Here is a 57,671-nt window from a genome sequence, read left to right as displayed (position 1 = left end):
ACTTGGAACCCTCAATCGCATATCCCTAGTTCACCTTCACTTGACCGCTGCCATCCAGGCGCGCGGCGAAACTGACCTGGCGCTTGAAACCATCAACTTCCAGCAGGCCTTCGATGCTGAAGGACAGGCGAAGCTGATCGTTGTCACGCGGCAGGGAGATGACACGCACGTTGCTCAGGCGTGGTTCGTAGGCTTCGATGAAGCTTTCGATGGCCAGGCGGGCCTGACTCAGGGAGTCGTGCAGGCTCAGGCGCATGTCATTGAGATCGGGTAGCCCGTAATCGGACAGCGTTTGCACGCTGCCCGCACGGGTGCTGAGCATCTTGGCCAGATGGGCAGCCACGGACGCCATGGCGGAAACCTCGCGGCTCCAGCCGACGCGTTTGTCCGCGTCGCCACCCAGGCGTTCGAAAAGGCTGCCGTATCCAGTCATGAGTTAGGCTCCGCTTACTCTTTGTCCAGCTTGCCAACCAGCGACAGGGTGAAATCGGCACCCATGTACTTGAAGTGCGGGCGCACGTTCAGGCTGACGCGGTACCAGCCAGGCTCGCCTTCAACATCGCTGACGATGATCTGGGCTGCGCGCAGTGGACGACGGCCACGGACTTCGGCGCTCGGGTTTTCCTGGTCGGCCACGTACTGACGGATCCACTTGTTGAGTTCCAGCTCGAGGTCGGTACGTTCTTTCCACGAACCGAGTTGCTCGCGCTGCAGCACTTTCAAGTAGTGAGCCAGGCGGTTGACGATCATCATGTACGGCAGTTGGGTGCCGAGCTTGTAGTTCAGCTCTGCAGCCTTGCCTTCAGCACTGATGCCGAAGAACTTCGGCTTCTGCACCGAGCTTGCAGAGAAGAACGCCGCGTTGTCGGAGCCTTTGCGCATGGTCAGGGAGATGAAACCTTCCTCGGCCAGTTCGTATTCACGACGGTCGCTGACCAGTACCTCGGTAGGGATCTTGGTTTCGATTTCGCCCATGCTTTCGAAGTGGTGCAACGGCAGGTCTTCAACCGCGCCACCGCTCTGTGGGCCGATGATGTTCGGGCACCAGCGGAATTTGGCGAAGCTGTCGGTCAGCTTGGTGCCGAACGCGTAGGCGGTGTTGCCCCACAGGTAGTGCTCGTGGCTGTTGGCGACGGTTTCTTTGTACACGAACGATTTGACCGGGTTTTCTTCCGGATCGTACGGGTTACGCAGCAGGAAACGCGGCACGGTCAGGCCCACGTAACGGGAGTCTTCCGACTGACGGAAGCTCTGCCATTTGGCGAATTGCGGGCCTTCGAAGTGATCTTTCAGATCTTTCAGGTCCGGCAGACCGGTGAAGCTTTCCAGGCCGAAGAATTTCGGGCCGGCGGCAGCAATGAACGGCGCGTGCGACATGCAGGCAACGCTGGACACGTATTGCATCAGTTTCACGTCCGGCGAGCTTGGGGACATGAAGTAGTTGGCGATGATCGCGCCGACTGGCTGACCACCGAACTGACCGTATTCAGCGGTGTAGATGTGCTTGTACAGGCCCGACTGCATCACTTCCGGCGAATCTTCGAAGTCGTCCAGCAGGTCGTCTTTGGAGACGTTGAGGATTTCGATCTTGATGTTTTCGCGGAAGTTGGTGCGGTCGACCAGCAACTGCAGGCCACGCCACGACGATTCCAGGGACTGGAAGTCCGGGTGGTGGAGGATTTCGTCCATCTGACGGCTGAGCTTGGCATCGATCTCGGCGATCATGCGGTCAACCATGGCTTTCTTGACCGGCTCGCCGTTGTTCTGCGGCTTGAGCAGTTCTTCGATGAACGCCGACACACCGCGCTTGGCGATGTCGTAGGCTTCGTCGTCCGGGGTCAGGCGGGTTTCGGCGATGATGCTGTCGAGAATGCTGTATTCGCCGTTCTCGTTGCTCTTTTGCTGTGCTGCGCTAGTGCTCATTGTGTTGGCTTCCTTGGCTGATAGGGGCTCAGGCGTCCTGGGCTGCGGCGTTCAGGCCCAGTTCACCCAGTACGCGACCGCGGGATTCGTCGTCGGCGAGCACGCCTTCGATGGCTTTGCGGAACGCAGGCGCGTTACCCAGCGGGCCTTTGAGGGCCACCAGCGCGTCGCGCAGTTCCATCAGTTTTTTCAGCTCAGGCACTTGCTCGACCAGCGAGGCCGGGTTGAAGTCCTTCATCGAGTTGACGCGCAGTTTCACAGCCAGTTCTTCAGTGTCACTTTCTTCCTGAAGACGGTTCGGCACGCTCAGCGTCAGGCTCAGCTCTTGCTTGGCCAGCACTTCGTCGAACGTCATTTTGTCGATGCTGATCGGCTTGCGATCTTCGACTTTGCGTTCGTCCTTGCGGTGGGTGTAGTCACCGATTGCCAGTAGTTTCAGCGGCAGTTCAATCTCTTCCTGAGCACCGCCGGTGGCGGGTTTGAAGGTGACGTTGATGCGTTCCTTGGGGGCTACCGAGCCTTCTTTGGCCATGGCTTTTCTCCTTGCGGTTGTGGCCCTGGGGCCTATTCGAGTACCACTTCGAGATCGAGGTGGCACAGCCTGCGATAAATCTCTTCCTTGCGTTCACGCACTGCATGATTCTGCGGTAACAACTCGCAGCAGCTATGCAGCAAATGCAGCACTTCCAGCGCAAGATCGGGCTCCCAGGCGTGCAGGCCTGAGTCCTGTAATGTTTGGTCGAGGGTTTCGAGTTGGGTCTTGGCCAGTTCGTATTTCTTGGCCATGAAGCACAGCCGTGCGAGGGCGAACTGCCAGAAAAATCGGACCCGCCCGCCGTGAGCACTTTGCAAGCCTTGCTTGAGGATCTGCACGGCGGCCTTGAGGCCGTCCTTGCGCAGAATCGGCAAGACTTCTTCCAGGGCCAGTTCCCAGGCCGGCTGGGTATCGGCGACTTCGACCTTGCGCGGCGCACTGGCGCTTTGCAGGTGCGGCATGACGTTGGCGCCGATCCAGGCGCGGGTGGCCGGATCGGCGAACGGCGCGCCGTCATGGAAACGCAATTCGATGATGCCGGGCAGACGCTGAACCAAAAGCGCGAAGTGGATTTCCACTTCGCGCATTGCCATCTCGGCGTTCAGCCCCTGAAGGCATTCCCAGACCATTCGCTGGCCATCGAACCAGAACGGCGCCTTCGCCAGGCTCGCCTCCAGCTCTACCAGCAGATCAGCGTATTTGCCCTGATCGTAGCGGTCCTGATAGGCCTTGAGTTTGTCCGCCGGCAGCCCGCGTAGAACGGTGATCTGTTCAGCGTTGCGCTCGGGCACCGCATCGATGGGCAGCCACAACAACGTGCGATTGAGGCGCAGGGCGCGCAGATCAGTAGCCTTCTGCTTGAGCCACCAGGCACACAGCGGACGGGCGTTTTCCTGCTGGGCACGCAGGGCCTTGTGGGCTTCTTTCTCGTTATCGATCGGTGCGCCGGGGGTGAACAGCTGAGTCGCGGCCTGCTTGACCTGCGCCACCGCGGCGCCCACCACACCGGGTTCCGGCTGATTGTCGGCGGCGCGCTGGACCATGTTTTTCAAGCGACGGGAAATCGGCAGCAGCAACGGCGCGTCATCGCCCAGGTGCTCGGTGCATGCGGCATCGAGGCCTTCAAGGTGTTCGACCAGCCGCCGGAACATCGGCAACTGCTCTTTGATCGCGACGTTTTCGGTCAGCACCTGCTCAAGACGCGGCACCAACCAACTGATGGCAGCGGAGCGAGTGCGGGCCTTGTTCGGGTGAACCTCGGCCCAATGGTTTTCACAGAGGTGGTGCAACAAACCGACGCCGGCCAGGAGCCCCTGGAAGGATTCACGCTGGTACAGCGCCCAGGTCAACCACGCGCCAACACGCAAATCCTTGGATTGTGTGCGCAGCAGGTTTTCGCTGTTTTCGCGGATTTTCAGCCAGTCGATCTGACCGCTTTCGTGCATGGACGAGGCTTTACCCAACTCGCTTTCCAACGCCTCATATTCGCTCGAAAAGCGAACATCCTCGCCCGCGAAATTCTCTTTGGAAACAGAGGCTTTTGCGAGTTCAAGGTAATGGGCGGAAAGTTTGCTTGAGTAGGACATCCGTGACCTTTAATTAGGATTACAGTCTTCGGCCATTGGAGTTGAAATGGCGCTGGACAGTATCAAAGAGCTGCGATGAGTCTCATCCAATTGAGTTCGCGCTCTTTCAAGGCGCGCATCCTAATCATAATGATGGCCATTAGCAAGCATCCGATAAAACAATAAAACTGCGTCTTCGTTGTTGCTGTAGGAGATCACCCTATAGGGCACAGGGGATCCCCTGACGCCGGTTTTTACCTCCCCACCTTCGACGCATCGCCCCCGCAGCCATTGAACCCGAGCGGTTCATCAACGCCGCCAAGCATCACTGAACATTCACACCCTGAAGCGGAACCCAGCATGACAAAAATAAAACATGAAAAATGTAGGAGCTTTCCGAAAAGTTACAGTCATCCATGGACGTAGCAATAACTGACAATAAGAAATAAAAGATGCCATCAAAATGATGGCACTTTTTATTTCACCCATCTTCCTCCAAACACGTACTCAGTTCGCCTCAAACTTCTTACAAAAGTATCGAAAGCCATTCGCGCATCGCAGACACAACATTCTGAAATGCGGAAAACTCTGACGTACTTTCTGGACGCGTCCGACATTCATTCTTTTTCCCTCTTGTTAGCGTGCTGGGCAGTTTGCGTTTGCTCACGCCGGGCATGGCTTGGGCACCGCGATTTGTCTCCTCTTCGGCTTAAGGACAAGCCACGGAAAAGCAAAAGGATAAGCGCATGTTCGCCCCGGCCAATGCTGCTCACTTCACGTTACTGATCCCAACGGTTCGCAACGATTTCAAAGTACTGGCCTTTGAAGGCATTGAAGCCATCAGCACCTTGTATTCGATCCAGATCGAGCTGGTTAGCGAATACCCTGATTTCGATCTGGAAAGCTTGCTCAGCCAGCCCGCGTTTCTCCAGTTCGGCCTCAATGGTGAAGGCATTCATGGCCGTATCGAAGATGTGCGCGTAGGTGAAGCTGGTAAACGGCTGACCCGTTATCACCTGACCCTGGTGCCCGCACTGCACTACTTGCAGTTCAGCCACAACCAACGGATTTTTCAGCACCTGACGGTGCCGCAAATTATCGCTCAGGTCCTCCAGGGGCATGGCATTCAGGCCGATGCTTTCACCTTCAGCATCGGAACGAATCACGAGCGCGGGTACTGCACTCAATACGCGGAAAATGACTTCGAGTTCGTCCAGCGGCTGTGTGCCGAGGATGGTATCGCGTGGCACCACCAGCATTCCCGGGAAGGCCATGTGCTGGTGTTCACCGACGACCAGACCGTCTTCCCCAAGCTGGGCGAAACCCCTTATCAGCAAGACTCCGGCCTGGTGGCGGAACATTCGGTCGTCAGCCAGTTCTCCCTGCGTTTCAGCACCCGCCCCAGCACGACCACCCGCCGACACTACGACCTGCAACGCCCGAGTCTGTTGCTGGAAAGCCGCTTCACAACCGAGTTCACTCCTGAGCTTGAAGACTATCGCTACCCGCTGCTTTTCGAGAGCGAAAAACGCGGTAAACAGCTCGCCCGGCAGACCCTGGAACGGCACCGTACCGATTACCAATTGGCCGAAGGCGAAAGCGACCAGTCGACCCTGCGCAGCGGTCATTTTTTCAGCCTGACGCAACACCCACGCGAAACGTACAACGATCTATGGCTGCTGCTCAGTGTCACTCACGCTGGAAAACAACCCCAAGTGCTTGAAGAATCAGTCATCAGCGCTGCCGAACCTGCGGACGGCTTTACCCAGGGCTACCGCAACCGCTTCAGCGCGATTCCCTGGGACGTGTTTTATCGGCCACCGATGCCTCCCCGAAAACCTGTGCTGGTTTGCCAGACCGCGCGTGTCACAGGACCTCCCGGAGAAGAAATTTATTGCGATGAGTACGGCAGGGTTCGTGTCGAGTTTCCTTGGGATCGGGCAGAACTCAACAGTGAAAAAAGCAGTTGCTGGTTAAGGGTTGCATCCAGTTTGGCGGGCGAAGGTTTTGGGGCAGTGACCATCCCACGCGTTGGCATGGAAGTGGTCGTGACATTTCAGGAGGGCGATCCGGATCAGCCGTTGATCACCGGTTGCGTGGTCAACAAGGTCACGTCCGTCGCTCATCAATTGCCCGAGAACAAGACCAGAACTGTCCTGCGCAGCCAAAGCTCGCCGCGCAATGGCGGCTACAACGAACTGTCGATTGAAGACCGTACCGGGCAGGAAAAAATCTACCTGCGCGCCCAACGCGACATCGAGCAACTGATCCTCAACGACAGCCACAGCGTGATCAGTAACGACCGCTTCGAGCAGGTGGACAACAACAGCACCAGCCTGATCAAGGGCGAGGAATTCCACACCACCGAAGGTGTGCGTAGCACGGTGATTGGCGGTGATGAGCTGATCACTATCAGCGGCAATAGCAGCACGACGTCCGCGGGGTCGCTGGTGATTCAGGCCGGGCAACAGGCGCATGTCACCGCTACCAACGTGGTGATCGATGCCGGCATGAGCCTGACGTTCAAGGCAGGTGGTCATCACATCGTCATCAACGCCGGCGGGATTTTCAGCAGCGTGGCCATTGTCGAGGGCGGTGCGCCCCTGGCGGGTATTCCGCCGCTACAAGCGCTACAGGCTGTGCCCAGCAATCCGAATCCCGTTATCGCCAGCCCACTGTCTATCGTCACCGGCGCCCGCCAGCAGGCGGCGGACTACTGCCCGCTTTGTGAGGCCTGTCTTGCTGGCCAATGCAACATTGGAGAAGTCGCATGAGTACGCTTGAACAATGGCTACACGAGCAATCGCGATCCGGGCGGGATCTCTATCTGATGCTCGACACTGACGATCAGCTCGACGAGCGCATGGCGTTGGCCAAGGAACTGGGAGCCGATCAGTACCGCAATTTGTATGTGGGTACGGCAGCCAACTCAATGGCGCCAACAGGCCCTGTTCTTTTCCATATTGGCACCGTCAAACATCCACTGATCCAGGCACTGCTCGCCACTCCAGAGCGTCATTGGGGCTGGCTGGCGAGCGCCACCAACTTTGACCTTGATGCGTTGGTCACTCACTGGCGCGACCGGCTGGTAGTCGGTGAGCGGCCGAATCAAGCGGTGTATCGCTTCCACGATAACCGCGTACTGGGGCGTGCCCTGACCTATCTGCAACTTGAGCAGCGCGCCGAATATCTTGGGCCGATCGCCAGCGTCTGTTACTGGCACGCTGAACAATGGACCGTCACTGACAACCCTGACCCCGGGGAACACCCACTACCGCTCGAACCGGCGTGGCAGAAAACCCCGACGCCGGAGATTGTCTACGCGAACGTGCAGTTCGATAACACTCGCCGCTACCTCGTCCGTGAGCACACCGAAGCCTTGGCGACCCTCGCCGAGCAGATGAATGTGGATGACTGGTTATGGGGACAGGTTCAATTGGCCCGTTTATGGGGATGGCAGCAACCGGAGCAGGTGCATTTTTTGCTGACCCAGAGCCTGCACGCGCCGGGTTACCTTCCGCCCCGGTCCTGGCTACCCAAGCCCGAAGAAGCCCCAACGGCACATTTTGAGCGCGTGTATCAGCAAGCGCTGTATTGGCAGGGGAATGTTCCCCTATGAGGTTTGTATTTCAAGGCTTGAGCCTCGGTGGTTGTCTGTCTCTGATCCTGGGGTGTTCGGTTGTTGGTAAGCCAGAGACTTTTACTTTCGTTCCCGATTTCCCTCCTGACTTCACGTACGACCTGACGGCCACCTACGTGCCCGCCAAAGGGCAGACGTGCACGGTGCCAGGTGGGAAAGATACTCAGCTTGGCTTCAATAAAATCTACATGGATTACGAAGCCACTTCCGAGATCCCGCTTTACAGAACCGTGAGCGACTGCCCGCTTGCGCTAAACCATGTGGAGATCAAAATCACGGGGATTTTTGGCCCGGGACGAAGTAACAGCAGCTACGACTTCGCCTCCTTTGCCGTGCGCCCGGAGTTGTTGGAGCGGCACATGGGCACTTTCAACGCTGACGGCGCAGGTGAGTTCTTTGGCGAATGCCAGTGGGCTTTTCGCACAGTCGGCCCCAAGCGTTACCTAATAAAACTGCTCACCTGCAAAAAAATGGATGTACAGGGAAATGTCGCCCGAAGTCGCCCTTTCACGGCGTACACACTGACTCAGCTATCGGGGAAAACCGTGAGGTTGAAAATCAAATTAGCCGATGAAGAAAAACCCGGCTGGGGTGACACCTGGGTTCAAGTTCCTGGTGGTTGGAAACGCTGTATGGGCAAAGGCTTTGAAGATCAGCGTGGCTATTGCAATGGAAATTACAAAGATTTCAGCACTTTCAGAATGGTGGACGAAAGAGTCTGCACTATTTACCCAGGGTGCACGGAAAACAAGGACACGAACCCATGAGCCTCAAACCTTTAGCCGCCAGTGACGCCCCCTTCATGACGGGTAACATCCATGCCTGCCCACTGCGTGGTCATTCGACAAGCTTTCAATTAGTGGACGAATTCGGTGATGGCAAACCCTATGCCGGTTTAACCTTCGAGATCACCGATTACGAAGATACTATCTACACCGGAAAACTGGATGCTACAGGTTCCGGAAAGGTGGATAACCACTACTGCGGCCCAGTAGTGCTCAAACTTAACCAGCCCTTTAAAGGTGCAGAAGCACTCTATAAGGATTTAAGAACAAGACCACACTACCCCCTCCCCATCACCGAACTTCAAGTGCGCGCCGAGAAAACCCGCTTTTTCAACAAATCAGGCGTACGAACCCAAGCCAATCCCGCAAAAGACCTCGCAGCCCCCGCTGCCTATTACCAGATTGAAGTGAGTGAACTGGTAAAGCATGTGGCGCATTTGCCGCCGCTGGCCTTTCGTCGCGATCCACCCAATATGGTGGTGCACAAGCTGCTGCGATCCACTCCCAAAACCAGAGCGTTCACTATTGTCGATAAAAACATCCCGGATGGAGGTATAGGTGCGGTCTTCAGTCAGATGGACATGGCCACAGTCGAATTGGGGTTTTTCCCGCCACCGCCCAAACCAAAGGGCATTGCCCTGCTGCCGAACAAGCATCATGTGATGGAAGTGCGCCCAATGAGGGCGCTACGCCCAATGCTGTCGACCGGCAGCGAATTTTGCGCGCTCAATCTCTATCAACTGGCCTTGATGTCGACCCTGAGTTACACCGACTTTGGTCAGGAGCCGGATACACAACCCGTCAGAACGGACTGTGTGAGTTTTCCCTTGCAGCCCAGCAGCGGTAACTGGTTCGGCCATGCCCTGCCACAGTTTGATGAGTTGTGGAAAGTCGATGCCACGCAGACGAAAAAGTACTACCCGCTGTATGAAGAGGTGCCTTATTCGAAACGGCTGGAAGTTATGCCGTTCGACCCGTTGCTCTACCCCGAGGTCAACAATCCAGAGTTGGGTGACGAGCAGGAGCACCCAGCCAAACTGCACTTTCTCGATGATCGCAAACAAGTCAAAAGCTCGGACACGCAGGCATTTATCACCCATCACGACGAATTGATATTAATCAGCGTGCGCGGAACCAATGAGCTGCTGGCCGATGGCCTGCGTGATGCGGATGCCCAGCAGGTTCCTTTTGAAGAAGGGGAAGGCAAAGTCCATAACGGTTTCTACGGAGCCGCCAAGGTCGCCTACACGTTTGTCGTGAGCTACCTGGAAAAATTCTACAGCGGACAAAAACTGCTGATTACCGGGCACAGCCTCGGTGGAGCGGTGGCGCTGTTACTGGCCGAGATGCTGCGACGCGATCCGCAATATGCGCCGGATATCGTGCTCTACACCTACGGCGCACCCCGCGCCGGCGACGCAACTTTCATCGAAAGCGCCCAGCCCCTGAACCATCACCGGATCGTCAAACACAACGACCCCGTACCGAGCGTGCCCGCCACCTGGATGAACACGCCGTCCAAGTCGATGTATCTCAAACACGGGGCGGTGATTGTATTGACCCCCGTCATTGGCTTGGCATACCTGGTTGTGAACATGATCAACTTCAGGGGCGAGCCCTACGGTCACCACGGCAAGCTGCGCCACTTCATGCCGGTGATATTCGGCAAAGAACACAAGTCTTCGATTCTGTGGGAGCCGGGTTGCAGCACGATCAATGATCATGGCTGCGCAGAGGCGTTACAGCAGATCGATGGCCTGCCCCAGCGCGGTTCACTCCTAGAGCAAGTGATGCAAGCTGCGGATCACTCGATGGTCGGCAGCTACATCCCCGGTTGCTGGGCCAGCCTGCGGCGTTGGCAGGAGGCCCAGGAGCTCAAGCGCTCACTGGTGACCCTGAGGGAGTTCGACTGGATCAAAAACGGTTTGGAAAACATCAGCAGACAATTGACCGACCTCGAGAGGCAAATCGACAGGAATCCTACCGCGCATGCCAATTACCATCAAGACGACCAAAAGAAGCGGGCTCTGAAGGAGGAAAAGGAAAAGATCCAGATGACCCAGGCTCGACTCGTTGCGCTGCACAGCCAGCAAGTCACCGAGGCTGACGTTTATGGCAGCTACGCCGACCAGCCCGAGTGGGTACAGGAAAATCTGCTGCGCTGGAAAGCCCATCCGGAAAACATCGTTCAGGAACAGTTGGCGATGATTCCACCAGTGGCCGAAGACCACGATGCAGCCATTGCGGCAATGACCGGAGGGCATGCCGTCGGCCTGCCATTTCATCTGGATATTGATTCGATTGTGTAGCTTTGCTGGTGAAACGAGCGCTGGATCATTTGCCAGTGCAGGAGATGGCGGCGCATAGCGCCAAGGCATAGCCAGTACAGATCACTCCCACGCAGAGCGTGGGAATGATCAAAGGCCTACAGAAACTCAATCAAGCATTCGGGCAAGGCACCGGTGCCCAGTCGCCCAGGTCCGGGTTCTTGCACATGCTGTTGACCTGAGTGTTGCCGGCGCTGGCAACTTGCTTGCTTTCCGCCTGTTTGGCTTGTGCGGTCTGCAGGGTTTTCTCGGTGGTGACCGCTTCTTTCGGCACGGTTGGCAGCACCGGTTTTTTCGCCGGTTTCACTGCTTTTTTGCTCTTGGTTGGCGCCACGACCGGCGTGGTGTCGGCGGTTGCCACAGTGACCACGTCAGTGCGCTGCACACCTACTTGCTGCAGGTCTTTTTCGTAGGCCTGGGTGTAGTTGTTCAGGTCTTCGCTGGCTTTACCGTTAACCGCGACGATCAGGTCGTTGGACTCTTTGAGGCCCGCGACGATTTCAGCCAGGCGCTTGCGGCCTTCGGTGTCGTTGACGGTCTTGGCCTTGCGGTCGGCGACCAGTTTGGTGAACGCGTTCTGGTAGCACTGCTGCGAAGTCTTGGCGTACGCGGTGCTGCGGTCGATGTCGGCGGTGCTTTTGTTGACGTCGGAGGCGTAGGACGCGATGCGCTGGTTGTCGTCGGCGATCTGCTTCTGGCGCTCGGTGTAGTAACCGGTCGCGCCACCGGCCAGGGCACCGCCCGCGGCACCGATGGCGGCGTTGCGGCCACGGTTCTCGGAATCGACCAAGGCACCCAGCAGTGCACCGCCGACAGCGCCGACGGCCGCGCCGGTGACGACCGACTTGGTCATGTTCGAGTCAGTGGCACGCAGGTGCTGCACCGGCTCATAGCAGTTTGGGTAGTACTCGACCTTGGTGCTCGAGGCGACCTTGGAGGTCGGCGACGTGGCGCAACCGGTCAGTACGGTGCTGAAGCCGACGGCCATCAGCAGCAAGTGACGCTTGGAAAGCGAAGCAAAAGGTTTACGGGAGGAAAGCATAGTTGTGTTCTCTTTTAAGTTTGACCAGCTCAGCACGGCCCACCGCCGCCTGAGTCCCTTCCAAGCTCGCTGTACAACGAACGATCAAGACCGCTGGGCGTTCGATGCGAGCAATTCCTTCAATATCGCCGCCGGGTCGGCTCGCCGTTGCTGACGATAATCACCGACATGACGAACGAATAACGTGGCGCGCGTTACCAGGCTCTTGCCCAGTACCGGCTTGCGCTCCAACTCTTCCTTGATGCGTTGAAACTGCGCCTGGATCACGGCATCGGTGTAGCGCGTGCCGGTCGCGAGGTTGTCGATGTAGATCGCCACCGCGCCATCCAGCGCGCTGCGGCCATTGTCGATGGCGGTGGCGAACAGCCTGGCGCTGGCCTCGTCCTTGGCGTCCACGGCCTGCTGGCGACTCTTCTGCAAATTGGTCAGGCGAATGTTGTAGTTGTTGACGGTCTCGGCCACCAGGGCCGCCGACTGGATCAGGTTGCCGGCCGCTTCCTCGCGCTGCTGGGCGATGAGCGAGACGTTGCGCTTGAGCTCTTCGTTGACCAGCCCCAACTCGGCTTGCAGGCGCGGGTCGACGCTGGCAGCAATGATGCTGTCCAGGCGTTTGGTCGGGTCCTGGGCGTCGTCGATGGCATCGGTCAACGAAGCCAGCCGACCTTCTTTCTGCCATTGGGCAAACAGTTCCTTGTAGCGCGAACGCGGTGCCGACAACGCGCCAATCGCGACCCGGAAGCCGGTGGTTTCGTTGTTTTGCTCGGTGCCGTCGGCGGCGAACAGCGGGTACTCGCGACGCATCCCGGTGAACAAGGTGCCCTCGCCTTCCAGGTAGTTGCCGCCCTTGACCACGAAGCCGCCGTAGGTGCCTTGGCGGCGTCCGGCGTGCACGAGTTGGAAGGACTCCTGGACCATTTCGGCGGCGTTGCCGATCACGTCGAACAGGCCGATGGGGTTTGGCAGTTTGGTACCGACCGGCATCAGACGCGCGGCCTGGCCGGTGCCACCGGCGACCTGATTGAAGACTGCCCAGTCCGCCAGTGGCCCGTCACTTTCGCTGCCTTCCAGACGACGGGGAAACAGACGCCCTTCCAGGTCCTGACGGCTAATGGCCTGCCCGCCACGGGCGGCAAATTCCCATTCGACCTCGGTCGGCAAGCGCACAAAACCCAGCCCGCCCTCTTCCGCCGAGGTACCTCGACCGCTCACCGGCAGCAGGTCCTTGTGGTATTTCATCAGCCAGGCGCTATACACCGCCGAGAAGCGCTCGGCCTCGAATCGCGACAACTTCACCTTGGGCAAACGCCCGGCCATGCCTTGCGGCGCCTCGGCTTGCAATGCCTCGCAGGCAGGCGCTGGCTCGCCGCTGGCCAACGATTGCGCCTGGGCCATGACCTGGGCGTATTGGCGGGCGGTGACTTCGTATTTGCCGATGAAATAGAGCATCGGTTTGAGCGGGGTCTTGGCGTCCGTCTTGGGCATCAACGGCGTGATGGTCTTGCCCCAATCCTTGGGCAGATCCTTGAGGGTGAACTGGCCGTTGATAAAGTCCCGACGGTAACCGGAAATGAACGACTGTTGATAACCGGCCTCACCCTCGCTGAATGGATAGCCGAGGCTGATCTCGCGGTCGTCCAGAGTGCCCTGCGCCAGGATGTAGACGTAACGGAACACCATCTGCCCTTCGCACGGCAGCGGCAGGCTGACGTCATCGGGCAACGGCTTGGGGTTGTCCAGTTTGTCGGTGCTTTCATCGGCCAAGACCAAGCTGGCCAGGCTCAGCGCCACGGCGGCGCCCAATAACTTATACATCTCGGATTCCTTCACACGCCTGGATACGCGCCACTCGCCAGCCACCACAGACTGCCGCCACGGCGCTGACGCCGAGCACTGCCGCCAGGGCCAACGCGTAGTGACGCGCCAGCAGATGGCTGGCGTACTCGCCCGGCATCTGCGCAAATAAATGGTTTAAACCCGATTGCGCCAGGCCATACAGCCCGGCACTCAACAGGGCGGCAAGGCCGGCGCTGTACAGCGCCTGCACCACCACAAATAACAGCAACGCCGCCGTGGAAAACCCCAGCAGGCGCAACACCGACAACTCTCGGCGCTTGCGCTCGACCGCCGCCAGCGCGCCGGCAAAAATCGCCGCGAACGCTCCCGCCAAGGCCAATCCGGCGATGATCCAGAACACGATCGACAGGTTGCGGCTCAGCGATTGCACCTGGGCGATGGTCTGGGCCTGAGTCGAGACCAGCAGATTCTGTGCTGCGAAGTACTGACGCAGCGGCTCGACATCCTTGAGGCTGCGGGCGTACAGGCGAAACGCCGGATACACCCGCTGCTCCGTCACGCCCACCACATCACCTGGCCAACCGAACGCTGGCACGGCGCGACCGTCTCGGTAATCTTCAGCCGCTTCCAGCAACGTCAATGACGCGAACAGTCCGTCCCGGGCGAAGGCTTCCAGCGGCAGAACGTGCGACACCTGGACGCGAGTGCGCTGCGCCTCGCCACGACCGGCCACCTGCCGGCCGAAACTGGCCTCCAGCCAATCACCGGCCTTGGCCCCGAGTTTTTCGGCGGCGGTCTGGCTGAGCAGTACCTGATCCAGCCCTTGGGGCACCGGTAGACTGCCGAGCAACGGGTCGTTGACGGCGGTGGGGATCATTTCGACGGTCACCGTCGAAGCGCCAGCGGTCAGATCCGCCGTCGCGGCAATCTGCCGGGTACGCGGCAAGGCGAAAGCCACGTCGCCGCGCCGGCTCAATTGTTCGATAAACGCGGCACTGAACCGGCCGCCCCCCAAGGGAATGATTTCCCGGGTGGCCGGGTCGTTTTCCAAGCGCTCGGTCAAACTGCTGACCAGGCCGAATTTCAAGCCGAACAGCACCAGCAGCGGTGCGACCACCGCCACCAGCGCCAGTACCGAACAGGCCGACAGCCACGCATCGTTGCGGTAATCCTGCCAGGCCAGGGAAGCCACCAGCGCGCTGCGCATCAGCAAGCCTCCCCGAGGATGGCGGTGACACCGCCATCGACGTCGCGATGACAACTGATACGCCGCACCTGCAAACCGCTGGCGCGGGCCAGTGATTCATCGTGGGTAGCGACGACGCAGCACACGCCCTGTTCGCGGGCCTGGGTCACCAGTAACTGCATCACTCGTTCCGCGTTCAGCGGATCGAGGGCGGCGGTCGGTTCATCGGCCAACAGCAAACGCGGCCCATGGGCCAGGGCGCGGGCGCAACTCACCCGTTGCCGTTGGCCGACGGACAAGTCACCCGGCTTTTTGCCCAGTTGATCGGCGATATCCAACACCCCGGCCAGGCGATCCACGCTGCCGTCGTCTTTCAAGCCGAGCAGTTTGCGCGACAGGTCAATGTTGCCGCGCACGTCGAGAAAATCCAGCAGACCACCGGTTTGCAGCACGTAGCCCAAGTGCCGGCGGCGCAGGTCCGCCAAGGCACTTTGCGCATCTGCGCGCCACAACCCGGTAATGTCCGTCCTGGTTTGGACCGGCGCAAAATCAAACTGCCCGGCCTGATCCGGAGCCAGCACCAGCGCCAGCAAATCGAGCAACGTACTTTTGCCACAACCACTGGGACCGACCACCGCCAATTGTTCACCAGCGTGCAGTTGCAGCCGTGGAATCACCAGGCTGTAACGCTGGCTGCCGACGCCCCGGTTTTTGTGCACTGCGTTCATGTTCAGCATTACGGCAGCGTCGACAACGGAACGCGGTACAAGGCATCACCCGGTTCGGCATCACCGAAACGCACCCAGTTGGCCAGATCGTTGTGGAAGGTTTCGTAAAGGCGAATTTTCGAATCCAGCTCGTCGATAAAGTCCTCCTGCTCGGCCACGCTCAACGAAAGCCACAAATCCTGGGTCATGTTCAGCGACTTGCTGCGGTATGGCAGCCCTTCCAGGTATTCACCCAGAACCCCGCCATCGGCCAGGTTGCCACCCTTGCGCAAGGCCGAGGGATCGCGGCTCATGTAGGCACTGGCGCTGGCGATTTCCTGAAAGAAATTCTTCGGCGAGGTCTGGGTCTTGCGGGCCGCATCGACGATCAGTTTCAACGATTGCTGCAAGTCGTTGAGCTGTAACTTGGTCAGCATCACGCACACCTGGAACGCAGGCAGCGCCGGGTTGGTCAGGTCGCGGTCGGCGGTCCAGGCGCTGACCAGTTGCGGCGCCTGGCTGGCGGCTTTGCGCCCCAGGAAATCCATGTGCATCGCGTAGCCGACGGCCGCCGATTTGTCGCTCAGGCTCGGCGCGGCGCTCAGCAGCGGCACGGTTTGCGGCTTGTTGCCACGCACCTGATGCACCAGGTCGGCAAACACCGAACCGATCTCGTCCACCCGCTCACCGAACTTGCGCACATCGGCGCCCGGCACCGGAATGTACAGATCGCCGATCTGCGGGTTGGCGTCGGCGGTCAGGGTGCGATACTGGCTTTGCGCACCGCCATGGGTTTTCTTGCCGGCATCGCTGAGCAGGTGCAAGGCGTAGATCTTGATCTGCTTGCCCAGCGCGGCTTGACGCACTTCGGCCTCGTTCATTTGCGTGGCGGCATACGGGTCGTTCTTGCGCAAGGCACCGGCATCGGTGACCAACAGAATCAAGCGCCCGCCATAGCCGGACCAGTCCATGCCCTCGACCGCTTCCATCACACCGGCAAACGCATCTTCGTTGAACGAATGGCTAGAGACCGTGGACGCCTTGACCTGCCGCGCCAGGTCCATGAAGCGCTGCGGGTCGCGGCCCTGGTCCAGGGTGATCAAGGTTTTGGCGACGTATTCCAGGCCCGGGGTTTTCTGGGTGCTGCTGCGAAACCCCACCAGGCCGAAGCTGACACTGTCCAGCTCGCCCCGCTCGGCGATGCGGGTTTGCAGTTGGTGTACGACGTCGCGGACCTGATCGATGTAGGGCTGCATGGACACGGTGGTGTCAACGACCAACACCACGGCGGTGCGGAACGCGTCGGCGTTAGCGGTAGTGATTGGCGTGTTGTTGGCAGCGGCCTTCGGAGCATCACCGGGGTCGATGGACGCCACGTTCAGCAACTGCACCGACTGGCCGTTCTCATCGAAGCTCTCGCGCGAATCGAAAATCGGCAACAGATAAAACTGATTCTGCGGCACCGCACTGGCGGCCGGTTCCAGGGCCAGTACCTGCTGGTTGTCTTCGCGATTCTGCTGGGCCTTGAGCAGCAGGTTTTTTGCCGCCGACGGATCGGCCAATAACCTCTCCACGTCGCCGGGCTGACGCAAGAACATCACCGGCGCACGGCCGGAGCGTTCGGTGAACTTAAGTACCAGGCTCTGCTTCCAGTCGCTGACTTGCGCGGCCGGCAACCAGCCCTCACTGCGCCCGTCGGTGGCGGCGCCGACACGCAGCCAAGGGCTGCCATCAACCTCTTGGCGCTGATAGACGTAAAGCACCGAGAACGCCGGCAAGGCCTTGTCGGGTGTGGCCCCCGGGTCGCTGGCGAGTTTCGCCCCCGGCTTGCTGAGTACTCGCTGGAACAAGGTTTTTTTGCCGGCCATCAGCAGCGGACGCTGACCGCCATCGACCTCCGTGGCTACGGGAGGGGGCACGGGTGGCGCCACGGTCGGCGGCGCACTGGCCGGCGGTGCTGAAACCACCGGCACCTTGGCGTCGGCTTCGACGTCACCGGACAGCCACCAATAACCCGCGCCGCCCAAGGCCAGCGCCACGGCCACCGCGATGGCGGCGAGTGCCAACACCGGCCCCTTTCGCTGTTCCGAGACCGTGGACGACGGCGTCGGCTTCACAGTCGGCGGAACAAGGTTGGGCCGAGGTTGTGGCTGCGCGGGGCCGGTCGGTATATCGATGGACACTGGCGTCAGTCCCGCCAGGTCATTGCTCACCGCAATCGGCGATACCGGAATGGGTAATGGCCGGATGGTGGTCGCTTCAACCGATTCCCGAGGCAGATTATCCAGCGCCTGCAACAACGCCGCTGCATCCGGGAAACGGTCGGCCGGATCCTTGGCCAACAGCTTGCGCAGCACTTCTTGATAGCGACCGTGGTGCACTGGCAGCTCCGGCAACGGTTCTGTCAGATGCGCCAAGGCCGTGGAGAGTGCGTCATTGCCGGTATACGGCAGTTTGCCGACGAGGATTTCGTAGAGCACCACGCCCAGGGCATAAAGATCGGCCCGACCATCAATATCCTGGCCGCGCGCCTGTTCCGGGCTCATGTAGCTGGGAGTACCGACGGCGAAACCGGCCTGGGTGAACTGGGTGCGGTCATCCATGGACTTGGCGATGCCGAAGTCTGAGAGCACCGCCGTGCCATCGGCACGGAACAGAATGTTCGCCGGTTTGACGTCGCGATGAACCAGCCCCAGCCCATGGGCATAGCCCAGGGCCGAGGCGATCTGGCGGATGTAGATCAGGCCCTGTTCCGGCGTCAGGCCGGCGGCGATGCGCTCCTTGAGCGTGCCGTTGGGCAGGAATTCCATGGCCATGTAATACAGCTCACCGACATGGCCGATGTCATGGATGGTGACCGTATGCGGGTGAGACAGGCGCGCCAGGGTTTTACCTTCGCGCAGGAAACGCTCACAGAAACTCGGGTCCGCCGCCAGTGCGGCAGCCATGACCTTCAGCGCCACCTTGCGCTCCAGCGAGCGCTGGGTCGCCAGGTAAACGCTGGCCATGGCGCCTTCGCCAATCTCGCCGTCAATGTCATAGCCGGGGATCAGAATGTGCAAGGCGGAATTCATGACGGCACCTTCACGACGATGACGGTGATGTTGTCCGGAGCGCCGCGCATCAGGCCCAGGGACACCAGGCTGCTGGTGATTTCCCCGGGCTCATCGTGACTCAGCACCTCGCGGATCTCATGGTCTTCAACCGTTTTGGTCAGCCCGTCGCTGCACAACAGGTAACTGTCGCCGGGCATCAACAACAGATCGACTATCGCCAGTTTCAGTTGCGCCTCGACCCCGATGGCGCGGGTGACAATATTGGCCCGTGGATGCACCCGGGCTTCAGCTTCGCTGAGCAGGCCGCTGTCCTGTAGATCCTGAACGTAACTGTGGTCCCGCGAGATGCCTTCGAGCAGGCCGTCACGCAGGCGATACAAGCGGCTGTCACCCGCCCACAGGCACACCCCGCGCAAGCCGCGCGCCGCCAGCACCACCACAGTGCTGCCCATCATGGTCACGCCGCGGTTGGCGGTTTCTTCACGCACGGCGGCGTTGACCCGCAGCAGGTCGGTTTTCAGCGCCGCGACGTATTCATCCAGCGAGCGGCCCACGGCAATGCTACGCAAACTGTCGACGATCAGACTGCTGACGTAGTCGCCCGCCGCGTGCCCGCCCATGCCATCGGCGACCACCCACAGACCGTTTTCCGGCCGGTCCAGGCAAGCATCTTCGTTAACCTGGCGGACCATACCGACATGGCTCTTGCTTGCAGACTTGAACGTCTTTCCAACGCTTGGAGACATCTACACAACACCTTCTTGGCCGAGCAAAAATTGCGCAAAATCAGCGGCGGCCGGCAAGCCCTGGCACCGCAATAAAGCAGGGGCGATACGCTGTGAACCCTGGCCCCACCACAGGCTTGCGCCTTCGCAGGCCAGTTCGGCAAGCGCGCTCATTCGCGCCTTCGGGTCGGTGGCATCAAAGCGATGCAGGCCGGCAAAGCGGCTGCTTGGAGCACGTGGCAGGTACGCCGGGCTGCCCAGCGTCTCCAGTCCTGCACCGAAGGCTTCGAAGCTCGCCTCCACGCTCAACGTGCTCAACAGCAATTGCTCAACGTGCTCAAACCAGACATCCGAGCCGCCCACCACCGACGCTGGATCAGCGTCGTGGTCCAGCAGCACCGCGACGGTCAGCGGAAAATACCGGCCAACCCGATCGATGCTCGGCATCACCACCCCAACGGCGGCCTGCGGCCCACACACACCGGGCCCGAGCATAAAACGCCACAGCGGACTGACCAGATAGGCATCCAGCCAACGGTCCCCAAGGCTCTGGCTGGCGAGCAGGCCCGCCGCCAGCCACGAATCCCAGGGGCCGATAAAACTCTGCGGCAAGCCACGGCTGACAAAGTCCCCGCGACTGGCCAGCTTTCCATAGAAGCCCGGCGTGCTCATAAACGCTCCGGCAGGCTGAACCCGCTGAGCACACGGCTCTTGAACGGGTTGAAGGCGCTGTTGGCCCTCAGCTCATAAGAGACGCTGGCGCCGTCGACCCGCAGCCGCAGGTTGAAGCGATCCGGCGAGTTGCCGGCGGTCAGGTCCGATTGCTCCAGCAGGCGGAACCAGGCCCAAGGCCCGTCCAACGTGATGCCGGAACGACCGCTGGATGACGGCGGCATGATCGAGATCCGCACCACGCCGATGCTGCCGGGGTTGGGCCATTGCATGGAGGTGGGGCGGCTCGGGCCGTGGTCGTAGCTCAATTGCTGGCCGTCGAGGTCGAGCAAAAACTGGGTAATGGTGGCGTCCATCGCCACTGGCTTGAGTTCGAAGCGCACCATCGGCTGGGTGCCGCCGGAACGGAAAAACGCATCCCGGATAGTCGCTGCCCGCTGGAAGGTTTGCAGCACGCCCGGGGCGATGCCGAGCTTCTGTGCGGCGCCCGGTTGCCAGCGCCAGGCCTGGGTCGAGGTATCCACGTACGGCTGCAGGTATTTGCGGAAGTAGTTGTCCATCACCCCGCCCACGCCGAAGAACTGGCCGAAGTCGTCCAGGGTCGCGTCCCGCGCACTGCCCGGCGACATCGGATAACGCCCGGCCAGGGACTGGCGATAGATGTTCACCACTTCGCTGGTCCAGGCCGCGTTCAGTTGATTGCGTACTCCGCCCATCATGCTGTTGGTGGTGGAGTTGACCACCGACTTGACCAGGCCCTGCACCAGTGGCGGCTGACGCTCGGCGTTGAGGCTGACCCGTGTCGCGGCCGCTGCGGCCTGGTTCTTGGCTTCGCCGAGCAAGGCGTCGCCGCTGGCGCCGACCATGGCACTGACCTGCACATACAGGGCGTTCATGTCGGCCAGCAGACCATCGATGGCCGCCGGCTCGCCTTCGCTTTTGCTGACGATGCTGTTGAGTCCGGCAAAATGCGCGGTGATTGGATCTTCACTGGCATCCGGCGTGTTTTGTGTCGCCTGCTCTTGGCCGAGCAAGCTGCCCAGACGCTCCTTGAGCTTGTCGACCCCGCCCTCCACCGGTGCGCCCTTGGCGGCCAGCAGGCGTTCTTCCTGTTGCAGGTCGGTTTCCTTCGCCACCGCTACCAGCAGTTTTTTCAACGGCGAAGTCGGGCCAGAAATCACCCGCAACACATCGGCGGCCTGGGCCACGCTGGTGATCGGCACGAAGTCGATATCAGCCAGCAAGGCATCCCACTGGCGTTGGTAATCCTGGAAATACAGGCGGCGCACGTCGGCGGCCAGGCTGACGACGTTCTGTTGTTCTGCCTGGTCGCGACCGAGCACCCACTGCTCCTCGGCCAGGGTGCCGGTCTGGTTCAGGCTGGTAAGCAAAAACCCTTGGCGGTAACCCTTGGCCGTGAAGAAACCGCTCAAGGGTTCGCCCAGTGGCTTGCCGCTCTTGCGGCTGAACACCAGCGCGGCATCGCGCCCGGCCGCTTCGTTGAGACGAAAGTCCGGGATGCCTTCCGGCAGTTTCTGCCGCTTGATCCGGTCATAGACGCGCTGGGCTACCGGCAGCTGCTGCAACTGCCGGCGCAGGTCGTCGATCAGGCGAGGGTCCAGACGTGCGGTGGGCGGATGACGCTCGAACAGTGCCTGCAAGTGCTCCTCCAGAGCCAGACGCTGCTCGGCCGGCAAGTCGCGCGGCAGGCTGCGATCCCAGTCCAGGGCGATCCACGCCTTGATGAAATCGGCATCGTAATGCTCGCTGTCGGCGAGCATCAGGTAGGCCTTCAAGCCTTCGTAAAGGAAATCCGAATTGCCGCCGCCGTGCAGTTGCTCTTCGATGCGCGTGAGCAAGCGTGGCGCGAAGACCGCGATCAGCAGCTTGCGATAGACGCTGCCAGACTCGGCTTCAAGCATGTTGCCCTGATACAGGCCCAGGCCTTCGGCCCAGCTCGGCGCGTCGTCGGCCAAGTGCTTTACCGCGTTGAGCAAGGGCAACACCGCGAGCACGTCCCGTTGCGCCGGGCTGAGGTTCTGCACGGCCTGGCCCAGGGGCGCGACTTTCTGATCGACTTGCGCGATGTACGCCTGGTTGGCGCGGTAGCTGACCCACCACAAGGTCCCGACCACCAGCACCAGGGCCACGGTCGAGGCCAGCACGCCCCGGGCAATCCACTTGCGCCGACGTTCGACTTTCGGGTTGACCCCCACCAGTCCACGCTCGGCAAAGGCCACGGCGCTGAAGAGTCTTTCGATGAAGTAACTGCGCCCGGTACCGTTCTGGCGTGCCAGGTGCTGGCGGTCCAGGTTCATGCTCTGGGCCATGGAGCCGATCAGCCGGTCAATCGGGCTACCTTCCTGAGTGCCGCTGGTGAAATACACCCCGCGCAACAGCACTCGCTCTTCGAAGGCGTTGGGTTTGAACACGCCCTCAAGGAAGCTTTGCAGGCAATCCTTCAACGCGCCGAACTGTTGCGGGAAGCCGTAGATCAGATCGCGCCGCGCCGGGTCGCGTTCCTGTTGCAAACGCTCCACCAAACGATCGTTGAGGCGCTGTTCCAGGCCGGTGAATTCGCTTTGCAGATGGGCCAGTGGACTGTCATTGTTTTTGCCGTCGTCCAGGGCAAAGGTCATACCCCAGACCTGAGCCCGTTCTTCCTTGCTCAGGGTATCGAAATACTCCATGAACCCAGGCACCAGATCGAGCTTGGTCAGCATCAGGTAGATCGGAAAGCGCACGCCGAGTTGCGTGTACAGCTCCTGGATACGCAGACGGATCGCGGCGGCATGGGCAGCGCGCTCGGTGTCGCTGCCCAGCAGCAGGTCGGAGAGGCTGATGGCGATAAACGCGCCGTCGATCGGACGCCGGGCCCGCTGTTTTTTCAACAGGCCGAGAAAACCCAGCCACGCGGCTTTATCGACCGTCGCGTCGCTGTCCTGGGTGGTGTAGCGCCCGGCGGTATCGAGCAGCACGGCCTGATCGGTAAACCACCAATCGCAATTGCGCGTGCCACCGACGCCGCGTACCGCCCCGGCGCCCAACTGCGCCGCCAACGGAAAATGCAGCCCGGAATTGACCAGCGCCGTGGTCTTTCCCGAACCCGGCGGGCCGATGATCACGTACCACGGGAGTTCGTACAGGTTACGTCGCTCGTCACCACCCAGCTTGGCTTTCTTCAACAGCGCCAAGGCCTCGTCCATGCGTTGGCGCAAGGTTTCGAGTTCTTCGGCGGTGGCGATGCTGGTCGGGTCCGGCGGGGTTTGCGCCGCCAGGCTGCGCATCACTTCGGCGGCCTGACGGCGAGCCTGGATGATGCGAAACACCCGATAGGCGATCCACACCGCGAACACCAGAAGGATCAGCGCCCAGCGCCGGCCTTCGGGCACCAGGAATTCAAGCAGCGGCCCGACAAACCAGATGATCAGGCTCAGGGCGATCAGCCCCAGCAACGGAATGACCCAGCGGATGATAAAACTGAAAAACGCCTTCACTCGACCCCCTCCGCCAACACTGTGATTTCGACCCGACGATTGCGTGCGCGGCCCTCTGTTGTAGCGTTCGAGGCCAGCGGTTCGGTGTCGCTGCGACCTTCGGCGCTGAAGCGTTCGGGCTGGCCGGTTTTGGCCGAAAGGATTTGCAGCACCGAATTGGCCCGCGCCTCGGACAAGGCCCAATTCGATGGAAACCGCAAGGTGGCAATCGGGCGATTGTCACTGTGGCCGGTCACCCGGACCTGGCCCTTGACCTTACGAACGGCATCGGCGATGCGCAGCATCAGCGGCTGGAAATCGTCGATGATGCTGGCGCTGCCCGAGGCGAACAGCTCATCGCCACGGATGGTCACCACTGAACGGTCAACGGCGTCTTCCACCGCTATCCGGCCCGCCTTGATTTCATCGGCAAGGAAGCCCGCCAGGCGGGGACGCTCGATCAGTTTCGGTTGCACCACCGGACGGTCGATGGCCTGCACCGGGATCTCGCCCAGCGCATGGATATTTTTAAACACCGGCTCGGCATCGGCGGCCAGTTTCAAGCGCAGGCCGAACAGCAGTGCCAGCAGCAACGCCACGCCGATGGCCACGGCAATCCATGGCGGCATGAATTGCGCCAGCCGGTCGCGAGCCACGGTGACGCCGCGCCAATGCGGCGACAGTTCACGCTCATAATCGCCACGGGCGCTGCGGATGACCGCACTGGTGCGTTCACGCAAGGCTTCCAGTTGGCTGCGGCCGTCGTTCATGACCCGATAACGCCCTTCGAAACCCAGGCACATGCACAGGTACAACAGCTCCAGCAGATACAAACGTTCGCGGGGGCTTTGCAGGCAATGCTCCAGGAGCTGGAACACCTTCTCGCCGCCCCAGGCTTCGTTGTGCACGGTGATCAGTAGGCTCTGTTTGCCCCAGTCGCTGGCACCACCCCACGGCGTACTCAACACCGCTTCATCCAGAGCGGTGCACAAGGCGTAGCGGGCCAGCAACACATCGTTGCGCACCACGCCGGCAGCCTCGGCGCGCTCCTCGAACTGGCGCAGGTAGGCCAGTAATTGCGCCCGCAGGCTCGCCGGCGCCGGGTGGGCAATGGTGTTGCGCAAGCGGGTCAGCAACGCCAGCAACGGGCCAGCGGCGCTCTCCAGGGGGTTGAGACCTTCGGCGTTGCCGATCAAAAGCGGCGCGGCCGGCATCGAAAGCGGCGCGGCCTGGGCACGACCAGCATCCGGACGGGCGGGCTCGGCGCCACGGCCACCGGGTGTCGGCATGAATTGGGTACGATCGTCGTTGCTCATTGCGGTTTATCCTCGGATCGCCCAGAAAGCCAGGTTCAGCCCCGGGAATTGCCCCGCGATGTAGAACGCAAAACCGCCGGAGTTGGCCAGTTGCTGCCAATGCTCGCTGCCCCGGTCCAGTTCGTAATAGGTGGAGCCGACGTGATACGGGATCTGCCGTGGCGCCACCGGCAGCGGCAGCAGGCCAATGCCCGGTAATTGCAGGTTGACCAGGTTGCGGATGTGCTCCACCGAGCCGACCTTGCTCTGTTGGCCAAAGTGGCTGCGCAGGGTTTCGGCGGGTACGTCGGCGCGCACCACCAGGATGAAGCTGGCGCTGTCGAGCAGGGCCTTGTCGGCCAGCATCGCCACATGGACGCCATAGGCTTTTTCGACGATCGGAATCGGTGTGGCCTTGCTGTCGATCAGCATCGACAGCGCCTCACGCAGGGCTTGCATCACCGGCGCGAAACTCGGCGCCAAGTCATCGTGCTGGTACTGCGGGTATTCCTGGGGCCGTCGCCCGGAAGCGGTAAAGGTCGAGAACTCGCCGGCCAGACTCACCAGCTCGCTGTAGAACCGCTCGGGGTGCAATGGGCTCAACTGGCTCAAGTGCTGGATCAGCGGCTGGGCACGGTTGACCAGTTGCAGCAGCATGAAATCGGCAATCTCCGAGGCACCGCCGGCACCGGACGCCACCACCCGCCCGGCGAGGGCTTCGCCGCGCTGATGCAGCAAGCCCAGCAGTTCGCTGCGAAACGCGGCCAGGGGGTTGGAGGCGACCACATCCAGCAGCGGCGGGATGTAGGTGTCGTCGAGCACCAGGGCTCGGTCGGCGCGTTTCTCCTTGATTCGTACCAGGCCGATGGCGGCGTAGTCGCTGATGCCATCCCGGGCTACCAATAATCGCAGCGCCCTCGAACCCACTGCCACCGGGGCCTGGTTTTCGAACGGCGCGTTGTCGTCCCGGACTTCGCGCACCTGGCTCACGTAGCGCGCAGCGCCCAAGGCTTCGCCTTCGTCAACGGTATCTCGCGCACCGGCGCGCTTGAGCGGCAAGGCCAGGTACACCAAACCATCGCGCAGGTTGTCATCGACATTCAGCGGGCTCGGCGCCAGGTCATCCTGGGGAATGTTGAATGGCGTGCCGTCCGGCAACAGGCCCCGCGCCGAGATAATCGCCAGTTTGCCCTGGGCCAGCAGGCCCTGGTCGATCAGCAATTCGGAGAAACCCCAGGCGCCGGCCGACAACGGGCGGCTCCGGGCGTCGATGAGGTTCTCCAGGTAACGGTCATGCTGCTGAAAGTGCTGCGTTCCAATGAACATGCCTTCCGACCAGACCACACGATTGTTCCAGGACATGGGGGGCTCCGATTGCTTATTGGGCAGGGCTGGATGGGGAAACCACGACGGCGCCGCGCACGGCTCGCACGTCGAGGCTGATCTGGTATTCGGTGTATTGGCGCGGCGGGACATTCATCACCGCGCGCCACAACGACTGATCCAGCTCGCGATACCCCACCAGTACGCCGATATGGCGGGTGGCCGGGTCGAGGTCGCGCTGCAGGCTCAACTGCTGGCCGGGCTGGATCAGCACTTCGTCCTGGTCGATCAGGTCTGCGCCGAGCGTCGCCTGGGCCCGTTCGGCCAGTGCGAAATAATCGGAACGGCCGAAGGTGGCGGCATTTTTCAATTCAAAAATACGCACCCGGACCGGGGCTGGCTGGCCAGTGGCGCCGGGGTTGAGCCCGGCAATGGCGTGAAAGTGCAACTCGACGGCGGCCGTGTCGGCCTCGGCCTCGGCCTCTTCGGGCTGGGGTTTGGCTGCATCCTTGGCACATGCGGTCAGCAGAAGCGCGGTAGCGACTGCGAGTAAAAACCTGGGAATCATCCTGCGTCCTCAATGACGTTTCAGCTATCCGTTGTTCCGTTCTTTGCTATGAATGGCGCTATGCGATGGCGACGCTCAGCCGCGGCGCTGCCTCGTACTGTGTTCTTCGTAGGCGCGGCTGAATTCACGACCGAACAGGTCCTGGAAATCCTCTTGGGCCTCGCGGGAAATATTGCTGTAGAGCTCGGTGAACTGCTGCCAGTACTGGGCCTGTCGCGAGCCATTGAAAATGCTCGACAGACCACCGGGCTTGCCCATGCGCTCTTCCAGTTGTGCCGGCTCGAAGCGCGCCAGCAGGTGCTTGATCGCAGCTTCCACACCGGCCATCACCGCCAATTGATGGGCACGCAAGTCATCGAAGCTGTCGCGCACCGCCAAGTCCGGCGCCATGAACGCCTGATTGCTGTGGCGCAACAGCAACAGCAATGCTTCATCGACGTTGGGAGCGAATTTCAGAGGATTGTTTTCCACCGGTTGAATCATCGTCTGCTGGATGCGGAACTCGCCCTTGAGGCTGCTGCGGGCACGCAAGACATCGATCAGGCCTTCGACCATCAGCCGATAACTGCGACCGATGCTTTCCATTTGCGCCTCGGCCTGAGCCTTGTCCAGGCGCACTTGATCCAGCCCGGCCCCGCGCAGAAAAGCTTGCAACAGGTCGGGTTGAGAATTGTCGGCAGGATTGACCGGGCGTTCGACGATGGCCACGGGTTCGCGCAGAGGTGCCGGCTCGATCGGTACACTGATGTGAGGTACGGGTGGCGGCGCAACTTCTGCAACAGGCAAGGAAGCGACAGGCGGGGGGGCAACCGCCACCGGCGCAGGCTTGTCGCTGAACAGATCCCAATCTTCCGGAATCAGTTGGGCCGACGCCTGCGGCGCGGGCTCGGCCACGGGCGTTGGGTTGGGAATCGGGGTCGGTGGGCGGAAGTCGTGCTGCTCGGCCGGGACATGGTCGGGTTGGGTGGCTGGCGGGACGCTGGTCGGTGTCAGAAAGTCGAACAGGTCCGGCATCGTGTCCATGGCCGATACGCCCTGAAAATGTGCAGGCGGTGCCACAGGCAACGACGTCGGCGTATTCACGACGGCGCCCTGACGCCCCATCAGGGCCTCGAAGCTGCTGGACGAATCGGCGAAAGGGTTGCCGTCGGTCACCGGCAGACTGAAATCGATACGCGCCTGGATTTCATAATCACCGATGCGGATAACTTCGCCATCTTGCAACGGCTCGCTGTTGCCCTTGCGCAGACGAATACCGGCCTTGACCAATTCCACACCGTTAGTGCTGTTATCAGTTAAGTAATACCGGCCATCTTTATATTGAATAACGCAATGTTTTCCGGAGACCAAACGCTCTGGATCGGGCAATACCCAGTCATTATCAGAATTGCGGCCAATTGCCATCACTCCCTGATCCATGGATTTTTCAGAGCACTGGCCAGGGGTAATCTTGTGATAACTAGTGATAGTCAAACACAGTGACATCTTGCCTCCTTGCTGAACACTTTGCGCGCGGGCGAATCGGGATTCACTCCCGCGAGACTCGCTCCGACAACCTTGCAAAAACAACCTGAAAACGGTTTTTTAACAGCACAATTGCTGATCTTAACCTGCCTGCGTGACAAAAAACCTGCGTCAGTGCCTGCCTCGACCTATCGGTCGCGCGGGTTGTTAAGCACCTCACATCTGTCACACAGAGGAAATAGCTTACCTTGACAAGCCATAAGTACTACACCAAAAATGCATAACTTCTTGAATATAAATGATGGCACTTTAAGATCACCGCGCATCTAAAGGGCTATTACACTCAAGGAAGCACGTGAAGTTCCAACTGGAACTAGCATGTGAACTGCCCGACTCTGTCAGTCGGGCGATAGGGAGATCAAATTCAGTGGAAGTGCCTTTGTTGCTCGCCGCCGTTTCCGCGACTTCGCCTTGTGGTGAAGATCTGGAATATGACGCGGATTTTTTACGCCTGGAACGCGATTCCCTGGGCCAGCCCGAGCGCAGCATGGGCGATTCAATATTGCCTGCGACCCCTCCTGAATGGCGCGGCATCCAGCAGCAAAGTCTGGATTTGTTGCAACGCAGCAAAGACCTGCGTATCACCCACTACCTTTTGCAAAGTACCCTTGCCCTCGAAGGCGTCACCGGCCTGGCCCGCGTCCTGACACTGATCAGCGAATTGCTCAAGCAATACTGGGCCGACCTGCATCCGCGCCTGGATGCCGAAGACGACAACGACCCCACCGTGCGCATCAATGCCCTCGCCGGCCTGACGTCCGATGCCACCATTCGCCTGTTGCGCGAAAGCATCCTGGCCCGTTCGCGAACCTTTGGTGCTGTCAGCCTGCGCGCCGCCGCCAATGCCAGCGGCCTGCAAAGCTTCCCTGACGAAAACCTCGGCGCCGAGCAGCTCGCCGGGGCGTTCCTGGACAGCGATCCCGAACAGTTGGAAATCACCCGCGCCGCTTTGCACGAGGCCCGCAGCGTCGCCGAGGCCATCGAGCAACAGGTCAGCGAACAAGTGGGTTCCGCCCAGGGCGTTGACCTTGGACCGTTGAAGCAACCGCTAAAAATGGCCCTGCAGATTCTCGGCCAGTTCGCCCCGCAGAGCGGCGACAGCCCCCTGCCCGACTCCATCAGCGACGACAGTGCCGCGTCGGTTGAACACACCACCGTACCAAGCACACCGCGCAGCACTGGTACCAGCAGCGGCGAAATCAACAATCGCGACGACGTGCTGCGCAGCCTGGACCGGATTCTTGCGTACTACACCCGTCATGAGCCCTCCAGCCCGCTGCCGGTGCTGTTGAACCGGGCGAAGAATCTGGTGCACGCCGACTTTGCGGCGATCGTGCGCAACCTGATTCCCGACGGCATGAGCCAATTTGAAAACCTGCGCGGACCAGACAGCGAATAAAAGCGAACGGATCACGCAGTCACGTCACCGGTACCACCGGTGACGCCAACACCGTCGCTTGAGCGACCAGGAGCAGCAACGTGGCGAAGCAAAGTTCTCAGAAATTCATCGCGCGCAACCGCGCGCCTCGAGTGCAGATCGAGTACGACGTCGAGCTTTACGGCGCCGAGAAAAAGGTCCAGTTGCCCTTCGTCATGGGCGTCATGGCGGACCTCGCCGGCAAGCCCGCCGAGCCTCTGGCGCCTGTGGCCGATCGCAAGTTCCTTGAGGTGGATGTCGACAACTTCGACTCGCGCCTCAAGGCCATGCAGCCACGCGTCGCGTTCCACGTGCCCAACGAGCTGACCGGCGAAGGCAACCTGAGCCTGGACATCACCTTTGAAAGCATGGACGACTTCAGCCCGGCCGCCGTGGCGCGCAAGGTCGACTCGCTGAACAAGTTGCTCGAAGCGCGCACCCAACTGGCCAACCTGCTGACCTACATGGACGGCAAGACCGGTGCCGAAGAAATCATCATGAAGGCCATCAAGGATCCGGCGCTGCTCCAGGCGCTTGCCAGTGCGCCGAAGCCAGCCGAGCCTCAGGCTTAATCAGGACGAATGATCATGACCGATTCAGTACGTGCAGACGCTCAGACACTGGGCACCACCGAAGAAGCCAGCGAGTTCGCCTCCCTGCTGCTGCAAGAATTCAAACCCAAGACCGACCGCGCCCGCGAAGCCGTCGAAACCGCCGTGCGCACCCTGGCCGAGCAGGCCCTGGCGCAGACCGACCTGGTGTCCAACGACGCCATCAAGTCGATCGAATCAATCATCGCCGCCATCGACGCCAAGCTCACCGCCCAGGTTAACCAGGTCATCCATCACCCGGACTTCCAGCAACTGGAAAGCGCCTGGCGTGGCCTGCACTACCTGGTCAACAACACCGAAAGCGACGAGCAGCTCAAGATTCGCGTGCTCAATATCTCCAAGACTGACCTGCACAAGACCCTGAAGAAATTCAAGGGCACCGCGTGGGACCAGAGCCCGATCTTCAAGAAGATGTACGAGGAAGAATACGGCCAGTTCGGCGGCGAACCTTACGGTTGCCTCGTGGGCGATTACTACTTCGACCAGTCGCCGCCGGATGTCGAGTTGCTGGGCGAGCTGTCGAAAGTCTGCGCCGCCATGCACTCGCCGTTCATCGCAGCCGCATCGCCGACCGTGATGGGCATGGGCTCGTGGCAGGAACTGTCGAACCCGCGCGATCTGACCAAAATCTTCACCACCCCGGAATACGCGGGCTGGCGCTCGCTGCGCGAATCGGAAGACTCGCGCTACATCGGCCTGACCATGCCGCGCTTCCTCGCCCGTCTGCCGTATGGCGCCAAGACCGATCCGGTGGAGGCCTTCGCCTTCGAAGAAAGCACCGACGGTGCCGACAGCTCCAAGTACACATGGGCCAACGCCGCTTATGCAATGGCGGTGAACATCAACCGCTCGTTCAAACACTTCGGCTGGTGCTCGCGCATTCGTGGCGTGGAGTCTGGCGGTGAAGTGGAAAACCTGCCGGCGCACACCTTTCCGACCGACGATGGTGGCGTGGACATGAAGTGCCCGACCGAAATCGCCATTTCGGACCGCCGTGAAGCGGAACTGGCGAAGAACGGTTTCATGCCGCTGCTGCACAAGAAAAACACCGACTTCGCCGCGTTCATCGGCGCCCAGTCGCTGCAGAAACCGGCCGAGTACGACGACCCGGACGCCACCGCCAACGCCAACCTGGCTGCGCGCCTGCCGTACCTGTTCGCCACCTGCCGTTTCGCCCATTACTTGAAGTGCATCGTGCGCGACAAGATCGGCTCCTTCAAAGAGAAGGACGAAATGCAGCGTTGGTTGCAGGACTGGATCCTCAACTACGTCGACGGTGACCCGGCGCACTCCACCGAAACCACCAAGGCCCAGCACCCATTGGCTGCGGCCGAAGTGATCGTCGAGGACGTGGAAGGCAACCCGGGGTACTACAACTCCAGGTTCTACCTGCGCCCGCACTATCAGCTCGAAGGTCTGACTGTGTCGCTGCGCCTGGTATCCAAGCTGCCTTCGGCCAAGGGCGCGTAAAAACCTGCAGAGGCACGCTTGTGTGGGAGCCGGGCTTGCCCGCGATGGCATCAACGCGGTCCGGCTGAAAACCGCAGTGCCTGCATCGCGGGCAAGCCCGGCTCCCACAGGTTCTGTGCCTTGACTGGCATTTGGGACAGGCCCGAGAAGCGTGATTCTGCAGGAGCTTTGAACAGATTTCGCAAGGTCGGCGTTAACCAAACAATGTGGTAGAGACCACACAGGGAGAGAACATGGCTGTTGATATTTTCATCAAGATCGGCGACATCAAGGGCGAGTCTATGGACAAGGCCCACAAGGACGAAATCGACGTCTTGAACTGGAGCTGGGGCATGTCTCAGTCCGGCAATATGCACGTGGGCAGCGGCGGCGGTGCCGGCAAGGTGAACATCCAGGACCTGTCGCTGACCAAGTACGTCGACAAAGCCTCACCGAACCTGATGATGCACTGCGCCAGCGGCAAGCACATCGACAAGGTCAAGCTGACCGTGCGCAAGGCCGGCGGCGAAAGCCAGGTCGAGTACATGATCATCAATCTGGAAGAAGTGCTGGTCACGTCCCTGAGCAGCGGCGGCTCGGGTAGCGATGATCGCCTGACCGAAAACCTGACCCTGAACTTCGCCAAGGTGCTGGTGGACTACCAGCCGCAAAAAGCCGATGGCACCAAGGAAGGCGGGCCGGTCAAATTCGGCTGGAACATCCGCCAGAACGTCAAGGTGTAACGAACATGCCCCCGCCGTTATACGTCGGGGGCATTTTGGTGCTTGCTCGAATCCAATCCTTTCCCATCCGGTGTCTGAGTCATGGCCAAACCTTCGTTTATTAATTTGTGGAGCAGCTATCCCACCGTCAAGGATCCCTGCGACCAGCCTTGGGGCAACCAGTGCGCGATTCGCATGAGTGTCGCGTTGAATGGCGAGTTGAGCATCAAGGTCAACAAGTCGACCTATACCGATCCCAAATGCAAGCATGACCACGCCCGTGGCGCCGAGTCCCTGGCAAACTGGCTCTGGCGGCATCATTTAGGGCGCCCGACCATTTTGAGTGGTAGCGCAGCCGATCGGCTGACGCTCAGCCAGAAGACCGGGATCATCTTTTTCAAGGATTGCTTTGCCCGTGCACAAGAGTCTGAAGGCCAACGTTCAGGCGACCACATCGATCTATGGAATCGTGGCCGAACCAAAGGCTTCTTTGATGGTGACTTCCTTTCCAGACAGGTCTGGTTCTGGGAGTTGACATGATAGGACCAACGCTACGGGCCACACTCCTGTGCAGCCTGTTGATCAGCTTGAATGCCTGCGCTGAAACCGACCCCGATCAACTCGACGCACCGGCTCGCACTCAAGGAACATTCGCGGGCCAGGCACTTAAGTTGGTCGACCTGAACGGTCAATGCGCGGTCCTCAAACCTGATCAGACTCATCTGGAACTGGGCATGGAATGGCCGTGCTATTTCAACCTGAACCCAAAGGGTGAATTGCGGGTAGAAATGTTCAAAGGCGTTCCGATCTTTCTAGTCGAACGGAGCATGCCCGAACCACCGCCCAGTCGGGACTGCGATACAAAATCCCAGGCTGTACGCAAAATCAATGGCGTTCTGGAAGCTTCGTCGGTCAACCCCAGCGCCATGTGCGGGCTTGGCCAGCAAGACCAGAAAATGTTTACGGCGCTATTCCGGTGGTAACCGAAATCGCCACCCGTGATCGCCTGCAACCGTCTCTGCTGGATCGGTTGGGAATTCGCGTAATGGAAAAACATCTGCTCGCCGTGGGCCTGGCGATGAACTTTATCATCCCGAGCGCATGGGCCGAACATGCCGAAACGCCAATAACCCAGACAGTCTTTGTTGGGCAGCAACTCAGACTGGTTGACGACCAGGGTCAATGCACGCTGGTCAAACCCGACCAGAATCGCATGAAGCTGGACATGGAATGGCCTTGCAGCTTCAGCCTGAATAAACAGCAGCAGTTGCGCGTAGAGACTTTCAACGACACCCCGATATTTTCGGTCTGGCGTAGCGAACACATGCCTGCGCCCAGCCGCGACTGCCTCAGCAAAATGCAGGCTATTCGCAAGATCCAGGGGGGCCTGGAAGCGGGAACGGTTAATACGTATGCGTCCTGCGGCTCGGGCGGAGACCAAAAAATGTATGTGGGGCCATTTACGTGGTAACCGAAATCGCCACCCGCGATCGCCTGCAACCGTCCCTGCTGGACCGGTTGACCGACGACGACCCGAGCAACCTCAAGGAAAGCGCCGACAAGCGCGTGCTCTCCCTGACCCAACTGAAAGCCTCGGTGCTGCGTGACTTGGCGTGGCTGCTCAACACCACTTCGTTGCTCAGCGCCGATGCGACGTTGCACACCCCGGCCGGCACGTCAGTGGTCAACTTCGGGCTGCCAGCCCTGGCCGGCAACAGTGCGTCGAACGTCGATATCGCGGCGCTTGAAGCACTGATCCACCAGGCTATCGCCACATTCGAACCGCGGATTCTGCGTAATACTTTGCGCGTGCGGGCCCGGGCATCCGCCGAGATGAACCACAACGCCCTGAGTTTCGAGATCGAAGGCGATCTTTGGGCGCAGCCAGTGCCGCTGCGCCTGATGCTGCAAACCGATCTGGACCTGGAATCCGGCCATGTGCGAGTGGTCAACGCCGAACAGCGGAGACGCCCATGAATCCGCGCCTGCTGGAACTGTACAACCAGGAGTTGCATCACGTGCGCGAAAGCGCGGCGGAGTTCGCTCAGGAATACCCGAAAATCGCCAGTCGGCTGACGTTGTCCGGCATGGACTGCGCCGACCCGTACGTCGAGCGCTTGCTGGAAGGGTTTGCTTATCTGACGGCGCGAGTACAGCTCAAGCTCGACGCCGAATACCCGACCTTCACCCACAACCTGTTGGAAATCGCTTACCCCCATTACCTGGCGCCGACACCGTCGATGACCGTGGTGCAATTGCAGGCCGACCCCGATGAAGGCTCGCTGAGCAGCGGCTTCCCGCTTCCCCGGGACACGGTCCTGCGCACCGCCCTGGGCCGCGAAACCCAAACCTGCTGCGAGTACCGCACCGCCCACGCGGTGACGTTGTGGCCGTTGCAGGTCAGCCAGGCCGAGTACTTCGGCAACCCGTCCGCCATGCTCGGGCGCTTGGCCGCCAGCGAACCCAAGGCCAAAGCCGGTCTGCGCCTGACCCTGCGCACCGGCGCCGAACTACCGTTCAACAGTCTGGCCCTGGACAACCTGCCGCTGTACCTCAACGGCGCAGACGAGCAGCCCTTCCGCCTCTACGAACAGCTACTGGGCAACGTCTGCGCCGTGTTCGCCCGTCAGCCCGGCGGTGATTGGGTGGAACGCCTGCCGCAGGATGCACTGCGCTCCCAGGGATTCGACGATACCGACGCCGCGCTGCCAGTGGTCTCGCGGGCCTTCCAGGGCTATCGCCTGTTGCAGGAATATTTCGCCCTGCCCCAGCGCTTTCTGTTTGTCGACTTCACCCAGTTGAGCCGGGCGGTCAAACGCTGCGACGGCCAGGAACTGGAGTTGATCGTGCTGTTCGACCGTCACGATCCGAGCCTGGAAGGCAGCGTCGGAGCCGCGCAGTTCCTGCCGTTCTGCACCCCGGCAATCAACTTGTTTCCCAAGCGCCTGGATCGCATCCACTTGTCGGAACGGGTCAATGAACACCATGTGATCGCCGACCGCACCCGGCCGATGGATTTCGAGATTCATTCCCTGACTACCCTCACCGGCCACGGCACCGGGTCGGAGCAGCCTTTTTTGCCGTTCTATGCGGTACGCGATCCGTCTCGTTACGGCCGCGATCAGGCCTGGTACACGGTGCGACGCGAACCCCGCGTGCTGTCCAGCGGCCAGCGGCGCAACGGCCCGCGCTCGACTTACATCGGCAGCGAAACCTTCGTCAGCCTGGTGGACAGCCAGCAGGCGCCTTATCGCCACGACCTGCGCCAACTGGGCGTAACAGCGTTGTGCACCAACCGCGACCTGCCGCTGTTCATGAGCGTGGGCAACAGCAAGACCGACTTCACCCTGGCCGACAGCGCACCGGTAGCGGCGGTGCGCTGCGTAGCAGGCCCGAGTCGCCCACGCGCCAGCCATGCCCATGACGCCAAGGCGTGGCGGTTGATCAGCCAGCTTTCGCTGAATTACTTGTCCCTCAGCGAACAAGGCCAAGGCGCCGCTGCCCTGCGCGAACTGCTGCGCCTGTACGGCGACAGCAACGATGCGGCGTTGCAATTGCAGATCGAAGGCCTGCGCGAAGTCAGCAGCAAGGCCTGCACCCGACGCTTGCCAATGCCCGGTCCGATCGTGTTTGGTCGTGGCCTGGAGATCACCCTGGAATTCGATGAAAACGCGTTTCGCGGCACTGGAGTCTTCTTGCTCGGTGCAGTGTTCGAGCGCTTCCTGGCACGCTACGTGTCGATCAACAGTTTTACCGAGACGGTGATCCGTACCACCGAACGCGGCGAGATCATGCGATGGAAAGCCAAGCCCGGACGCCGTCCGACCCTGTGAGTACCCTGGACGCGATGCACCAGGAGCCCTGGGAATACGACTTCTTCCAGGCGTTGCGGCGCATCGAGTGCGAATCGCCTGACCTGCCGCGCCTGGGCCATTCGTTGCGCCTGGCCGATGATCCGCTGCGCCTTGGGCAACAGGCCGATTGCACCTTCGCCCCGGCGACCCTGGCGTCAGTACAGCCGGGCGTCGACGGTGCGCCGGCGCGCCTGGAGCAGTTCTTTTTCGGCCTCGGCGGCCCCAACGGCCCATTGCCGCTGCACATCACCGAATATGTGCGCGAACGCCAGCGCAACAACGCCGACAGCACCAGTAAACGCTTCCTGGATGTGTTCCATCACCGTCTGCTGAGCCTGTTTTACCGGGCCTGGGCCGAAGCGCGGCCGACGGTCAGCCATGACCGCCCGGACGATGACTACTGGTCGGCACGCCTGGCGGCACTGAGCGGCCGGGGCATGCCGAGCCTGCTCAAACAAGGGCTGATCCCCGACACGGCGAAGTTGCATTACAGCGGTCATCTGTCGGCACAAACCCGCTACCCGGATGGTTTGAAGGCCATTCTCAGCGAGTACTTCGGCCTGCCGGTGGAGATCGAAGAGTACGTCGGCCAATGGCTGGAGCTGCCGGAACGCAGCCGCGTGGGCGTCAGCGCCCATCAATTGGGCGTGGATTTTTGCCTGGGCCGTTACGTCTGGGATCGCCAGCACAAATTCCGCATTCGCCTGGGCCCACTCAAGCTGGATGACTACATGGGCATGCTGCCCGGTAGCCAACCCTTCAATGAGCTGGTGGCCTGGGTGGCCGAATACCTGGGCCATGAACTGGACTGGGATCTGAACCTGATTCTGAAACAGCCCGAAGTACCGGCGTTGCAACTCAATCGCCAGTTCCGCCTGGGTTTCAATACCTGGCTGGGCCAACCCGAAAAAGATGCCAAGGATTTAATACTGGCCCGGCACTACGCCGAGCAGGCCAACACCTCACAGATCTCAAGGAGCCATGAGCATGGGTGAAATCAGTCGCGCCGCGTTATTCGGCAAACTCAACAGCGTGGCCTACAAAGCCATCGAAGCCGCCACCGTGTTCTGCAAGTTGCGCGGTAACCCTTATGTGGAGCTGGCCCACTGGTTTCATCAGTTGCTGCAACTGCAGGACTCAGACCTGCACCGCATCATCCGTCAGTTCAATATCGAACCGGCGCGCCTGGCCCGTGACTTGACCGAAGCCCTGGACCGTTTGCCACGTGGCTCGACTTCAATTACTGACTTGTCCTCCCATGTGGAAGAAGCCGTGGAGCGTGGCTGGGTCTACGGCAGCCTGATGTTCGGCGAAAGCCAGGTGCGTACCGGTTACCTGGTGCTGGGCATCCTCAAGACGCCGAGCCTGCGCCATGGACTACTGGGGCTGTCGGCAGAGTTTGACAAGATCAAGGTCGAGGCCCTGAGCGAGCGTTTTGACGAATACGTCGGTGACTCGCCGGAAAATGCGCTCAGCGCCAGCGACGGTTTCAACGCCGGCAGCGTGCCCGGTGAAGCCAGCGGCGCCATGGCCCCAAGCGCCATGGGCAAGCAGGAAGCGCTCAAGCGTTTTACCGTCGACCTCACCGAGCAGGCCCGCAGCGGCAAGCTTGATCCGATTGTCGGGCGTGACGAAGAAATCCGCCAACTGGTGGACATCCTCATGCGCCGTCGGCAGAACAATCCAATTCTGACCGGTGAAGCCGGTGTCGGTAAAACCGCCGTGGTCGAAGGTTTTGCCCTGCGCATCGTCGCCGGTGACGTGCCGCCAGCGCTCAAGGACGTGGAATTGCGCAGCCTCGACGTCGGCCTGTTGCAGGCCGGCGCGAGCATGAAAGGTGAATTCGAACAGCGCCTGCGCCAGGTCATCGAAGACGTCCAGGCCTCGCCAAAACCGATCATTCTGTTTATCGACGAAGCCCACACGCTGGTAGGTGCCGGTGGCGCCGCCGGCACCGGGGACGCGGCCAACCTGCTCAAACCGGCCCTGGCCCGGGGCACCCTGCGCACCGTGGCCGCCACGACCTGGGCCGAGTACAAGAAGCATATCGAGAAAGACCCGGCCCTGACCCGCCGCTTCCAGGTGGTGCAAGTCGCCGAGCCGTCCGAAGACAAGGCGCTGTTGATGATGCGCGGCGTGGCCTCGACCATGGAAAAACACCATAAGGTGCAGATCCTTGACGAAGCCCTGGAAGCCTCGGTCAAGCTGTCCCATCGCTACATCCCTGCGCGCCAATTGCCGGACAAATCCGTGAGCCTGCTGGACACCGCTTGCGCCCGGGTCGCCATCAGCCTGCACGCCGTGCCGGCCGAAGTGGACGACAGCCGTCGTCGCATCGAGGCGCTGGAAACCGAACTGCAAATCATCGCCCGCGAGCACGCCATCGGCATCGTCATCGGCGCCCGCCAGAGCAACAGCGAAAACCTGCTGGCCGCCGAGCGCGAACGCCTGACCGAACTCGAAAGCCGCTGGGCCGAAGAGAAAACCCTGGTGGACGAACTGCTCGCCACCCGCGCCACCCTGCGCGAAAGCGTCGGTGTGGTCGACCGCGACGTTGGCAGTGACGAAAGCCACGCCCTGTGCGAGAAACTGGTGGACCTGCAACAGCGTCTCAGTGCTCTGCAAGGGGAAACCCCGCTGATTCTGCCGACGGTCGATTACCAGGCCGTGGCCTCGGTGGTCGCCGACTGGACGGGTATTCCGGTGGGCCGCATGGCCCGTAACGAACTGGAAACCGTGCTCAACCTCGACCAGCACCTGAAGAAACGCATCATCGGCCAGGACCACGCCTTGCAGATGATCGCCAAGCGCATCCAGACCTCCCGCGCCGGCCTCGACAACCCGAGCAAGCCGATTGGCGTGTTCATGCTCGCGGGCACCTCCGGCGTGGGCAAGACCGAAACGGCCCTGGCCCTGGCCGAAGCCATGTACGGCGGTGAGCAGAACGTCATCACCATCAACATGAGCGAATTCCAGGAAGCTCACACCGTATCCACCCTCAAGGGCGCGCCACCGGGCTATATCGGCTATGGCGAAGGCGGCGTGCTGACCGAAGCCGTGCGGCGCAAACCCTACAGCGTGGTGCTGCTGGACGAGGTGGAAAAAGCCCACCCGGACGTGCATGAGATCTTCTTCCAGGTCTTTGATAAAGGCGTGATGGAGGACGGCGAAGGCAGGGTGATCGACTTCAAGAACACCTTGATTCTGCTGACCACCAACGCTGGCACCGAGTTGATTGCCCGGGTCTGCAAAGACCCACAAAACGTGCCCGAGCCCGAAGAGATCGCCAAGGCCTTGCGCCAGCCGCTGCTGGAGATTTTCCCGCCGGCATTGCTGGGCCGCCTGGTGACCATTCCGTACTACCCGCTCAGCGACGAGATGCTCAAGGCCATTACCCGCCTGCAGCTCAACCGTATCAAAAAGCGCGTGGAGAACACCCATAAAGTGGCCTTCGATTACGACGACGCGGTGATCGACCTGATCGTCTCCCGCTGCACCGAAACCGAAAGCGGTGGGCGAATGATCGACACCATTCTGACCAACAGCCTGCTGCCGGACATGAGCCGTGAATTCCTCACCCGCATGCTCGAAGGCAAAGCGCTGGCAGGCGTGCGAATCAGCGCCCGGGATAATGAATTGCACTACGACTTCAGCGACGCAGCATGACCTGACTGGAACACGGTCAATGTGGGAGCGGGCTTGCTCGCGAAGGCGTTGTGTCAGCCAACATCAATGTCGCTGACAGATTGCATTCGCGAGCAAGCCCGCTCCCACACTTGATCCGGTTCCGGCAGGTGAAAAATGGCGCGTGCCCATCATCAGATGGCGGTGCCACGGTTGGTACCCGGCTGGACAATCAACAGTTCGTCCAGTTCACGCTTCCTGCAACGCATAACAAACCGCAGCGCAGCATCCGGGTCACGCTTAAAAAGATCAAAGGTCGCGCGATCAACTTCATAGTATTCCTCGTAGTCGACCATGCCGTTGCTGACCGGTATAGATACGTAAAATCGGCCCGAGTCTTGCTCGAAGCCCACGGAGAACATGTGTTCGCGACTTACCAAAACATCTTGAAATTTCACAGTCATCTCTAAAACGCTAATACCGTTCAACCGAAGTCGTTTAGTGAAATGCTTCCGACATCGATTACCGCCAGCGATCCATAACTCATCAGATATTGGCAGGCACGTAGTCCGGTCCTCCAAGCTTGTCCCTGACGTTCAGGGCGGTACGCATCAACGGCTCCCATAAACCGTTCTCGCTGTTCCAACTGCCACCAGCCCAACGTGTATCCAGGATAAGCGCTGCCTTATTGATCTCAAGCTGCCTTCGAAGGGCCAAGGCCACGGACCCCATGTCGATTTCGAACAGCTCGGCATAGAGCCCCTCGGGCTCCTCGCGCTTTTGGCTCAGGCAAAAAAGGTAATACCAAACCCAGCCCGCTGCGGCATAGATCGCCCGATTACGATCGGGGTAGGTCGCGAGAATCTTGAGAAAAGCCGCCACGAAGCGTGCGGGGAAGTTGGCGTCGCGGGTCTGCTGCCAGTAACGCAACACCAGCAAATCGAAGGCCACGAAGATATTTTGCGGTTCCTCGTAGTCGTTTTTGGCTTCTTGAAAGTAGAACGGCTCGCCTACGAGGAATTTATCCAATTCGTCATAGGCCAGGGCAAGCAGCAATACATTGTCTAGATTGGTACTCATTGAAAACTCTCCCCTTGTTGCCATGACTCAGGCGTCCGTAAGAAGGTATTGGCCGGGCTGCGTCCACGAGACTCTCAAATACTTACCGCTCAGCAAACCCATGTCCCGAAAGTATTCAAAGACTTCAGACGGACACCATTCCTTACCCGCCGAAAAGGCCACTCTCAGTAAACGTAGAGCATCCAATACCTTGGCCTTCTGCGTGCCGTCCGGGACATCCAAAAAATAAACATCATTCTCTGCCGTCTTCGAAAACCCGATAGCATGCAAAGCGGCGTCCAGCGTGCGATCAATAATTCGAACGCGAATTGAGTCAGCGTCTGCTTTTTCCACGTACGCCCTTAGCGCTTCACCAGGCTCAAAAATATTGATGCTCTGGTCCTGCCATGTATCGGGGACTTCAAGATCAGCTTCTTGAATGCGGTAAGAGGTCACAGTAATCGCCTTCCATGGACGTGAGGTGACGCGCGGAGGAGCAGATATTCAGGTAATGCTTGGTAACAATCAAGAACCTGGTTCCTCTCCCTCAACTAACGAACTACATTATGGCTTCAGCGCCACCGCCCCTGGCGGTCGCGCGCCTCTGTACGAGCTGCCGAAGGCTGCGATCTCTTGATATTTAAAGTCAAAAGGCTGCAATCTTCGGCAGCGTCAAAAGGATTGCGGCAGCGATAAGGACGACCATGTTATTCAACCAAGCCTCACGCCTGGCAAAGATCACCAGCCCTCTGGGACCTGAAGTGCTGTTGCTCAAGGACATGGGCGGCGGCGAAGAGTTGGGGCGGCTGTTCAACTATGAGTTGCAGCTGCACTCGCTGGACAATGCCATCGACCTCAACCAGTTGCTCGGCAAACCCATGTGCCTGAGCCTGCAACTGGACGACGGTGGTGAGCGCTATTTCCATGGCATCGTTGCCCGTTGCAGCCAGAACGTCGACCAGGGCCAGTTCGCCAGCTACCAGGCCACGCTACGTCCCTGGCTATGGCTGCTGACCCGCACCTCCGATTGCCGGATTTTCCAGAACCTGACCATCCCGCAAATCATCAAACAGGTTTTTCGCGACCTGGGTTTTTCCGACTTCGAAGATGCCCTGAGCCGGCCCTATCGCGAGTGGGAATACTGCGTGCAGTATCGCGAAACCAGCTTCGATTTCGTCAGCCGCCTGATGGAACAGGAAGGGATCTACTACTTCTTCCGCCATGAACAGGGTCGTCATGTGCTGGTGTTGGCCGATGCCTACGGCGCCCACACCAGCGTGCCCGGCTACGCGTCGGTGCCCTACTACCCCAAGAATGAACAGCAGCGCGAACGCGATCACATCCACGATTGGCGCCTGGCCCAGGAAGTCCAGCCGGGCTCGCTGGAACTCAACGACTATGACTTCCAGCGCCCCAGCGCGCGAATTGACGTGCGCTCGGCCATGCCTCGTCCGCACACCGCCGGCGACTATCCACTGTACGACTATCCCGGCACCTATGTGCAAAGCGCAGACGGCGAACATTACGCCCGCACCCGCATCGAAGCCTTGCAGACGCTGCACGAACAGGTCGAGTTCGCCGGCAACGCTCGGGGCTTGGGGTCAGGACATTTGTTCAGCCTCACGGGCTTCAGCCGCCAGGACCAGAACCGCGAATACCTGATCGCCGGCGCCCGTTACTACGTCTCCCAGGAAAGCGGGGAAACCGGCGGCGCAGGCGCTTCGGCGCAGTTCGAAAGCAGCCTGACCTGCATCGACGCCCAACAAAGCTACCGCCCCCTGCCCAACACCCACCGCCCCATCGTCAAAGGCCCGCAGACCGCACTGGTGGTTGGCCCCAAGGGCGAGGAAATCTGGACCGACCAGTTCGGCCGGGTGAAAGTGCATTTCTATTGGGACCGCCACGACCAGTCCAACGAAAACAGCTCGTGCTGGATTCGCGTGTCGCAATCCTGGGCCGGTAAAAATTGGGGCTCGATGCAGATCCCACGGATCGGCCAGGAAGTGATCGTCAGCTTCCTCGAGGGCGACCCGGACCGGCCGATCATCACCGGCCGCGTCTACAACGCCGAACAAACCGTGCCCTACGACTTGCCGGAAAACGCCACCCAGAGCGGCATGAAAAGCCGTTCAAGCAAGGGCGGCTCACCGGCGAATTTCAACGAAATCCGCATGGAAGACAAAAAAGGCGCCGAGCAGCTGTACATCCATGCCGAGCGCAATCAGGACATCGTGGTCGAGGTGGATGAAAGCCACTCGGTGGGCCACGACCGCAACAAGAGCATCGGGCATAACGAGACGGTGACCATCGGTCATACGCGTCTGCGTGCGGTCAAGGATGAAGACATCCTGCTGGTTGGCCGCAAGAAAACGGACAGCATCGGCACCAGTTACGTTATAGAAGTGGGAGAGAACCTGCGCCTGGTATGCGGCAAAAGTATTCTGGAGCTCAACGCCAGCGGTCAAATCAACCTCAGCGGTGTACAAATCGATTTTTATGCCAAGGGTGACGCCCAGTTCAATACAGGCGGGGTACTGCACCTTAATAATGGCGGCGAAGCTGGCGCTACACCTGATGGCCAAGGCATCAAAGCCAATATCAAGGCTGGCGTGGACGCGATGTTTCCCCAGCCCAAAGGCAATTCATAAAGAGATCTCGGCTCCATGACCTATCGCATCAACGAACTCCAATTCAACCTGCCTACAGGTGAACTGCAAGACGCGACAATCAACATCTTGAAGTTTCCCGAACTAGGAACTTCATTAATCGTCAGTCGCAGCCTTCTCGCTGATGGCGAGACCTTGCAAAGCAATCTCGACAGCCAGCTCAAGCGACTCGAACAACAGGTTCAGGAGCTGCGCTATCAACCTGGTCAGCCAGTGCGTTTGGGGGCAGCTCAAGAAATCGAAGGCATCGAGCTGCGCAGCCAGTTTCACAAAGGCAACGAAAAGGTATTCCAGTACCAATTGGCGCTTGTGCTGCCCGGCACTCGCAAGTTACTTGCCCTCAGTTACGTAAAGGCCCAAAAGCTGGGAGATGCCGAAGCTGCACACTGGGCGACTATCAAGAACTCGTTACAGTTCGATGTCGTCACGTAGATGAGTACTTGTTATGTCTGATGCACTCTGGGCTGCTCGCCTTGGCGATGCGCTGACGCATACGTCGATGATGGCCGACATCCTCGGCGGAGTACTCGAAGTAGCAGCAAACGTAGCAATCACCGCACTGGCGACGGCTGCGGTGGCCGCAGCAGCAGGTATTACCCTCGCCACCGCCGGTATCGGTGGCTGCATCCTCTGTGCGGTGGTCGGGCTAGTTGTCGGCATGGCGATGAGCAAGACCGGGGCAGACAAAGGGCTGAGCAAAATGTGCGAAGACCTTGCCAATGCAATTTTCCCACCGACGATCCAGGCCAACATCGCTGTCGGCTCACCCAACACTTTAATCAATTCGATCCCCGCAGCACGAGCAGCCGGCATAGCACCAGCCAAACTCGAAGCCTCAGGCACGCTAGAACTTGAGCCCCCTCCAGAAGATGCTAGCGCGCCAGAACCAGGATTTCTGGATATAGCCGAGGGGTTCTTTTCACAGCTGTGGCGACCGACCGTCGCTAGCCCCGCACCGGGCGTCGTGCCGCGCATGACGGACTTTATTGCTTGCACCCGTCACCCTCCGATGCCGCCCCAACTACTGGCCGAAGGTTCGGAAAAAGTAACCATCAACGGTCAGCCTGCGGTACGCAGTGGTGACCGTAGTATGTGTGACGCAACAGTGGTTTCTTCCGGACTGATTTCACCCAACGTGACCATCGGAGGTGGCACGGTAGTTGTTCAGGAAATTCGAAGTGGCAAGACACCAGGGGTTGGCCTGGCAATCGAAGCATTGATGTTGCTCAAGGGTGCCAAGGGCAAGACATTGAGCAATCTGCCGTGCCTGCTGCTTGGTGCCGTAGGTTCTTATGCTGTAAGCCAGGCTATGGGAGCGGCCGCCAATGCTGCTGTCGGTTCACCCAACCCTGTTCATGCAGCTTTGGGTGCCAAGGTCCTAGGCGCAGATAATGAGCTGGACTTCGTGTTGCCAGGGCATCTGCCTATCGGTTGGCAACGCTTCTACAACAGCCGCGACGACCGCCGAGATGGGCTGTTCGGTGCGGGCTGGAGTGTCCCGTATGAAATCAGCGTGCAAGTACAGCCCCACCCCGATGGGGGTGAACAGCTGATTTACACCGATGAGCAAGGACGACGCATAGAAATCGGTTCATTGCCGCCGGGTAGCGCAATGTTTAGCTCCGGTGAGGGGCTGGGCTTTCGTCGTCATCGCAACGGCCAATTGTTGATCGACAGCGAGGACGGACTGTATCGGCTGTTTGATCCCACACCAGGGACACCTTCGCTGTTGCGCCTGAGCCAATTGGGCGACCGCAATGACAATCGCATCTATCTTGACTATGACGAAACCGGGCGCATCAGCCGACTGCGTGACACCTTCGATCTGGTTCGGGTCGAACTGATCTACGACAAGCAATGGCCCCGACGGGTCCGCCAGATCGAAAGGCTATACGCAGATCAACGAAGGGAAGTGCTGACGAGCTACACCTATGATCCACAGGGTGATCTGGCAGAAGCCCAGGATGCAGGCGGCCAAGTCCAGAGACGCTTTGTCTATGACGAAAACCGTCGGATGGTGGAGCACCAGTTGCCTACTGGACTACGTTGTTTTTACCAATGGGCTTTGCTGGAGGATACCGAGTGGCGGGTCGTCAGGCACTGGACCGACGAGGGTGACGAATACCAATTCCACTACGATCTTCAGGCTGGTATCACAACGATCACCGACAGCCTGCAAAGAACCAGCACGCGTAAATGGAACCGGCAGCACCAGATCACTGAATACACCGATAACCTGGGTCTGACCTGGCAATTCGAGTGGAATGACGAGCGTCAGTTACTCAACGCGACCGACCCTGCAGGCGGCCGGTATGAGTACAGTTACGATGAATCTGGCAATCTCACCGAGACCCTCGACCCTGCAGGTCGCCGGGAATCGATAGCGTGGCTGGAACATTGGGCGCTCCCGCTGACGCAAGTCGACAAGGGTGGCAACTGCTGGCAATTCCTTTATGACTCGCGTGGCAATTGCATCAAGGAAACTGACCCGCTGGGACATGCCACCCAATATCGCTATGACGCCCATGGTCAGGCCGTGGAAATCATTGACGCTATCGGAAAGTCCAAGAAGCTACGCTGGAACACCTTGGGCCAACTCGTAGAACATATTGATTGCTCCAACCAGCCAACCCGTTTCAGCTACGACAATCGCGGATACCTGCAAACCACCACGAATGCACTGGGCGAGCATACTCACTATCGGTATGACATCCGTGGGCGCTTGATCGAGCGACAGCTGCCGGACGGTCGCACAGAACATTTCCAGCGTGATGCCATTGGTCAACTGATCGGTTACAAGGATCCCGCAGGACACCTGATCAGCTATCAACATAATCGTCGGGGACAAGTCAGCCAACGCCGCGACGCGCATGGCCGTGCTGTGCAATTCAGTTATGACCGTTTCGGACGCCTGCAGGCGCTAATCAACGAGAACAACGAACGCTATCGGTTCGAGTGGGATGCGGGCAACCGCTTGAGCGCACAGTACAACCTCGACGGAAGTGCGCACCGCTATATCTATGATTCACTCAGTCAGGTTGCTCTCGCCGAGACAACTCCAGCACCTTCGAACGACCCACTGTCCCAAGAGTCTGTGGGCTCCATCGTGCATCGCATGGAACGAGACCCCGTCGGGCGCTTGCTGAGAAAGATAACGGAGGATGGAAGAACCGAATACGCCTACGATGCGGCGGGAAAAATAGCCGGGATCGTTTTCATCGACCATCAGGGAAATGAACAAAAACTCGCCTTTGCCTACGATGCTATGGGGCATTTAATCGAAGAGCATTGTTCTGGCGCGAGCCTGCATCACCGCTACGATGAACTTGGCAATCTGATTCAAACGTTGCTACCTGATGGTCGATGGGTCAATCGGCTGTATTACGGTAGCGGCCACCTGCACCAGCTCAATTTGGATGGGCAGGTGATCAGCGATTTCGAGCGAGATCGCCTGCACCGAGAAGTACTGCGTACACAAGGTCAAATCACGACTCGCAGCGAATATGGTCAAAACGGCCGCTTGCGCACACGCACCCACAGGCCGACAGGCCAGCCATCACAACTGCCTGCTTCTGCTCAACAGCACTTCGATTACGATGCCAGTGACAACCTGATCGAGCGTATTGAACAGCAGCCAGCTGGCCAGTTGCGCCAATTACTGCATTACGACGCCAGCGGCCGAATTGTAGCGAGCCAGAACGGTACGCAGGGCCAGAGCGAAACATTCGCCTATGACGCCGCTGCAAACCTGCTCGACGGTCCACCGTCGGGTTCGGGCTTGGTAAAGCACAACAAACTACTGACTTACCAGGACAAACGTTATCGATACGACGCCTTTGGACGTTTGATCGAGAAACGCAGTGTCAGCCGGGGAACCCAACACTTCAGATACGACGCAGAAAGTCGGTTGATTGAGGTACGCAATCGCCAAGGCACCGCTGAAACAGTAGTGACAATGGCCTACGATCCGCTCGGGCGTCGCGTAGAAAAGACCGAATGCAGTGGCGATGGGCATCTGCTGGGAAAAACCCGGTTCAGTTGGGATGCCCTGCAGTTATTGCAAGAGCACCGAAACGAACTGACCAGCCTGTACTTGTACGTCGACAACAGCTACGAACCGTTGGCCAGAGTTGATGGTACCGGCCCCCAACAAAAATTTCGCTATTACCACAACGACCTTAATGGCCTGCCCGAACGGCTTGTGGAAGCAGACGGCCAGCCGATCTGGCAGGCACGTTATCGGACATGGGGCGACACGTTCGAAGAAATACGCGAAGCGCATTACATCGAAGAACAGAATCTGCGTTACCAAGGGCAATATCTGGATCGCGAAACAGGACTGCATTACAACACATTCCGTTTTTACGATCCGCAAATCGGACGGTTCATCACGCCAGACCCCTTGGGTTTAGTAGGAGGAATCAACCTCTATTGCTATGCTCCCAACCCGTTCACCTGGATGGACCCCCTGGGTCTGGCCACTGATGCTGGAACGACCACCTTTTACCATGCCGGTGATATTCAAGGTCCTATTGACCCCTCAAAGGGTAGAGGAGGCCTGGACTTTGACCCGGCAGGTAAAGGAGGTTTCTATGTAACGACTGACAAGGCACAGGCTGTGGAGTGGGCAGCGATGAGGGACCATCCGACTATTACACAATTCGATGTTCCCAACTCGGAACTGGCCAAATTGAACATCAAGACATTCGACTCCCCCAATGGCGAATGGGGAGAGTTCGTTACCAAGGGACGTCAAGGCACACTCGATCACAGCCATGATGCGGTCAGTGGCCCCATGCTCAGGAACTCAACACCGGTTAAATTCAAGGGAGCGACGCCCAAACCGAAGGGGAGTCAGTTTGCCATTTATTCGAAAAAAGCAGCCGCACTCTTCGACCGATTCAAAATTAAAGGTTGTTCATGATGCACAGAGATAATTTTGTCGATGGGATGGTTTTCCAAGATGATGATGACCCGGCTGAAACGGTTATTTTCAACATGCGTAGTTGGGTCGAAGTCATCCGAGGAATTATTGTCCACTATGCCAACAGGACCGAAGCGGAAGCCGATTCGCAGATGGCTGCTGCGCCTGTAATAAACACGCCTGTCACTAACTACATGGCTGTCATTTCAAGGAGCCACGAACTGGAGTACCACTGGGCCATGTTGATAGCCTATGGAGAACAATATTGGTCCACCCAAGGAATCAGCCCAGAACCTCCCGAAGACTATCTTGAGTGGGAAACCAATTACCGGACCAAACATAAGCTGGCACAAGAAAGCTTTGTATTCAGTGAGTAGTGAGCGCACGGGCCTTGAAGGTGGAACAACTGGAAGACGATTACCCTGGCGATGCCGAATGGCAAGTGCTTGTGCGGTTATACGAAGAGGACTATCTCAACGACAACGCCCGCACCCTGGCGAAACGACTGGATGGCAACCTCGATATGGCGGTCATTCTCTACGGTAAAAGAGGGCTCAAGGAAGGGTTGTGGTGGGTAGAACAGCAGGTGCCAGCCTTGGATAACATACGGCCAGCCGATTGCCTCAAGGATCCGAAGCTGATCAAACGCCTGAGGACTGCGCTAATGCGCATGCCGTAACGACAAGGATAGAAGTGCAATGGAAGGCATCGAATTGCGTCACAAGCGCAACGATTACACAGCCGTCAGACGCTTATGCCGGATGAACATCCCGCATGTCTGACGCGCTCTGGGCCGCCCGGCTGGGTGATGCACTGAACCATACCTCGATGATGGCTGACATCCTCGGCGGTGTGCTGGAGGTGGCAGCCAACATCGCGATTACCGCGCTGGCCACTGCCGCCGTGGTGGCGGCCACCGGCATCACGGTCGTCACCGGCGGGTTGGGTTGCATCGTGCTCGGCCTGGTAGTGGGCACGGTCGTCGGCCTTGCCATGAGCAAGACCGGAGCCGACAAGGGCTTAAGCAACTGGTGCGAGAAGATCAGCAACGCGCTGTTTCCGCCCACGGTGCAGGCGAACATCCTCACCGGCTCCACCAACACCCTCACCAATAACATGCCCGCCGCTCGGGCCGCCGGGGCGATCCCGTCCCATGTCGCGCCGGCCGGCACCGAGCTGGAGGCGCCCGAGCCGGAAGCTTCAGAAGCCAGTTACCTGGACATGGCCGAAAGCTTCTTCTCCCAGATGTGGCGCCCCACCGTTGCCACCCCGGCACCCGGCGCGGTGCCCAAGCCGCTGGACCTGCTCGTCTGCATGAAGCATCCGCCGATGCCGCCGCAGTTCATGGCCGAGGGCTCGGACAAGGTCACCATCAACGGCCAGCCCGCCGTGCGCAGCGGCGATCGCAGCACCTGCGATGCCAAGGTCGTATCGTCCGGGCTGATTTCCTCCAACGTGACCATTGGCGGCGGTTCGGTGGTGGTGCGCGAGATCCGCAGCGGCAAGACCCCGGGCGTGGGCCTGGCGGTCACTGCGTTGCTGATGCTCAAGGGTGGCAAAGGCAAGTTCTTCAGCAAATTGCCGTGCATGCTGGTCGGTGGCGCGACGTCGATGGCCGTCAGCAGCGCGATGGGGGCGATGGCCAACGCCGCCATGGGCTCGTCGAACCCGGTGCACGCCGCCACCGGGGCCAAGGTGCTGGGGGGCGATGAAGAGCTGGATTTCATGTTGCCTGGCATCTTGCCGATCGATTGGCAGCGCTTCTACAACAGCCGTGACGAGCGGCGCGACGGGTTGTTCGGCGCCGGCTGGAGCGTGTCCTACGAGGTGTGCGTTGAAATTCTGCCTCATCCGGAGGGCGGTGAAACGCTGGTCTACACCGATGAACAGGGCCGGCGCATCGACATGGGTTCGATCCCCTTGGGCGGTGCGGTGTTCAGTGCCAGTGAAGGGTTGAGTGTTCGACGCCACGTTAATGGACAACTGTTGATTGAAAGCGATGACGGGCTGTACCGGCTGTTTGACGTCACACCCGGCAACCCGTCTTTGTTGCGTCTGAATCAGCTCGGTGATCGCAATGACAACCGCATCTATCTCGACTATGACGACGTCGGACGCCTTGTAAAACTGCGCGACACCTTTGACTTGGTTCAGGTGGAATTGACCTACCTTCAGACACGGGTCAGTCAGGTGGAACGGGTCTACCCGGACCAACACCGCGAAGTGTTGGTGAGTTATGGCTACGATCAGTCAGGCAACCTGGCCGAAGTGCGTGACGCCACCGGCCAAGTGCAACGGCGCTTCAGTTACGACGCCGAACGGCGGATGGTCGAGCATCAATTGCCCACGGGGCTACGTTGCTTCTATGAATGGGCGTTAATTGAAGACCGTGAATGGCGCGTGGTCCGGCACTGGACCGACGAAGGCGACACCTACCAGTTCGACTATGACCTCGGCGTCGGTGTCACGCGCATCACCGATGGCTTGCAGCGCGTCAGTACACGACGCTGGAACACCCAGCACCAGATCACCGAATACACCGACAACCTCGGCCAGACCTGGCAGTTCGAGTGGAACGACGAGCGCCAACTGCTCAGCGCTACCGACCCACAGGGCGGACACTACGAATACAGCTACGACGACGCCGGCAACCTGATCGGTGAAACCGACCCGCTGGGTCGCAGTGACTCGACCTTGTGGCTCGAGCTCTGGGCCTTGCCGCTGGTGGAAACCGACGCCGCGGGCCACAGCTGGCAGTATCGCTACGATCAGCGCGGCAACTGCATTGCCGAAACCGATCCATTGGGCCATGTCACGCGCTACCGCTACGACCCCCACGGCCAGGTCGTCGAGATCATCGATGCCACCGGCAAAAGCAAAAAGCTGCGCTGGAATCCGTTCGGCCAATTGATCGAACACATTGATTGCTCGGGTTATCCGACGCGCTTCAACTACGACAACCGCGGCTATCTGCAAACCATCACCGACGCCCTCGGCGAACGCACCCAATTCAGCTACGACGCCCAAGGGCGGTTGCTCAGCAGCCAATTGCCGGACGGGCGCACTGAGCAATATCAGCGCGACGTCAGCGGCCAGTTGACCGGTTATACCGACCCGGCCGGGCACACCACGCTCTATCAACACAACCGTCGCGGCCAGGTGCGTCAGCGCACCGACGCCCATGGCCGGCAGGTGCAATTCGGGTATGACAGCTACGGGCGGCTGCAAGCGCTGACCAATGAGAATGGCGAAAGTTATCGGTTTGCCTGGGATGCCGGAGATCGGCTGACCGAACAACAAGACCTCGACGGCAGCGCCAAGCGCTACGCCTATGACCTGCTGGATAATGTCGTGGCGGTGACGGCCGTTCCGGCGCCTTACGGCACTGGCTTGGCCGTGGTTCCCGAGACGCCCCTGGCCCCCATCGTTCATCGACTGGAACGCGACGCTGTCGGCCGGCTGATCGCCAAACTCACCGACGATGGCCGTACCGACTACACCTACGACCCACTGGACCAACTCACCGCCGTCACCTTCACCAACCATCACGGCAACGCCCAAACCCTGAGCTTCGCCTACGATGCCCTCGGCCAGTTGCTCAAAGAACATAGCGCGGCCGGCAACCTGCACTACCACTACGACGAACTCGGCAACCTGATCCAGACCCAACTGCCCGACGGCCGCTGGATCAATCGTCTGTACTACGGCAGCGGCCACCTGCACCAGATCAACCTCGACGGCCAGGTCATCAGCGACTTCGAACGCGACCGCCTGCACCGCGAAGTGCTGCGCACCCAAGGCCAGATCAGCACCCGCAGCGAATACGACCGCAGCGGCCGCCTGCGCGCACGGCAACGCCGTCACAGTAGCCAACCCTCGCTGTTGCCGGCGGCGGTGCAAAAACACTTCGAGTACGACCCCGCCGACAACCTGATCGGCAAACTCGACCAGCAACCCGCCGCGCAACACCGCCAACTGCTGCACTACGACGCCACTGGCCGCATCATCGCCAGCCAGGACAACCTGCACGGCCAGCGCGAGACCTTCACCTACGACTCCGCCGCCAACCTGCTGGACGGCCCAGCCCCCGGCGCCGGATTGGTGGTGCACAACAAGCTGCTGACCTACCAGGACAAGCGCTACCGCTACGACGCCTTCGGCCGGATGATCGAAAAACGCAGCGCCAAGCGCGGCGTGCAACACTTCGCCTACGACGCCGAAAGCCGCTTGATCGAGGTGCGCAACGACAACGGCAGCGTGGTCAACATGGCCTACGACCCGCTGGGCCGGCGCATCGAAAAAACCGAACACGATACCAACGGCTATCCGCTCGGTGAAACCCGCTTCACCTGGGACGGCCTGCGTCTGTTGCAGGAGCATCGCCATCAACAGACCAGCCTTTACCTCTACGAAGACGAAAGTTACGAACCCCTGGCCCGCGTCGACGGTACCGGCCCGCTGCAAAAAATCCGCTATTACCACAACGACCTCAACGGCCTGCCGGAACAGCTCACCGAAGCGGACGGCCACAACGTCTGGCAGGCGACTTATCGGGTGTGGGGCAACACGTTAGAAGAGGTGCGCGAGCCGTACTACATTGAAGAGCAGAACCTGCGGTTTCAGGGGCAGTACCTGGACCGGGAGACGGGGCTGCATTTCAATACGTTCAGGTTTTATGATCCGGATGTGGGGCGGTTTACGACGCCGGATCCTATTGGGTTGGCGGGAGGGATCAATCTCTACGCCTATGCGCCGAATCCCGCAGGCTATGCCGACCCTTTAGGCCTAAGCTGTACTTCGCCAAAAGGCTTTGCCAGAAAAAATACAATAACCAGAAGATGGATTGGAAAATTATCAGGAAAAAAACCTGCTGACGTCGACGGGTATCTAGCAGCCCGAGGCTGGACAAAATCCTATCCTCAAGCTGGCAGACCTGATGCAATTCAACATGTTCAGTATGTGCGCACCACAAAATCCGGAGCCACCTATAAACTTGACTACCATCCAGGGGGCAGTTCCACCCAGAAGAACATTCACGGAAACGATTATTGGAAAGTGTACAAGGCCAATAAATCTGGAGAAGATGTTGTATTCGGCAGAATTGGACATGGCGACTTCAAAAATTACGACCTAATAAAAGACTCTCCAGTTTATGTTAATGGCACGCTCATGAATGGTGGAACTTAAATATGATTGATTTTACAGCAGACATCAAATCCAAGCACTCCGTAGCAAACATTCTATTAGGGGACAACATCTCCAGCTATATCGATGAATTATATAAGAATCATAGCATCAAGATAAAAAACTATACCTTGCCAGACAGCGAAACGAGAGTGGCCTATATAGTAAATGACACCATCACTATAGCAACCCTTTCTGACGGAACAATATTCTCAATTGGCTGCAATGTACATTACCAAGGACTTTACAGAGGAGTACTTTCTACAGGAATGTCTTTTGGCCAAATAAAAAAACTTACCAAACGTCAACGCATTTTTAATGGCTCAATAATTCTCGATGATGACTTCGGGTTTTCCTATGTGTTACCAGCTCCTTATGACGAGATAGCCGACAGCATTGAAGACATACCTCTAGATTTAATTCTAAGTGAAATATATATTTCTGACTTCTCCTCTTGGCTTAGTAGTCCGAGCTAACCGAGCCAACATGAAAAATAACTATCAACTGGAAAAACTTAAAAAATTTGAATTAGGCCCGTATGAAAGCAGAGAAACCATCTATTCACTGATGTTACAGTCAACACTTTCAGGCGGTTTCATTCAGGTACTCGACTCACTTAGAGATCTGGAGCCTCACATGACTTCAGATTACTATTATGTGGCACACAAACTGGTTGCTTACAAAGGCAAAAAAATAATTTTCAAGGGAGAACTGTGTAAAGCAGAAAAAAACGATCTCTTGAGTTTTCTTGATGATGCTGTGACTTCAGGCGATCTGCGCGAGTTATTAATCACTCCAGTTCAGGCACACCCAAACAGAAAAATAATATACATTTCAGAAGATGCGATTTATTTGTATGCGGCAGGATAATGCTAAGTGCCAGAATAAAAGTTTTCAGGCATTGCCGGAGCATGGACTTTCCCGAAAAGCCACATTGCACAAGGGTTTCAGCCTGACGGAGCCCAAAAGATGGGCTATGCCGAAGCCGCGCACTGCGCAATTATCAAGGCGGTAAAGGGGGTCTGGTTCCGAATACAAAAGGTGAGAAAGCGGTCTGGGTAAATCATGACAGCATGTGGAAAACCTTAAAAAATGGACATATTCAATCTACTTTCATACAAGCTTGAAAATTTCCTGAACATCCGGCCGTGCCCAACGAAGCTGGGCGCTGTTTTTTACGAAGAAGACGAGCCCTCGCTGCTGTCTGTCGTCGCCAGAAAACGCAACGGTTCGACCTTCTACGTGAGCCGCTGGCACGATTTGTTTTCCATAAGCGCCTTCGAAAAAACCATGTCAAAAAACGGTTTCGCAGAGTCGGATTGCTATGCCCTTCTCTTGGTCCTGTCCCGCTTTGGCTATCTGCTTGAAATCGACAACCGTCAACGAACCAACAAAGACTATTTTATTTTCTTCTACCTGATTCAACTGATCAGTTTGAAGAACAGCACTCTCGACGCGGATGCACAACTCAGGAACTACATGCTCAGGTTCCTGCTTTTCGAATTGAGTATTGACGACGAAGCGTATCGACGGTTCAGCATCAAGGATAATCAGCTGGTAATGGCTACCGACAACCTGGGGCCTGTAGTTTTTTGGGATGTTATCGACTTGGTTTACAAAGCGATCAAGTTTGATAGCAGAAAAGAACACGAATTGCTAAGCACATTGAAAAGCTATCAAACAAGCATCGTCACATTATTGACCGACCCCGACGACACAAATTACCGTTTCAAGCTTAATGATCGTCACAGCGAACTCATGTATCCCGATGTATTTTTGCACGCATACGCTAAAAACAAGAAGCAGATATTTAATGCTTTGATCGATACGATCAACCCTCTTCAATCAACGGAAAACCTGTTTATCTCCAATATTATCTTGATGAATTACTCCTTTCATATTCTGAAAAGCAAGCCTCACGAAATTCTAAAACTGAAAAAATACGTCAATGATGAGACGCTGTTCAGCAAGCTGCTAGAAGCGATAATCACTCGTCGAATGGCAATCAATAAATCATTATTCGACAAGATATCCATAGGCCAGGATCTATCCTTGATAAAAGACAATCCAGCCTCGTTCTACAATATCTTGTACAGCTTATAGAAGCCCTCACAGACGGCACCCTAAAACGTGCAGTAAAGCTCATTTGCAGCGAATGAATACGAGCAATAAGAACCTTGCCGAGCCCAAATAGCTGGATTTTTTGAAGATGGAACAACTGGAAGACGATTACCCCGGCGATGCCGATTGGCAGGATTTCGTGGATTTATATAACAAAGTCTATCTCGACGACGACGCCCGCACTTTGGCGAAACGACTGGATGGCAACCTCGATATGGCGGTCATTCTCTATGGTAAAAGAGGGCTCAAGGAAGGATTGTGGTGGATCGAACAGCAAGTGCCCGCCCTGGATAACATACGGCCAGCCGATTGCCTCAAAGATCCGAAGCTGATCAAACGACTGAGGACTGCGCTGATGCGCATGCCGTAACCGACTCTATCAACACCAGGTACGCCAGCGCACCGACGCCCATGGCCGGAGTTCGGGTATGACAGCTACGGGCTGCTGCAAGCGCTGATCAACGAAAACGGCGAAAGTTATCGGTTTGCCTGGGATGCGGGCGATCGACTGACCGAACAACAGGATCTGGGTGGCAGCGCCAAGCGCTACACCTATGACCTGCTGGATAACGTCGCGGCGGTAACGGCTGTTCCGGCGCCTTATGGCAACGGCTTGGCCATCGTCCCCGAGACGCCCCTGGCCCCCATCGTTCATCGACTGGAACGCGACGCTGTCGGCCGGCTGATCGCCAGAATCACCGACGATGGCCGCACCAACTACACCCATGACCCACTGGACCAGCTCACCGCCGTCACCTTCAGCGACCTGCAGGGCAACACACAAACCCTGAGCTTTGCCTACGACGCCCTCGGCCAGTTGCTCGAAGAACAAAGCGCAGCCGGCAGCCTGCACCACCACTACGACGAACTCGGCAACCTGATCCAGACCCAACTGCCCGACGGCCGCTGGATCAATCGTCTGTACTACGGCAGCGGCCACCTGCACCAGATCAACCTCAACGGCCAGGTCATCAGCGACTTCGAACGTGATCGCCTGCACCGCGAAGTGCTGCGCACCCAAGGCCAGATCAGCACCCGCAGCGAATACGACCGCAGCGGACGTTTACGTTCCCGCCAACGCCGACACACCAGCCAGCCATCGCTGATGCCAGCAGCGGTGCAGAAACATTTCGAGTACGACCCCGCCGACAACCTGATCGGCAAACTCGACCAGCAACCCGCCGCGCAACATCGCCAACTGCTGCACTACGACGCCACCGGCCGCATCATCGCCAGCCAGGACAGCCTGCACGGCCAGCGCGAAACCTTCGCCTACGACGCCGCCGCCAACCTGCTGGACGGCCCGCAACCCGGCGCCGGACTGGTGGTGCACAACAAACTGCTGACCTACCAGGACAAGCGTTACCGCTACGACGCCTTTGGCCGGATGATCGAAAAACGCAGCGCTAAACGGGGCCTGCAGCGCTTCGGTTATGACGCCGAGAGCCGGTTGATTGAAGTGCGCAACGAAAACGGCAGCGTGCTCAGGATGACCTACGACCCGCTGGGCCGGCGCATCGAAAAAACCGAGCACGACACCAACGGCTACCCACTCGGCGAAACCCGCTTCACCTGGGACGGCCTGCGCCTGTTGCAGGAGCATCGCCATCAACAAACCAGCCTCTACCTCTACGAAGACGAAGGTTATGAACCCCTGGCCCGCGTCGACGGCACCGGCCCGCTGCAAAAAATCCGCTACTACCACAACGACCTCAATGGCCTGCCGGAACAACTCACCGAGGCGGACGGCCACAACGTCTGGCAGGCGACTTATCGGGTGTGGGGCAACACGTTAGAAGAGGTGCGCGAGCCGTATTACATCGAAGAGCAGAACCTGCGGTTTCAGGGGCAGTACCTGGACCGGGAGACGGGGCTGCATTTCAATACGTTCAGGTTT

At 59.1% G+C, this 57,671-nt stretch carries 44 protein-coding genes and 1 pseudogene; 26 read left to right on the top strand and 19 right to left on the bottom strand.

Annotated elements, in window-relative coordinates; translation table 11 throughout:
• Positions 1 to 25: 25 nt before the first annotated feature.
• From tssE (TU81_RS18405) to tssA (TU81_RS18390), 4 genes are read right to left on the bottom strand one after another with little or no spacing between them, the layout of a single operon-like run.
• Positions 26 to 433 (bottom strand): type VI secretion system baseplate subunit TssE, encoded by a 408-nt coding sequence (gene tssE / locus TU81_RS18405; RefSeq protein ID WP_007934529.1) that lies wholly within the window; start codon positions 431 to 433, stop codon positions 26 to 28.
• A 14-nt stretch (positions 434 to 447) separates the two neighbouring features.
• Positions 448 to 1,923, bottom strand: a complete 1,476-nt coding sequence (tssC, locus tag TU81_RS18400; protein ID WP_008007668.1) for a type VI secretion system contractile sheath large subunit — start codon at positions 1,921 to 1,923, stop codon at positions 448 to 450.
• A gap of 28 nt (positions 1,924 to 1,951) precedes the next feature.
• Positions 1,952 to 2,455 carry a type VI secretion system contractile sheath small subunit gene (gene tssB / locus TU81_RS18395; RefSeq protein WP_027926311.1) on the bottom strand — a complete coding sequence of 168 codons (504 nt, stop codon included), beginning with the start codon at positions 2,453 to 2,455 and terminating at the stop codon, positions 1,952 to 1,954.
• Positions 2,456 to 2,487: 32 nt separating this feature from the next.
• Positions 2,488 to 4,044, bottom strand: a complete 1,557-nt coding sequence (gene tssA, locus TU81_RS18390) for a type VI secretion system protein TssA (protein WP_038980658.1) — start codon at positions 4,042 to 4,044, stop codon at positions 2,488 to 2,490.
• 725 nt (positions 4,045 to 4,769) lie between these two features.
• On the opposite strand from tssA (TU81_RS18390), the gene TU81_RS18385 reads away from it, so the two are divergent.
• The 4 genes from TU81_RS18385 to TU81_RS18370 are packed head-to-tail and all read left to right on the top strand — an operon-like array spanning position 4,770 to position 10,757.
• Positions 4,770 to 6,797, top strand: a complete 2,028-nt coding sequence (locus tag TU81_RS18385; RefSeq protein WP_048396238.1) for a type VI secretion system Vgr family protein — start codon at positions 4,770 to 4,772, stop codon at positions 6,795 to 6,797.
• A complete protein-coding gene (locus TU81_RS18380; protein WP_038980655.1) occupies positions 6,794 to 7,642 on the top strand; it encodes a DUF4123 domain-containing protein in 849 nt (282 codons plus the stop codon). The genes TU81_RS18385 and TU81_RS18380 overlap by 4 nt, the downstream gene beginning before the upstream one ends.
• Positions 7,639 to 8,430 (top strand): hypothetical protein, encoded by a 792-nt coding sequence (locus tag TU81_RS18375; protein WP_038980654.1) that lies wholly within the window; start codon positions 7,639 to 7,641, stop codon positions 8,428 to 8,430. The genes TU81_RS18380 and TU81_RS18375 overlap by 4 nt, the downstream gene beginning before the upstream one ends.
• Complete coding sequence (locus tag TU81_RS18370) at positions 8,427 to 10,757, top strand: lipase family protein (RefSeq protein ID WP_038980652.1); 2,331 nt, start codon at positions 8,427 to 8,429, stop codon at positions 10,755 to 10,757. Before TU81_RS18375 ends, TU81_RS18370 begins: the two co-directional genes overlap by 4 nt.
• Positions 10,758 to 10,887: 130 nt before the next feature.
• Here TU81_RS18370 and tagQ read toward each other — a convergent pair whose 3' ends face one another.
• The 12 genes from tagQ to tagH all read right to left on the bottom strand — a co-directional run bounded on the left by tagQ (position 10,888) and on the right by tagH (position 28,104).
• Positions 10,888 to 11,817, bottom strand: coding sequence for a type VI secretion system-associated lipoprotein TagQ (gene tagQ, locus TU81_RS18365; protein ID WP_038980650.1), 930 nt, complete (start codon positions 11,815 to 11,817; stop codon positions 10,888 to 10,890).
• A gap of 84 nt (positions 11,818 to 11,901) precedes the next feature.
• On the bottom strand, positions 11,902 to 13,629 hold the full coding sequence (locus TU81_RS18360; RefSeq protein ID WP_048396237.1) for a formylglycine-generating enzyme family protein: 1,728 nt from the start codon (positions 13,627 to 13,629) through the stop codon (positions 11,902 to 11,904).
• Positions 13,622 to 14,818: an ABC transporter permease gene (locus TU81_RS18355; protein WP_048396236.1), complete on the bottom strand. Its 1,197-nt coding sequence runs from the start codon at positions 14,816 to 14,818 to the stop codon at positions 13,622 to 13,624. Before TU81_RS18355 ends, TU81_RS18360 begins: the two co-directional genes overlap by 8 nt.
• Entirely contained in the window at positions 14,818 to 15,534 is a 717-nt protein-coding gene (locus TU81_RS18350) for an ABC transporter ATP-binding protein (protein WP_038980645.1), read from the bottom strand. The genes TU81_RS18355 and TU81_RS18350 overlap by 1 nt, the downstream gene beginning before the upstream one ends.
• Positions 15,534 to 18,578: a serine/threonine-protein kinase gene (locus TU81_RS18345; RefSeq protein WP_048396235.1), complete on the bottom strand. Its 3,045-nt coding sequence runs from the start codon at positions 18,576 to 18,578 to the stop codon at positions 15,534 to 15,536. The genes TU81_RS18350 and TU81_RS18345 overlap by 1 nt, the downstream gene beginning before the upstream one ends.
• Positions 18,575 to 19,306: a PP2C family protein-serine/threonine phosphatase gene (locus TU81_RS18340; RefSeq protein ID WP_048396234.1), complete on the bottom strand. Its 732-nt coding sequence runs from the start codon at positions 19,304 to 19,306 to the stop codon at positions 18,575 to 18,577. Before TU81_RS18340 ends, TU81_RS18345 begins: the two co-directional genes overlap by 4 nt.
• Positions 19,307 to 19,957: a type VI secretion system-associated protein TagF gene (tagF, locus tag TU81_RS18335; protein WP_038980640.1), complete on the bottom strand. Its 651-nt coding sequence runs from the start codon at positions 19,955 to 19,957 to the stop codon at positions 19,307 to 19,309. It abuts the gene before it with no gap.
• Entirely contained in the window at positions 19,954 to 23,454 is a 3,501-nt protein-coding gene (gene tssM / locus TU81_RS18330) for a type VI secretion system membrane subunit TssM (protein ID WP_048396233.1), read from the bottom strand. The genes tagF and tssM overlap by 4 nt, the downstream gene beginning before the upstream one ends.
• Positions 23,451 to 24,749: a DotU family type VI secretion system protein gene (locus TU81_RS18325; RefSeq protein WP_048396232.1), complete on the bottom strand. Its 1,299-nt coding sequence runs from the start codon at positions 24,747 to 24,749 to the stop codon at positions 23,451 to 23,453. Before TU81_RS18325 ends, tssM begins: the two co-directional genes overlap by 4 nt.
• Before the next feature lie 6 nt (positions 24,750 to 24,755).
• Positions 24,756 to 26,090: a type VI secretion system baseplate subunit TssK gene (tssK, locus tag TU81_RS18320; RefSeq protein ID WP_048396231.1), complete on the bottom strand. Its 1,335-nt coding sequence runs from the start codon at positions 26,088 to 26,090 to the stop codon at positions 24,756 to 24,758.
• Positions 26,091 to 26,106: 16 nt separating this feature from the next.
• Positions 26,107 to 26,619, bottom strand: a complete 513-nt coding sequence (tssJ, locus tag TU81_RS18315) for a type VI secretion system lipoprotein TssJ (RefSeq protein WP_038980633.1) — start codon at positions 26,617 to 26,619, stop codon at positions 26,107 to 26,109.
• A 75-nt stretch (positions 26,620 to 26,694) separates the two neighbouring features.
• Positions 26,695 to 28,104 carry a type VI secretion system-associated FHA domain protein TagH gene (gene tagH / locus TU81_RS18310; protein WP_038980632.1) on the bottom strand — a complete coding sequence of 470 codons (1,410 nt, stop codon included), beginning with the start codon at positions 28,102 to 28,104 and terminating at the stop codon, positions 26,695 to 26,697.
• A 406-nt stretch (positions 28,105 to 28,510) separates the two neighbouring features.
• Between tagH and tssA (TU81_RS18305) the strand changes: the two genes are divergently transcribed.
• The 11 genes from tssA (TU81_RS18305) (at position 28,511) to tssH (ending at position 39,862) form a co-directional block, all read left to right on the top strand.
• A complete protein-coding gene (gene tssA, locus TU81_RS18305) occupies positions 28,511 to 29,542 on the top strand; it encodes a type VI secretion system protein TssA (RefSeq protein ID WP_048396230.1) in 1,032 nt (343 codons plus the stop codon).
• Positions 29,543 to 29,622: 80 nt separating this feature from the next.
• Positions 29,623 to 30,132: a type VI secretion system contractile sheath small subunit gene (gene tssB, locus TU81_RS18300; RefSeq protein WP_007894500.1), complete on the top strand. Its 510-nt coding sequence runs from the start codon at positions 29,623 to 29,625 to the stop codon at positions 30,130 to 30,132.
• A gap of 15 nt (positions 30,133 to 30,147) precedes the next feature.
• On the top strand, positions 30,148 to 31,641 hold the full coding sequence (gene tssC / locus TU81_RS18295) for a type VI secretion system contractile sheath large subunit (RefSeq protein WP_038980628.1): 1,494 nt from the start codon (positions 30,148 to 30,150) through the stop codon (positions 31,639 to 31,641).
• Positions 31,642 to 31,874: 233 nt separating this feature from the next.
• Positions 31,875 to 32,363, top strand: coding sequence for an Hcp family type VI secretion system effector (locus TU81_RS18290; protein WP_038980626.1), 489 nt, complete (start codon positions 31,875 to 31,877; stop codon positions 32,361 to 32,363).
• 81 nt (positions 32,364 to 32,444) lie between these two features.
• Positions 32,445 to 32,882: a type VI secretion system amidase effector protein Tae4 gene (locus TU81_RS18285; RefSeq protein WP_038980625.1), complete on the top strand. Its 438-nt coding sequence runs from the start codon at positions 32,445 to 32,447 to the stop codon at positions 32,880 to 32,882.
• Positions 32,879 to 33,325 carry a hypothetical protein gene (locus TU81_RS18280; protein WP_038980624.1) on the top strand — a complete coding sequence of 149 codons (447 nt, stop codon included), beginning with the start codon at positions 32,879 to 32,881 and terminating at the stop codon, positions 33,323 to 33,325. Before TU81_RS18285 ends, TU81_RS18280 begins: the two co-directional genes overlap by 4 nt.
• A gap of 62 nt (positions 33,326 to 33,387) precedes the next feature.
• Positions 33,388 to 33,813, top strand: coding sequence for a hypothetical protein (locus TU81_RS18275; RefSeq protein ID WP_038980623.1), 426 nt, complete (start codon positions 33,388 to 33,390; stop codon positions 33,811 to 33,813).
• Positions 33,807 to 34,319, top strand: a complete 513-nt coding sequence (gene tssE, locus TU81_RS18270) for a type VI secretion system baseplate subunit TssE (RefSeq protein WP_038980622.1) — start codon at positions 33,807 to 33,809, stop codon at positions 34,317 to 34,319. Before TU81_RS18275 ends, tssE (TU81_RS18270) begins: the two co-directional genes overlap by 7 nt.
• Positions 34,316 to 36,175 carry a type VI secretion system baseplate subunit TssF gene (gene tssF / locus TU81_RS18265; RefSeq protein WP_048396229.1) on the top strand — a complete coding sequence of 620 codons (1,860 nt, stop codon included), beginning with the start codon at positions 34,316 to 34,318 and terminating at the stop codon, positions 36,173 to 36,175. The genes tssE (TU81_RS18270) and tssF overlap by 4 nt, the downstream gene beginning before the upstream one ends.
• Complete coding sequence (gene tssG / locus TU81_RS18260; RefSeq protein WP_048396228.1) at positions 36,139 to 37,191, top strand: type VI secretion system baseplate subunit TssG; 1,053 nt, start codon at positions 36,139 to 36,141, stop codon at positions 37,189 to 37,191. The genes tssF and tssG overlap by 37 nt, the downstream gene beginning before the upstream one ends.
• Positions 37,184 to 39,862, top strand: a complete 2,679-nt coding sequence (gene tssH / locus TU81_RS18255) for a type VI secretion system ATPase TssH (RefSeq protein WP_048396227.1) — start codon at positions 37,184 to 37,186, stop codon at positions 39,860 to 39,862. The genes tssG and tssH overlap by 8 nt, the downstream gene beginning before the upstream one ends.
• A 152-nt stretch (positions 39,863 to 40,014) precedes the next feature.
• Here the strand turns inward: tssH and TU81_RS18250 are convergent, their stop codons facing one another.
• From TU81_RS18250 to TU81_RS18240, 3 genes are all read right to left on the bottom strand, one after another.
• Entirely contained in the window at positions 40,015 to 40,278 is a 264-nt protein-coding gene (locus tag TU81_RS18250) for a hypothetical protein (protein ID WP_038983576.1), read from the bottom strand.
• An 88-nt stretch (positions 40,279 to 40,366) separates the two neighbouring features.
• Positions 40,367 to 40,900 (bottom strand): hypothetical protein, encoded by a 534-nt coding sequence (locus TU81_RS18245; RefSeq protein ID WP_038980618.1) that lies wholly within the window; start codon positions 40,898 to 40,900, stop codon positions 40,367 to 40,369.
• 27 nt (positions 40,901 to 40,927) lie between these two features.
• Positions 40,928 to 41,335, bottom strand: coding sequence for a hypothetical protein (locus TU81_RS18240; protein ID WP_217450427.1), 408 nt, complete (start codon positions 41,333 to 41,335; stop codon positions 40,928 to 40,930).
• A 248-nt stretch (positions 41,336 to 41,583) separates the two neighbouring features.
• Here TU81_RS18240 and TU81_RS18230 point away from each other — a divergent pair, with 248 nt between their 5' ends.
• The 11 genes and pseudogenes from TU81_RS18230 to TU81_RS18180 form a co-directional block, all read left to right on the top strand.
• Positions 41,584 to 43,527, top strand: coding sequence for a type VI secretion system Vgr family protein (locus TU81_RS18230; protein WP_038980617.1), 1,944 nt, complete (start codon positions 41,584 to 41,586; stop codon positions 43,525 to 43,527).
• Positions 43,528 to 43,542: 15 nt separating this feature from the next.
• Positions 43,543 to 43,977 carry a DcrB-related protein gene (locus tag TU81_RS18225; protein ID WP_038980616.1) on the top strand — a complete coding sequence of 145 codons (435 nt, stop codon included), beginning with the start codon at positions 43,543 to 43,545 and terminating at the stop codon, positions 43,975 to 43,977.
• Between the two features lie 13 nt (positions 43,978 to 43,990).
• The gene (locus tag TU81_RS18220) at positions 43,991 to 48,469 is read left to right on the top strand and encodes an RHS repeat-associated core domain-containing protein (RefSeq protein ID WP_080772076.1); all 4,479 of its coding nucleotides are present in this window, start codon (positions 43,991 to 43,993) and stop codon (positions 48,467 to 48,469) included.
• Complete coding sequence (locus TU81_RS18215; RefSeq protein ID WP_050681689.1) at positions 48,469 to 48,846, top strand: hypothetical protein; 378 nt, start codon at positions 48,469 to 48,471, stop codon at positions 48,844 to 48,846. The genes TU81_RS18220 and TU81_RS18215 overlap by 1 nt, the downstream gene beginning before the upstream one ends.
• Before the next feature lie 20 nt (positions 48,847 to 48,866).
• Positions 48,867 to 49,148, top strand: coding sequence for a hypothetical protein (locus tag TU81_RS18210; RefSeq protein WP_038983572.1), 282 nt, complete (start codon positions 48,867 to 48,869; stop codon positions 49,146 to 49,148).
• Positions 49,149 to 49,243: 95 nt separating this feature from the next.
• A complete protein-coding gene (locus TU81_RS18205) occupies positions 49,244 to 53,656 on the top strand; it encodes an RHS repeat-associated core domain-containing protein (RefSeq protein WP_167344824.1) in 4,413 nt (1,470 codons plus the stop codon).
• Between the two features lie 2 nt (positions 53,657 to 53,658).
• On the top strand, positions 53,659 to 54,129 hold the full coding sequence (locus tag TU81_RS18200; protein WP_048396226.1) for a hypothetical protein: 471 nt from the start codon (positions 53,659 to 53,661) through the stop codon (positions 54,127 to 54,129).
• Positions 54,130 to 54,139: 10 nt separating this feature from the next.
• Positions 54,140 to 54,523 carry a hypothetical protein gene (locus TU81_RS18195; RefSeq protein ID WP_048396225.1) on the top strand — a complete coding sequence of 128 codons (384 nt, stop codon included), beginning with the start codon at positions 54,140 to 54,142 and terminating at the stop codon, positions 54,521 to 54,523.
• Positions 54,524 to 54,745: 222 nt separating this feature from the next.
• Entirely contained in the window at positions 54,746 to 55,756 is a 1,011-nt protein-coding gene (locus TU81_RS18190; RefSeq protein ID WP_048396224.1) for a hypothetical protein, read from the top strand.
• A 106-nt stretch (positions 55,757 to 55,862) separates the two neighbouring features.
• Entirely contained in the window at positions 55,863 to 56,144 is a 282-nt protein-coding gene (locus TU81_RS18185; protein WP_048396223.1) for a hypothetical protein, read from the top strand.
• A 4-nt stretch (positions 56,145 to 56,148) separates the two neighbouring features.
• A pseudogene (locus TU81_RS18180) lies at positions 56,149 to 57,671 on the top strand (RHS domain-containing protein); the annotation flags it as partial.

It is taken from the genome of Pseudomonas lini (genome assembly GCF_001042905.1).
Taxonomy (GTDB): domain Bacteria; phylum Pseudomonadota; class Gammaproteobacteria; order Pseudomonadales; family Pseudomonadaceae; genus Aquipseudomonas; species Aquipseudomonas lini.
Note: the sequence above shows the minus strand (reverse complement) of the source record. Positions and strands in the feature narration are given on the sequence as shown.

What these genes read in the sequence shown, in the direction of transcription:
- tssE (WP_007934529.1), bottom strand. Translation starts at nt 433, where the DNA reads ATGACTGGATACGGCAGCCTTTTCGAACGCCTGGGTGGCGACGCGGAC.
- tssC (WP_008007668.1), bottom strand. Translation starts at nt 1,923, where the DNA reads ATGAGCACTAGCGCAGCACAGCAAAAGAGCAACGAGAACGGCGAATAC.
- tssB (WP_027926311.1), bottom strand. Translation starts at nt 2,455, where the DNA reads ATGGCCAAAGAAGGCTCGGTAGCCCCCAAGGAACGCATCAACGTCACC.
- tssA (WP_038980658.1), bottom strand. Translation starts at nt 4,044, where the DNA reads ATGTCCTACTCAAGCAAACTTTCCGCCCATTACCTTGAACTCGCAAAA.
- TU81_RS18385 (WP_048396238.1), top strand. Translation starts at nt 4,770, where the DNA reads ATGTTCGCCCCGGCCAATGCTGCTCACTTCACGTTACTGATCCCAACG.
- TU81_RS18380 (WP_038980655.1), top strand. Translation starts at nt 6,794, where the DNA reads ATGAGTACGCTTGAACAATGGCTACACGAGCAATCGCGATCCGGGCGG.
- TU81_RS18375 (WP_038980654.1), top strand. Translation starts at nt 7,639, where the DNA reads ATGAGGTTTGTATTTCAAGGCTTGAGCCTCGGTGGTTGTCTGTCTCTG.
- TU81_RS18370 (WP_038980652.1), top strand. Translation starts at nt 8,427, where the DNA reads ATGAGCCTCAAACCTTTAGCCGCCAGTGACGCCCCCTTCATGACGGGT.
- tagQ (WP_038980650.1), bottom strand. Translation starts at nt 11,817, where the DNA reads ATGCTTTCCTCCCGTAAACCTTTTGCTTCGCTTTCCAAGCGTCACTTG.
- TU81_RS18360 (WP_048396237.1), bottom strand. Translation starts at nt 13,629, where the DNA reads ATGTATAAGTTATTGGGCGCCGCCGTGGCGCTGAGCCTGGCCAGCTTG.
- TU81_RS18355 (WP_048396236.1), bottom strand. Translation starts at nt 14,818, where the DNA reads ATGCGCAGCGCGCTGGTGGCTTCCCTGGCCTGGCAGGATTACCGCAAC.
- TU81_RS18350 (WP_038980645.1), bottom strand. Translation starts at nt 15,534, where the DNA reads ATGCTGAACATGAACGCAGTGCACAAAAACCGGGGCGTCGGCAGCCAG.
- TU81_RS18345 (WP_048396235.1), bottom strand. Translation starts at nt 18,578, where the DNA reads ATGAATTCCGCCTTGCACATTCTGATCCCCGGCTATGACATTGACGGC.
- TU81_RS18340 (WP_048396234.1), bottom strand. Translation starts at nt 19,306, where the DNA reads ATGTCTCCAAGCGTTGGAAAGACGTTCAAGTCTGCAAGCAAGAGCCAT.
- tagF (WP_038980640.1), bottom strand. Translation starts at nt 19,957, where the DNA reads ATGAGCACGCCGGGCTTCTATGGAAAGCTGGCCAGTCGCGGGGACTTT.
- TU81_RS18325 (WP_048396232.1), bottom strand. Translation starts at nt 24,749, where the DNA reads ATGAGCAACGACGATCGTACCCAATTCATGCCGACACCCGGTGGCCGT.
- tssK (WP_048396231.1), bottom strand. Translation starts at nt 26,090, where the DNA reads ATGTCCTGGAACAATCGTGTGGTCTGGTCGGAAGGCATGTTCATTGGA.
- tssJ (WP_038980633.1), bottom strand. Translation starts at nt 26,619, where the DNA reads ATGATTCCCAGGTTTTTACTCGCAGTCGCTACCGCGCTTCTGCTGACC.
- tagH (WP_038980632.1), bottom strand. Translation starts at nt 28,104, where the DNA reads ATGTCACTGTGTTTGACTATCACTAGTTATCACAAGATTACCCCTGGC.
- tssC (WP_038980628.1), top strand. Translation starts at nt 30,148, where the DNA reads ATGACCGATTCAGTACGTGCAGACGCTCAGACACTGGGCACCACCGAA.
- TU81_RS18290 (WP_038980626.1), top strand. Translation starts at nt 31,875, where the DNA reads ATGGCTGTTGATATTTTCATCAAGATCGGCGACATCAAGGGCGAGTCT.
- TU81_RS18285 (WP_038980625.1), top strand. Translation starts at nt 32,445, where the DNA reads ATGGCCAAACCTTCGTTTATTAATTTGTGGAGCAGCTATCCCACCGTC.
- TU81_RS18280 (WP_038980624.1), top strand. Translation starts at nt 32,879, where the DNA reads ATGATAGGACCAACGCTACGGGCCACACTCCTGTGCAGCCTGTTGATC.
- TU81_RS18275 (WP_038980623.1), top strand. Translation starts at nt 33,388, where the DNA reads ATGGAAAAACATCTGCTCGCCGTGGGCCTGGCGATGAACTTTATCATC.
- tssF (WP_048396229.1), top strand. Translation starts at nt 34,316, where the DNA reads ATGAATCCGCGCCTGCTGGAACTGTACAACCAGGAGTTGCATCACGTG.
- tssG (WP_048396228.1), top strand. Translation starts at nt 36,139, where the DNA reads ATGGAAAGCCAAGCCCGGACGCCGTCCGACCCTGTGAGTACCCTGGAC.
- tssH (WP_048396227.1), top strand. Translation starts at nt 37,184, where the DNA reads ATGGGTGAAATCAGTCGCGCCGCGTTATTCGGCAAACTCAACAGCGTG.
- TU81_RS18245 (WP_038980618.1), bottom strand. Translation starts at nt 40,900, where the DNA reads ATGAGTACCAATCTAGACAATGTATTGCTGCTTGCCCTGGCCTATGAC.
- TU81_RS18230 (WP_038980617.1), top strand. Translation starts at nt 41,584, where the DNA reads ATGTTATTCAACCAAGCCTCACGCCTGGCAAAGATCACCAGCCCTCTG.
- TU81_RS18225 (WP_038980616.1), top strand. Translation starts at nt 43,543, where the DNA reads ATGACCTATCGCATCAACGAACTCCAATTCAACCTGCCTACAGGTGAA.
- TU81_RS18220 (WP_080772076.1), top strand. Translation starts at nt 43,991, where the DNA reads ATGTCTGATGCACTCTGGGCTGCTCGCCTTGGCGATGCGCTGACGCAT.
- TU81_RS18215 (WP_050681689.1), top strand. Translation starts at nt 48,469, where the DNA reads ATGCACAGAGATAATTTTGTCGATGGGATGGTTTTCCAAGATGATGAT.
- TU81_RS18205 (WP_167344824.1), top strand. Translation starts at nt 49,244, where the DNA reads ATGTCTGACGCGCTCTGGGCCGCCCGGCTGGGTGATGCACTGAACCAT.
- TU81_RS18200 (WP_048396226.1), top strand. Translation starts at nt 53,659, where the DNA reads ATGATTGATTTTACAGCAGACATCAAATCCAAGCACTCCGTAGCAAAC.
- TU81_RS18195 (WP_048396225.1), top strand. Translation starts at nt 54,140, where the DNA reads ATGAAAAATAACTATCAACTGGAAAAACTTAAAAAATTTGAATTAGGC.
- TU81_RS18190 (WP_048396224.1), top strand. Translation starts at nt 54,746, where the DNA reads ATGGACATATTCAATCTACTTTCATACAAGCTTGAAAATTTCCTGAAC.
- TU81_RS18185 (WP_048396223.1), top strand. Translation starts at nt 55,863, where the DNA reads ATGGAACAACTGGAAGACGATTACCCCGGCGATGCCGATTGGCAGGAT.